The organism is Agromyces aurantiacus, from assembly GCF_016907355.1.
In the GTDB taxonomy this organism is placed as follows: domain Bacteria; phylum Actinomycetota; class Actinomycetes; order Actinomycetales; family Microbacteriaceae; genus Agromyces; species Agromyces aurantiacus.
Window position 1 is genome coordinate 3,387,790 of the sequence record NZ_JAFBBW010000001.1, and the last position, 56,545, is coordinate 3,444,334.

The 56,545-nt window shown below is 73.6% G+C and carries 48 protein-coding genes, 1 tRNA gene and 1 pseudogene (2 of these 50 running past the window's edge); 17 read left to right on the top strand and 33 right to left on the bottom strand.

Going from position 1 to position 56,545, the window contains the following annotated elements:
* The 15 genes from JOD46_RS16035 to JOD46_RS18835 form a co-directional block, all read right to left on the bottom strand.
* Nucleotides 1-535, bottom strand: partial view of a hypothetical protein gene (locus JOD46_RS16035; protein WP_204395472.1) — the 5' portion only. Its footprint begins 293 nt before the window's first position; 535 of the gene's 828 nt are visible here — the first part of the coding sequence; its start codon is at nucleotides 533-535; its stop codon lies off the left edge, out of view.
* Nucleotides 532-1,092: a hypothetical protein gene (locus tag JOD46_RS16040; protein ID WP_204395473.1), complete on the bottom strand. Its 561-nt coding sequence runs from the start codon at nucleotides 1,090-1,092 to the stop codon at nucleotides 532-534. Before JOD46_RS16040 ends, JOD46_RS16035 begins: the two co-directional genes overlap by 4 nt.
* Complete coding sequence (locus JOD46_RS16045) at nucleotides 1,089-1,700, bottom strand: hypothetical protein (RefSeq protein WP_204395474.1); 612 nt, start codon at nucleotides 1,698-1,700, stop codon at nucleotides 1,089-1,091. Before JOD46_RS16045 ends, JOD46_RS16040 begins: the two co-directional genes overlap by 4 nt.
* Before the next feature lie 32 nt (nucleotides 1,701-1,732).
* Entirely contained in the window at nucleotides 1,733-2,974 is a 1,242-nt protein-coding gene (locus JOD46_RS16050; protein WP_204395475.1) for a hypothetical protein, read from the bottom strand.
* A 33-nt stretch (nucleotides 2,975-3,007) separates the two neighbouring features.
* Nucleotides 3,008-3,334: a hypothetical protein gene (locus JOD46_RS16055; protein WP_204395476.1), complete on the bottom strand. Its 327-nt coding sequence runs from the start codon at nucleotides 3,332-3,334 to the stop codon at nucleotides 3,008-3,010.
* A 90-nt stretch (nucleotides 3,335-3,424) separates the two neighbouring features.
* On the bottom strand, nucleotides 3,425-3,712 hold the full coding sequence (locus JOD46_RS16060) for a WXG100 family type VII secretion target (RefSeq protein WP_204395477.1): 288 nt from the start codon (nucleotides 3,710-3,712) through the stop codon (nucleotides 3,425-3,427).
* A gap of 119 nt (nucleotides 3,713-3,831) precedes the next feature.
* Entirely contained in the window at nucleotides 3,832-8,316 is a 4,485-nt protein-coding gene (locus tag JOD46_RS16065) for a type VII secretion EssC family protein (RefSeq protein WP_204395478.1), read from the bottom strand.
* On the bottom strand, nucleotides 8,313-9,527 hold the full coding sequence (locus JOD46_RS16070) for an RDD family protein (RefSeq protein WP_204395479.1): 1,215 nt from the start codon (nucleotides 9,525-9,527) through the stop codon (nucleotides 8,313-8,315). Before JOD46_RS16070 ends, JOD46_RS16065 begins: the two co-directional genes overlap by 4 nt.
* Before the next feature lie 123 nt (nucleotides 9,528-9,650).
* The gene (locus tag JOD46_RS16075; protein WP_204395480.1) at nucleotides 9,651-10,718 is read right to left on the bottom strand and encodes a hypothetical protein; all 1,068 of its coding nucleotides are present in this window, start codon (nucleotides 10,716-10,718) and stop codon (nucleotides 9,651-9,653) included.
* Nucleotides 10,719-10,817: 99 nt separating this feature from the next.
* On the bottom strand, nucleotides 10,818-11,492 hold the full coding sequence (locus tag JOD46_RS16080) for a hypothetical protein (RefSeq protein ID WP_204395481.1): 675 nt from the start codon (nucleotides 11,490-11,492) through the stop codon (nucleotides 10,818-10,820).
* A 187-nt stretch (nucleotides 11,493-11,679) separates the two neighbouring features.
* Nucleotides 11,680-15,576 carry a DNA-directed RNA polymerase subunit beta' gene (gene rpoC / locus JOD46_RS16085; RefSeq protein WP_204395482.1) on the bottom strand — a complete coding sequence of 1,299 codons (3,897 nt, stop codon included), beginning with the start codon at nucleotides 15,574-15,576 and terminating at the stop codon, nucleotides 11,680-11,682.
* Between the two features lie 44 nt (nucleotides 15,577-15,620).
* Nucleotides 15,621-19,112, bottom strand: a complete 3,492-nt coding sequence (rpoB, locus tag JOD46_RS16090) for a DNA-directed RNA polymerase subunit beta (RefSeq protein WP_204395483.1) — start codon at nucleotides 19,110-19,112, stop codon at nucleotides 15,621-15,623.
* Between the two features lie 308 nt (nucleotides 19,113-19,420).
* Nucleotides 19,421-19,825 (bottom strand): hypothetical protein, encoded by a 405-nt coding sequence (locus JOD46_RS16095; protein ID WP_204395484.1) that lies wholly within the window; start codon nucleotides 19,823-19,825, stop codon nucleotides 19,421-19,423.
* Between the two features lies 1 nt (nucleotide 19,826).
* Complete coding sequence (locus JOD46_RS16100; protein WP_204395485.1) at nucleotides 19,827-20,204, bottom strand: DUF6620 family protein; 378 nt, start codon at nucleotides 20,202-20,204, stop codon at nucleotides 19,827-19,829.
* Nucleotides 20,205-20,267: 63 nt separating this feature from the next.
* Nucleotides 20,268-22,196, bottom strand: a complete 1,929-nt coding sequence (locus tag JOD46_RS18835) for a cadherin-like domain-containing protein (protein WP_204395486.1) — start codon at nucleotides 22,194-22,196, stop codon at nucleotides 20,268-20,270.
* Nucleotides 22,197-22,503: 307 nt separating this feature from the next.
* Between JOD46_RS18835 and JOD46_RS16110 the strand changes: the two genes are divergently transcribed.
* Entirely contained in the window at nucleotides 22,504-25,164 is a 2,661-nt protein-coding gene (locus tag JOD46_RS16110) for a helix-turn-helix transcriptional regulator (protein WP_204395487.1), read from the top strand.
* A 9-nt stretch (nucleotides 25,165-25,173) separates the two neighbouring features.
* Here the strand turns inward: JOD46_RS16110 and JOD46_RS16115 are convergent, their stop codons facing one another.
* Nucleotides 25,174-25,530: a group I truncated hemoglobin gene (locus tag JOD46_RS16115; RefSeq protein ID WP_204395488.1), complete on the bottom strand. Its 357-nt coding sequence runs from the start codon at nucleotides 25,528-25,530 to the stop codon at nucleotides 25,174-25,176.
* Between the two features lie 116 nt (nucleotides 25,531-25,646).
* Between JOD46_RS16115 and JOD46_RS16120 the strand changes: the two genes are divergently transcribed.
* The gene (locus tag JOD46_RS16120) at nucleotides 25,647-26,402 is read left to right on the top strand and encodes a spermidine synthase (protein ID WP_204395489.1); all 756 of its coding nucleotides are present in this window, start codon (nucleotides 25,647-25,649) and stop codon (nucleotides 26,400-26,402) included.
* 15 nt (nucleotides 26,403-26,417) lie between these two features.
* Nucleotides 26,418-27,281: a spermidine synthase gene (locus JOD46_RS16125; protein WP_372432724.1), complete on the top strand. Its 864-nt coding sequence runs from the start codon at nucleotides 26,418-26,420 to the stop codon at nucleotides 27,279-27,281.
* A gap of 111 nt (nucleotides 27,282-27,392) precedes the next feature.
* Here JOD46_RS16125 and JOD46_RS16130 read toward each other — a convergent pair whose 3' ends face one another.
* The 4 genes and pseudogenes from JOD46_RS16130 to JOD46_RS16145 form a co-directional block, all read right to left on the bottom strand.
* Nucleotides 27,393-29,018 (bottom strand): glycoside hydrolase family 10-like protein, encoded by a 1,626-nt coding sequence (locus tag JOD46_RS16130; protein WP_204395491.1) that lies wholly within the window; start codon nucleotides 29,016-29,018, stop codon nucleotides 27,393-27,395.
* Between the two features lie 68 nt (nucleotides 29,019-29,086).
* A pseudogene (locus JOD46_RS19015) lies at nucleotides 29,087-29,951 on the bottom strand (5-oxoprolinase subunit C family protein).
* Nucleotides 29,948-30,586, bottom strand: a complete 639-nt coding sequence (locus JOD46_RS16140) for a 5-oxoprolinase subunit B family protein (RefSeq protein WP_204395492.1) — start codon at nucleotides 30,584-30,586, stop codon at nucleotides 29,948-29,950. Before JOD46_RS16140 ends, JOD46_RS19015 begins: the two are co-directional and overlap by 4 nt.
* Nucleotides 30,586-31,347: a LamB/YcsF family protein gene (locus JOD46_RS16145; protein WP_204395493.1), complete on the bottom strand. Its 762-nt coding sequence runs from the start codon at nucleotides 31,345-31,347 to the stop codon at nucleotides 30,586-30,588. Before JOD46_RS16145 ends, JOD46_RS16140 begins: the two co-directional genes overlap by 1 nt.
* Before the next feature lie 108 nt (nucleotides 31,348-31,455).
* Here JOD46_RS16145 and JOD46_RS16150 point away from each other — a divergent pair, with 108 nt between their 5' ends.
* From JOD46_RS16150 to JOD46_RS16160, 3 genes are read left to right on the top strand one after another with little or no spacing between them, the layout of a single operon-like run.
* The gene (locus JOD46_RS16150) at nucleotides 31,456-32,577 is read left to right on the top strand and encodes a PQQ-dependent sugar dehydrogenase (protein ID WP_307835073.1); all 1,122 of its coding nucleotides are present in this window, start codon (nucleotides 31,456-31,458) and stop codon (nucleotides 32,575-32,577) included.
* Between the two features lie 40 nt (nucleotides 32,578-32,617).
* Nucleotides 32,618-33,157 (top strand): SprT-like domain-containing protein, encoded by a 540-nt coding sequence (locus JOD46_RS16155; protein ID WP_204395495.1) that lies wholly within the window; start codon nucleotides 32,618-32,620, stop codon nucleotides 33,155-33,157.
* 9 nt (nucleotides 33,158-33,166) lie between these two features.
* Nucleotides 33,167-33,781, top strand: a complete 615-nt coding sequence (locus JOD46_RS16160; protein WP_307835074.1) for a CGNR zinc finger domain-containing protein — start codon at nucleotides 33,167-33,169, stop codon at nucleotides 33,779-33,781.
* Between the two features lie 45 nt (nucleotides 33,782-33,826).
* On the opposite strand, the gene JOD46_RS16165 is transcribed toward JOD46_RS16160, so the two are convergent.
* A complete protein-coding gene (locus JOD46_RS16165; RefSeq protein ID WP_204396779.1) occupies nucleotides 33,827-34,393 on the bottom strand; it encodes a 2-phosphosulfolactate phosphatase in 567 nt (188 codons plus the stop codon).
* 59 nt (nucleotides 34,394-34,452) lie between these two features.
* On the opposite strand from JOD46_RS16165, the gene JOD46_RS16170 reads away from it, so the two are divergent.
* The gene (locus JOD46_RS16170; RefSeq protein ID WP_204395496.1) at nucleotides 34,453-35,217 is read left to right on the top strand and encodes an SDR family NAD(P)-dependent oxidoreductase; all 765 of its coding nucleotides are present in this window, start codon (nucleotides 34,453-34,455) and stop codon (nucleotides 35,215-35,217) included.
* 55 nt (nucleotides 35,218-35,272) lie between these two features.
* Here the strand turns inward: JOD46_RS16170 and JOD46_RS16175 are convergent, their stop codons facing one another.
* Nucleotides 35,273-36,553 (bottom strand): hypothetical protein, encoded by a 1,281-nt coding sequence (locus JOD46_RS16175; protein ID WP_204395497.1) that lies wholly within the window; start codon nucleotides 36,551-36,553, stop codon nucleotides 35,273-35,275.
* Between the two features lie 47 nt (nucleotides 36,554-36,600).
* On the opposite strand from JOD46_RS16175, the gene JOD46_RS16180 reads away from it, so the two are divergent.
* The 3 genes from JOD46_RS16180 (at nucleotide 36,601) to JOD46_RS16190 (ending at nucleotide 39,639) form a co-directional block, all read left to right on the top strand.
* Complete coding sequence (locus JOD46_RS16180) at nucleotides 36,601-37,116, top strand: hypothetical protein (protein ID WP_204395498.1); 516 nt, start codon at nucleotides 36,601-36,603, stop codon at nucleotides 37,114-37,116.
* The gene (locus JOD46_RS16185) at nucleotides 37,113-37,742 is read left to right on the top strand and encodes a DUF1684 domain-containing protein (RefSeq protein WP_204395499.1); all 630 of its coding nucleotides are present in this window, start codon (nucleotides 37,113-37,115) and stop codon (nucleotides 37,740-37,742) included. The genes JOD46_RS16180 and JOD46_RS16185 overlap by 4 nt, the downstream gene beginning before the upstream one ends.
* Nucleotides 37,743-38,064: 322 nt before the next feature.
* Nucleotides 38,065-39,639 carry a DEAD/DEAH box helicase gene (locus tag JOD46_RS16190; protein ID WP_204395500.1) on the top strand — a complete coding sequence of 525 codons (1,575 nt, stop codon included), beginning with the start codon at nucleotides 38,065-38,067 and terminating at the stop codon, nucleotides 39,637-39,639.
* Nucleotides 39,640-39,800: 161 nt separating this feature from the next.
* Here the strand turns inward: JOD46_RS16190 and JOD46_RS16195 are convergent, their stop codons facing one another.
* Nucleotides 39,801-41,306: a S1C family serine protease gene (locus tag JOD46_RS16195; RefSeq protein WP_204395501.1), complete on the bottom strand. Its 1,506-nt coding sequence runs from the start codon at nucleotides 41,304-41,306 to the stop codon at nucleotides 39,801-39,803.
* 147 nt (nucleotides 41,307-41,453) lie between these two features.
* On the opposite strand from JOD46_RS16195, the gene JOD46_RS16200 reads away from it, so the two are divergent.
* Nucleotides 41,454-41,957, top strand: a complete 504-nt coding sequence (locus tag JOD46_RS16200) for a GNAT family N-acetyltransferase (RefSeq protein WP_204395502.1) — start codon at nucleotides 41,454-41,456, stop codon at nucleotides 41,955-41,957.
* Nucleotides 41,958-41,969: 12 nt separating this feature from the next.
* On the opposite strand, the gene JOD46_RS16205 is transcribed toward JOD46_RS16200, so the two are convergent.
* The gene (locus tag JOD46_RS16205; protein WP_204395503.1) at nucleotides 41,970-42,557 is read right to left on the bottom strand and encodes an NUDIX hydrolase family protein; all 588 of its coding nucleotides are present in this window, start codon (nucleotides 42,555-42,557) and stop codon (nucleotides 41,970-41,972) included.
* Nucleotides 42,558-42,599: 42 nt separating this feature from the next.
* On the opposite strand from JOD46_RS16205, the gene JOD46_RS16210 reads away from it, so the two are divergent.
* Nucleotides 42,600-43,235 (top strand): alpha/beta hydrolase, encoded by a 636-nt coding sequence (locus JOD46_RS16210; protein ID WP_204395504.1) that lies wholly within the window; start codon nucleotides 42,600-42,602, stop codon nucleotides 43,233-43,235.
* Between the two features lie 33 nt (nucleotides 43,236-43,268).
* Here the strand turns inward: JOD46_RS16210 and JOD46_RS16215 are convergent, their stop codons facing one another.
* A complete protein-coding gene (locus tag JOD46_RS16215; RefSeq protein WP_204396781.1) occupies nucleotides 43,269-43,676 on the bottom strand; it encodes a DUF5997 family protein in 408 nt (135 codons plus the stop codon).
* A gap of 173 nt (nucleotides 43,677-43,849) precedes the next feature.
* Here JOD46_RS16215 and JOD46_RS16220 point away from each other — a divergent pair, with 173 nt between their 5' ends.
* Both JOD46_RS16220 and JOD46_RS16225 read left to right on the top strand, forming a co-directional pair.
* Entirely contained in the window at nucleotides 43,850-44,491 is a 642-nt protein-coding gene (locus tag JOD46_RS16220; RefSeq protein WP_204395505.1) for a LysR family substrate-binding domain-containing protein, read from the top strand.
* The gene (locus JOD46_RS16225) at nucleotides 44,488-45,240 is read left to right on the top strand and encodes a glutamine amidotransferase (protein WP_204395506.1); all 753 of its coding nucleotides are present in this window, start codon (nucleotides 44,488-44,490) and stop codon (nucleotides 45,238-45,240) included. The genes JOD46_RS16220 and JOD46_RS16225 overlap by 4 nt, the downstream gene beginning before the upstream one ends.
* 59 nt (nucleotides 45,241-45,299) lie before the next feature.
* On the opposite strand, the gene JOD46_RS16230 is transcribed toward JOD46_RS16225, so the two are convergent.
* Nucleotides 45,300-45,566, bottom strand: a complete 267-nt coding sequence (locus JOD46_RS16230) for a GlsB/YeaQ/YmgE family stress response membrane protein (RefSeq protein WP_204395507.1) — start codon at nucleotides 45,564-45,566, stop codon at nucleotides 45,300-45,302.
* Between the two features lie 96 nt (nucleotides 45,567-45,662).
* Between JOD46_RS16230 and JOD46_RS16235 the strand changes: the two genes are divergently transcribed.
* Entirely contained in the window at nucleotides 45,663-46,745 is a 1,083-nt protein-coding gene (locus JOD46_RS16235) for a DNA polymerase IV (RefSeq protein WP_443588421.1), read from the top strand.
* 6 nt (nucleotides 46,746-46,751) lie between these two features.
* On the opposite strand, the gene dinB is transcribed toward JOD46_RS16235, so the two are convergent.
* The 3 genes from dinB to JOD46_RS16250 all read right to left on the bottom strand — a co-directional run bounded on the left by dinB (nucleotide 46,752) and on the right by JOD46_RS16250 (nucleotide 49,445).
* Nucleotides 46,752-47,948, bottom strand: coding sequence for a DNA polymerase IV (gene dinB / locus JOD46_RS16240; protein WP_204395508.1), 1,197 nt, complete (start codon nucleotides 47,946-47,948; stop codon nucleotides 46,752-46,754).
* Between the two features lie 118 nt (nucleotides 47,949-48,066).
* Nucleotides 48,067-48,156: transfer RNA gene (locus JOD46_RS16245), tRNA-Ser, on the bottom strand.
* Between the two features lie 83 nt (nucleotides 48,157-48,239).
* Nucleotides 48,240-49,445 (bottom strand): flavin-containing monooxygenase, encoded by a 1,206-nt coding sequence (locus JOD46_RS16250; RefSeq protein ID WP_204395509.1) that lies wholly within the window; start codon nucleotides 49,443-49,445, stop codon nucleotides 48,240-48,242.
* A gap of 125 nt (nucleotides 49,446-49,570) precedes the next feature.
* Between JOD46_RS16250 and JOD46_RS16255 the strand changes: the two genes are divergently transcribed.
* A complete protein-coding gene (locus JOD46_RS16255) occupies nucleotides 49,571-50,434 on the top strand; it encodes an SGNH/GDSL hydrolase family protein (protein ID WP_239562831.1) in 864 nt (287 codons plus the stop codon).
* Between the two features lie 10 nt (nucleotides 50,435-50,444).
* Nucleotides 50,445-51,809: a DNA repair protein RadA gene (radA, locus tag JOD46_RS16260; RefSeq protein WP_204395510.1), complete on the top strand. Its 1,365-nt coding sequence runs from the start codon at nucleotides 50,445-50,447 to the stop codon at nucleotides 51,807-51,809.
* A 31-nt stretch (nucleotides 51,810-51,840) separates the two neighbouring features.
* Here radA and JOD46_RS16265 read toward each other — a convergent pair whose 3' ends face one another.
* The 4 genes from JOD46_RS16265 to JOD46_RS16280 form a co-directional block, all read right to left on the bottom strand.
* Nucleotides 51,841-52,278: a dehydrogenase gene (locus JOD46_RS16265; protein WP_204395511.1), complete on the bottom strand. Its 438-nt coding sequence runs from the start codon at nucleotides 52,276-52,278 to the stop codon at nucleotides 51,841-51,843.
* Nucleotides 52,279-52,842: 564 nt separating this feature from the next.
* Complete coding sequence (locus JOD46_RS16270; RefSeq protein ID WP_204395512.1) at nucleotides 52,843-53,514, bottom strand: hypothetical protein; 672 nt, start codon at nucleotides 53,512-53,514, stop codon at nucleotides 52,843-52,845.
* A gap of 73 nt (nucleotides 53,515-53,587) precedes the next feature.
* Complete coding sequence (locus JOD46_RS16275; RefSeq protein ID WP_204395513.1) at nucleotides 53,588-54,094, bottom strand: amino-acid N-acetyltransferase; 507 nt, start codon at nucleotides 54,092-54,094, stop codon at nucleotides 53,588-53,590.
* Between the two features lie 213 nt (nucleotides 54,095-54,307).
* Nucleotides 54,308-56,545, bottom strand: the 3' portion of a protein-coding gene (locus JOD46_RS16280) for an ATP-dependent Clp protease ATP-binding subunit (RefSeq protein ID WP_204395514.1). Its footprint extends 285 nt past the window's final position; the window shows 2,238 of its 2,523 coding nt (coding positions 286-2,523); its start codon lies beyond the right edge, outside the window; the stop codon is at nucleotides 54,308-54,310.

A 56,545-nucleotide genomic window follows, 5' to 3' on the forward strand; every position in this document is an offset into this window, starting at 1 on the left:
TGGCCGCGGCGGAGAACGCCGCGGGCCACGCGAGCGGCTCCGGCCGCTGGAGGGCGATCAACGCCGCGAACGTCGCGCCGAGCGCGGAGAACGGGACGGCGACGGCACCGAGGAGCAGCCCGGTCGCCGACTCGACGGGCGCGCCGCGCCGCGCGCGGCGCAGCTGGACCAGCCGCCCCGCGACCTGCGCGAGCGAGAGGGCGATCGTCGCCGCGAGCGGACCAGTGAGCGACTGGTCGAGGCGGATCGCGGCGATGAGCATCCCCGGCACCACGAACGGCACGAGCGCGAGGGCGAACGCGCCGGCTCCCACCCACGCCGACCGGCGACCGGGCGGCGGCGCGTCCAGCTCGGCATTCACGGCCTCCCACGCCTCGATGAGTTCCGGAGCGGCGGCGAGCTGGGCGCGCTCGAGGCGGCGCCAGTCGAGGGCGTCCTGCCCCGCCGCGACCGCTTCGGCGTGCCCGACGGCCGACGACGGCACCGGCCGGGGAGCGGCGCCGTGCGTGGCGGCCGGACGGTCGGCGTCGTTCATTCGGCGAACCGCAGGGTCTCGGCCGCCGCGCGCAGCGGTGCGTGGAGCAGGCCGACCATCGTGGTCGTCGTGGGCGACGACGTCAGGCGCACCGACCCTCGCGGACCGGACAGCAGGCAGCCGACGCCGGCCACGGGCGGCTCCCCGGGTGCCGACGGCAGGACGAACGCGGAGATCACGCCGCCCCCGACGCCGGGCGCCTCGATCGGGTCGACGCTCGGCGGAATGGCCAGCGGGATGCCGCCGACCAGCTCGCGGACGGGGTCGTCGCCGGAGCGCAGCGGCGGCGCGATCTCGACGTGGACCAGCACGGCATCCGGCCGGGGCGCCGGCCAGAACAGCAGCCCGAACACGGCGGCCGGGACGAGCGAGTCGACGGCGCCGGCCGCGATCGCGTCGACGGCGACGCGCTCGTCCTCGTCGGCGTCGGGCCGCACCGACCGGTACCGTTCGACGATGCCGCGCTCCCAGGCGACGCGGTCGGCGAACCCCGGCGCGGGGAAGGCCGCAGGCAGGTGGGCCCAGAACCGCTCGTCGAGGTCGATGTCGAGCCTCATGCGCGGCGCCACGAGAACGTGCTCACGATCGCGTCGCTGAGCTCGAGCATGCGCTCGACGACCGGCCGCCACGATTCGTCGGGGTCGTCGGCGGGGTGCACGGCGACCGCGGTGAACTGGAGGGCGTGCGTGCGCCGATCGGGGAACGGCGTGAGGTAGGCCGCGGTGCGCTGCCCGACGGTCGCGGTGCCGACGGCCATCGTCGACTCCCGCTCCCAGCGGACGAACCGCTTGTCGCCGTGCAGCGGAGTCGCGCCGCCGCGGATGAGCTCCGCGACGACGCCGTCGAGGGTGCCGCCGCCGGGCGCCGTGCGCACCGCGGCCGTGATCGACATCGGCAGGACGAGCTCGTCGGCCCACCCCTGCACCTGCAGGTACAGGCGGTGCGTGTTCGCGGAGCGCAGTCCGGCGAACGCCCGCCCGCTGAGCGCGCGGAGCTGCGCGTACAGGTCGGGCCGGTGCTGGTCGCGCAGGCGCGCGGCGGCGAGATCGACCAGGGCGCGCTCGGACTCGACGGAGGCGTCGTGCTCCTCCCAGCCGGACGGGAGCACGAGGGCGTACTCCGGCACGGCGCGCTGTGCGCCGAGGAGTTCGTCTCGGAGGGTCATCGATCGGTCCGCCTCGGGTTCGGTTCGAAGTCTCACGCGGCGAGCTGCGCTTCCCAGGTCTCCACGTCGTCGGTGAAGAGGTCGCCGATCGCGTCGGCGATCCCCATGCCCGCGGCGACCGGTGAGTTCACCACCCAACCGTAATGCCCGAGGACGTGCCCCGCGGCACCCCACCCGCTGGAGAGGAGCCGCTCGGACTCGTCGCCGAACCCGATGCCCATGAGGCGCGCCGCCATGTCGGCCGTCGAGTGGCCGCCGCGCATCGCCGCGGTGAACGACGTGAACGGGCTCGCCTGGAAGACCCGGCTGGTGGCGTAGACGTCAGGGAAGCGCGTGATCGCGTTGGAGATCGTGGACCGCCCGGCGGCCGTTCCGAGGCCGCCGACCATGTCGTCGAGGAAGCCCGTCATGCCGGGCTTGAACCCGCCCGCGAACTTGGCGATGCTGCCGAACGGGATGACGCCGACGATCGCGACGCCCAGCTCCAACCATCCGGCGTCACCACGGGACTTCTGGTAGATCGTGAGCAGGAGGGTCGTCACGGCGACGATGGCGCCGAGGGCCGCGATGATCGGCCCGCCGATGACGAAGGCGAGGACCGCGAGCACGATGCCCGCCCACTGCAGCACGACGAGGACGCCGGCCACGACGCCGTCGACGTCGTCCCAGAACCCGTCGGAGATCCCGCCGTCGGTCGCCTCGCGCAGCCCGTCGGCGGCGGTCTCGAACGCCTGCTCCCAGGTCTCGTACTGCGTGTCGAAGGCACGCGCCTCGGCGACGAAGTCGTCGTAGGCGTCGTCGGCGCGCCCTCGGGCGAGGGTCACCTCGCGTTCGTGGGCCTCCTGCTCGGGACTCGGCCCGCCGTCGACGCCCGCCGTCGGGACCACCGGGCCGGACAGGGGGTCGTCGAGCCGCTGGAACGCGGCCTGCGCGGCGAGGTAGTCGTCCCACGCCTCCCGGCAGCGCGGGACGATCAGGCGCATCTGCTCCTGCACCTCGGCGAGCGCGTCGGCGTAGCCGACCAGCGCCGACCCGGAGGGCCGGTAGCGCTGACCGGCGAGCTTGAGCTCCTCGTCGATCTCGCCGATCACCTCCTTGATCTTCTCGATCGAGAGGCCGTGCTGCGGCACGCCGCCGTCGGCGATCGCGCGGAGCACGCCGGCGGCGCCGACCATCTGGTCGCCGAGCTCCTCGACCTCGCGCCCGCGCGCCTTGATGCTCGATGCGTTGCCGGTGACCACTGAGATCTCGTGTCCGGCGGGTGAGCGATCCATCGTTGCCTCTCGTGCTCGTGCTGATCGCCCGGGTCAGGCCCGGGGCATGGTGTCGACTTCGTTCGCCTCGACGGCGAGTTGCCTGGATGCCTCGGCGTCCCACTCCGCCCAGGCCTTGCCGGTCGCCTCGACGCGCTCCTGGATCTTCATGAGGTCCTCCTTGAGCGCGGCGCGGCGGTCGTCCCAGCCGTCCTCGAACTCCTCGGCGGCCTCGCGAAGGCGGTCCTTGCCGTAGGGATCGCCGATCGCGTCCTCCAGGGCGGAGGCGCGCTGCTCGGCCTTCTCGAGCTCCACGATGATCTGCTTCAGGGATCCGTTGAGCTCGTTGAGCACGCCGTACTCGATCAGCACGTCGGTCACTGCGTTCTCCTCGCTGCGCGATGGTGAGGTGCCGGCCCTGCCGGCGCGGACGACGCGGCGGGAGGGACTCGCCCTCCCGCCGCGCGGGGATCAGCGACCGGCGAGCTGCTGGTCGAGGTCCTGGATCGCCTGCATCATGCCGCGCAGGGCCTCGCCCATCTCGCCGATGCCGTCGACCGCGTTCTTCAGGCCCGTGGTCAGCTCCTCGTAGCCCTGACCGAACTTGCCGGACGCGTGCTGCGTCTTGAAGTCGTTGCCGAGGAGCGAGTCGACCGAGCTCTTGAGCTGGTCGAGCTGCGACTGGATGTCGTCACGCGCGTCGCTCAGCTTGGTGGCCATCGCTTCCATCTCGCCGTAGGAGGCGCCGAAATCCGCCATCGTGGATCCTTCCTGAGAGTTCGACCGGACCCACGTCCGGGCCGGTGTCCTTCACGATACGGATCCGGACGTGGCCATCACATGGGGAGCGGTACCCACCCGCCGGCCCACGGACGGGCTCACTCGGCGAGCGGGAGGTGCACGGTCGCGGTGCGCCCGTTCTGCACGAAGATGCCTCGGCCCTCGGGGAAGTCCGAGCGCTTGACCTTCGGGAAGGGCGTCTTGAAGACCGAGTCCCCGTCGAACGCGTCGGGGCGCAGGGCGACCCCGCGCCGCCCGGCCTTGAAGTCGCCGACGAAGCCGAACCCGCTCGAGAGCGTCGCGACATCCGCATCGCCGACGAGGAAGTGATCGCTGCGGTTCACCGCCTGGAACAGCTCCTTCAGCGGTCGTTCGGCGTCGGAGTCGGCGAACTGCGTGACGTTCTCGACCACGATCACGAGCCGGCCCGGGACGGCGGTGTCGCCCACGACGTCGACCAGCTCCTTCGCGAGCAGCTTCACGGCCTCCACGGTCGTCGCGCTGCGCACCCAGGGCGCATGCTCGGCCAGCTGCGCACGTCGCCCGGCGAGGTGGAACAGGCGCGCGTCGGGATCGAACCGGCGCACCGCGTCGACGACCGTCCGCATCGCGTTCGTCTTGCCGCTCTGCGGCGGCCCGGTGATCGCGAACGTGCCGACGGGTTCGAAGCCGATGGGGCCGAGGGTCTCGTCGGCCAGCCCGAGCACGGGCTCGGCTCCGACCGCGGCGGGAAGCGACGCGGCCCCGAACGACGAGGGCAGCGCCCCGATCGGCGCGACCTCGGCCGCACCGCGGGAACGGAGCTCCCCGGCGAGCCGGTCGAGCGCGCGCGTCTGCTCGGCGACGTTCGACGTGCCGCCCAGGACGGCGATCTGCGTCTCGAGCCCCTCGACGATCGCGCGGCCGGGAACCGAGCGGTCGCCGAGCACATCCTTCGGCACGCCCAGCACCTGGTAGCCCGCCTCGTCGCTCAGGCGCAGCACGACGCGCTTGGTGACGTTGGCGCTCACGGCGGTCGGCACGGCCCCCGCGCGATCCGCCGTCGCCACGACGTGCACGCCGAGCGGCCGGCCCTCGCCGAGGATGCGCATGACCACGTTGTAGAACGGCATGCGCACGGTCGTCGAATCCCATTCGGCCTTGAAGGTCGCGAATCCGTCGATGACGAGCAGCACCCGCGGCTCGTCGAGCCCGCTCAGCTGCCGGTACTCGGTGAGGCTCGCGGCGTTGGCGGCGCTGAACGCGCGCGCCCGACGGTCGAGGAGCTCGTTCAGCGTGCGCAGCAGGCGCTGGATCCGTTCGGGATCGTCGCCCGGCACGATCGAGCCGACGTGCGGGAGGGCCTCGAGCGAGCGCAGCGCGCCGGCCCCGAAGTCCAGCCCGAACACCTCGGCGGAACCGAGCTCGGGCCGCATCCCGATCGCGATGGCGAGGCTGCGCAGCAGGGTCGACTTGCCCGACCCGCTCGTGCCGTACACGAGCATCGCGCCGTCGCGGTCGGGGACGAACGACATCGGCGTCTGCAGCTGCCGCTCGGGGACGTCCGCGACACCGAACACGACGTCGGCGTCGCCGTGGTGCGGCAGGGACTCGATCGGCACCGCCGTCGCGAGCTCGTCGAGCCAGGGACGGCGCGGCCGGGGGATGCCCGCGGCGCCGGCGGCCGCGATGAAGGTGCGCACCATCCGCTTCTGGTCGTTGGGTCCCGGATCGCCCGCGTGCGCGTCGTCGTCGTCGCGGGCGCCCTCGCGCTCCCACACGACCGTCGAGCCGAACCGGAGCTCTGCGAGGCGGACGTCGGCCACGTCGGGCTCCTCGCTCGTCCAGCCGCCGGCGTAGGCGGACTGGAACGGGACGAGACGCCCGGGCCCCGTCTTCGCGATCCCGCGCCCGGGGATCGACGGGTCGAACCCGGCCGCGACCGCGTCGCCCACCACGTCCCGCGAGTCGGACTCGTCGGCCATGCGCAGCGCGACGCGCAGGTTCGTGTTCGCGCGCAGGTTGTCCTTGATCACGCCCGCGGGCCGCTGGGTGGCCATGATCAGGTGGATGCCGAGCGACCGGCCGCGCTGCGCGATGTCCACGACGCCGTCGACGAACTCGGGCACGTCGCCCGCGAGCGCCGCGAACTCGTCGATCACGATGACCAGCGCGGGAGGCGTCTCGGGATCCTGCCGCTTCTCCAGCTCGAGCAGGTCCTTGGCCTTCTTGCGGTTGAACAGGTGCTCGCGGTGGTGCAGCTCGGCGCGCAGGCTCGTGAGCGCGCGGCGCACGAGGTGCGGGCTGAGGTCGGTCACGAGGCCGACGCAGTGGGGCAGGTCGACGCAGTCGGCGAACGCCGAGCCGCCCTTGTAGTCCACGAACAGGAACGTGACCCGGTCGGGGCTGTACTCCGCCGCCATCCCGAGCACCCATGCCTGCAGGAACTCGGACTTGCCGGCGCCCGTGGTGCCGCCCACGAGCGCGTGCGGCCCCTGCGTGCGCAGGTCGAGCGTCATCGCGTCGGGGCTGCCCTGGCCCACGAAGGCCTTGAGGGTGCCCGCGCGCTTGAGCCGCGGCAGCTTGGCGCCCGACCGGTCGACGACCGAGGCGTTCTGGCGCCAGCGTTCGACGACGGCGTCGGCGTCGCGGGCCATCTCGTCGCCGATCAGCGAGAGCATCGACACGGTCCGCGGCAGGTCGCTGGAGTCCTGCACGACCGTGCTCGCGTCGACCACGGGCGCGAGCCGCCGCGCGAAGACCTCGGCGTAGCGCATCGAGACCCCCTCGACCGCGACCTCCGGGTACTCGGTGCCCGATCGTACGACGCCGACGCGCGCGTGCTCGAGCCCGTCGGTCACGTCGACGTACGTGCGGCACGCGGCCGGCAGCGACGCGACGGTCGGTCCGACGAACAGCGCGTGGATGCCGACCTCGGCGCCGCGCTCGATGAGCTGCACGAGCCGCGGCCGGTCGACCGGCGCGTCGGCGGACACGATGAGGATGAGCGCCGAGTCGGGCCGGGGCTCGTCGCGGGCGCCGCCGGGCGTGCCGACCTTGGAGCCGCGGGCCATCGACGTGTCGTCGTCGGCGAGGGGTCCCCGCCGCACGGGCGACTCCTGCAGCCGCGCGAGGATGAGCTCCTCGAGCGCGCTCAGGAGGGCCGCGCCCGCGGAGGGACTGTCGGCCAGGGCCGCGCCGCCGACGGGATTGCGGTCGCCCGAGGTGTGCGGCAGCCACTTCAGCCAATCGAGTTCGCGGCTCCACGCGGGGTCGACGATGGCGGCGGCCACCACGTCGTTGGGCGCGTGCAGCCCGAACAACTGCACCGCGAGGCCTCGCAGCGCATCGGCCGCGAGGTTCGCCGGACCGGCGATGCCGAGCGCCCCCGAGCTGGAGAGCACCTCCATGATCGGCACGTCGTCGATCTCGCGCGAGCGCTCGCGCAGCACGTCGACCTGCCTGGCGTACTTCGCGATGCCCGGCAGCGACGCCTGCGGCTCGCGCACCGAGTTGCGCGAACGCGCCCGGCCGACGCCCAGCCGAACCGCGAGGAAGTTCCAGTGCTCGGGTCGGCGGGTCCACAGCAGCGGTCCGAGGCGCATCGCCTGCTCGTACACCGTCGCGACGGGCGGGGTCTCGTCGTGCCGCCGTTCGCGTTCGATCCGGCGCTCGCGCTCGAGCGTCTCCTCGAGCTGCTCGAGCTGAACCTCGAAGGTCTCGATCTCCTGCTGGAGCTTCTTGCCGCTGCCCATGCGCGAGCCGAGGAAGTTGGCGACGAGCATGACGGGCGTGAGCGCCACGATCAGCAGCGACGCCGGCCGGCCCGTGATCGCGAAGATGCCGAGGCCCATGAGCACCGGCGAGGCGAGCATCGGCCACGGGAAGAGCCGGGGGTTCTCCTCGCTCGGGACGCGCGGCTCGGCGTAGGCGGTGCCCGCGTACCGGGCCTCGACGCGCGGCGACCGGTTGAACATGAGCGCGCCGCCGCGCTCGAGCACGGGGTCGGCCGCGGCATCCGTGCCCGCCAGCATGCTGAAGGAGACGACGGTGTCGCCGATCGTGACCGCGACGCCCGGGAGGGCCCGCACGCGCGTGACGAGGCCGCCGTCGACGACCAGGCCGTTGGCCGAGTTGAGGTCGACGAGCTCGACGCCCTGGTCGACCTCGACGCGCGCGTGCCGCTTCGAGACGAGCGGGTCGGCGAGTACCACGTCGGCGTCGGCGGCCCGCCCGATCACCCCGTGGCCGCGTCGCAGCGGGTACTCGCGGCCCGCATCGGGGCCCGAGTGCACGTGCATGACCGCGACGGGGGCGTCGCCCATCGTCGCGCGCGCGGCGGGCGCGACCACCGCCGCGTTGAAGCCGGAGCCGATGGGCGCGTCGGCCGCGAGCGTGGCGGGATCGAGGACGACGGGTTCCGACGAGGTCGGCGGCGCCACCGCGAGCGTCAGCGGGCCGTCGTGGCGGGGCAGGTGCGCGGCCGCGGGGTCGGTCTCGGCCACGGCGCGCGCGAGGTCGCCGACCGTCGCCGTGGCATCCGCCGTGACGACGACGTCGACGCCGGGCCCGCTCTGCCGTCGCAGTCCGAGCTTGAGCTTCACGAGCGCACCCCCTCGACGCGGAACTCCAGGCCGCCGAGCCGGACGGTCGCGCCGGCCGGGACCGCGTGCCGCACGCCGGGCTCGAGCACCTGCACGGCGCCGTCGGCCGCGACGATGCCGGTGCCGTTGCTCGACCAGCGGTCGACCACGTGCACGCCGCGCGCGCCGACCTCGACGGCCGCGTGCGTCTTCGAGAGGCCCATCGAGTCGTCGGCGAGGGGCAGGAGCATCGCGTCGGCCGGATCGCCCTCCGCTCGCGCGGGGCTGCGTCCGAGCAGGATGGTGCCGGATGCCGCGTGCCGCGCGCCGTCGGCGAACACGAGCACGGCCGACGGCCGGGTGCCGGCGCGCGGCTCCTCGATCGCGGGCGCCGCGCCGGGAGCGACGACCGCGTCGGAGGCGCGTGCGGAGGCAGGCGGCGGCGCGGACGCGAGCGGCGGCGGCGACCATGCGCCCGCCTCCGCCCCGGATGCCGGCACGGCCGAGGCGGTCGCGACCACGCCCGAGCTCGATCGTGCCGCGGGGATGAATGTGCGCTCGTCGATCGCGCGGTCGGTCGCGAGCGAGGGCAGCGCCGGGCGCTCCGCGTGGGGGCTCGCCTCTGCCTGGCGACGCGCGTGCCGGAGCGCCTTCGCGTCGAACGGGTCGAGCGCGTGCCGCGCGTCGACGACCCAGCACCGGCCGATGCGGTCGAGCCAGCTCCTCCCCCGGCCCTCCGGATCCCGCGCGCCCGACGCGAAGCACAGGGCCGGGCCGATGAGCGGAAGCACCGCCTGCGCCGACCAGAGCACGAGCGCGCGCAGCGCGACGCGCCAGAACCCGGGGCGGGCGAAGCTCGCGACGTTCACCGAGCGCAGGCCCAGGGACGCCTTGCCGATCGTGACGCCGCGCCGGCCGTGCAGCGCGAGCTGGGTGATGCCGAACGCCGCGAGCAGCACCTGCCCGGCCCCGACGAGCACGAGCGGGCCGACGAGCGCCGCGACGTCGGGTGCGGCGCCGGTCGGGGCGAGCGCGACCGGGACGAGCTGGACCCAGCCGATGACGGCCGGGATCGCGAGCAGCGCCCAGGCCGCGGCATCGAGCGCGAACGCCGCGGCGCGACGCCCGCCCGGGGCCGGCCGCAGGCCGAGGGCGGCGGCGTACGCCGGATCGGGCCGCCCGTCGGGCGCGAGGCCGGGCACCGGCTCGTCGGCGTGCATGGTGATGCTCAAACGGCGCTCCTCGGGTGTGCAGGGTCAGGGAGCCACCCAAGCAGGCCGGGTGTGCTGCGTCGATGGGGAGCGCTCACCATGAGCGCGCCCGGTCATCGAGCGTAGCGAACCGGATGTCTCGATTCAGCGCGTCGACACGGGCTGGGGCCCGGCCGCGAGCTGCCGCTCGTACTCCTCGCGCGCGACGCGGTTGCGCTCGGTCACCGTGCGACCGTGCGCGGCGATCCATCCGCCGAACCAGATCGGCAGCTCGCGCGCGACGATGAACGCGATGATCGCGAACGGGTCGAGCCAGCGCTCGCGCAGGAAGTCGGCCGCCTGCCCGGGCGTGAACTGCCAGGCCGCGACGGTGAGCAGCGCTCCGCCGATGTAGGAGAAGTACACGACGATGCCCACGATCAGGCCGAACACCGCCCAGGCCCACCACGCCGCGCGGTTGAGGATGATCGCGAGCACCGCGAAGGCGAGGAAGAAGAACACGACCGGGATCCAGAAGACCGGCTGCGCGGCGAACTGGCCGAAGACCCGCACGGCCTCGGCCGGGGTGTTCTGCGCGAGGATCACGAGGTAGGAGATGCCCGCGTACAGGAGGCCGAAGAGCGCCGTGGCGATGAGCCCGACGAGCACGCCGAAGCCGCGGTTGCCGCGCATCCGGGGCGCCGGGGGCGCCTGCACGTAGACGGTCTGCGGTGCGGGCGGCGTCGGGGCGGCGGGCGGCGCGGTCGTCGCGGCTGCGCCGACGGCACCGGCCGCGCCGATGGTCTCGGGCACGCCCGTCTCGCGGCGCACCTCGGCGGCCCGCACGGGTTCGGGGCTCGCGGCGACGAGGTCGTCGCGCTGCATCGCGGTGGTGTCGGTGCGGTCGGCGGCGTCGGGGCTCTCGGCCACGACGGGCGGGTGCTCGGTGCGCGCGCGCTCGACGGCCGCATCGAGCTCGGACCGGTCGTGGACGACCGTGTCGCCCTCGGCCGCGGCGGGTGCGGCCTCCTCGGTTCCCGTGAACGCCGCCTCCTGCGGCGGCTCCCCGGCGAGCTCGCTCGGCGCGGGCTCGGGCGGCTCGAGCCGGTCCACGCGGTCGGCATCGGGGGCGGTCGGATCGACCGATCGCTGCGCCTCGAGGGGCTCGTCGGGCACGCCGTCGCCGTCGGCGTCGCGCCGCTCGGGTTCGGAACCGGGAGTCGTGCTGCTCATCGTCCGCTCCTTCCGGGCAGCACCGTCTGCCCGTGGTGCGCTCACTCTAGCAACGGCGATCGGGGCGAGGCGGCATCCGGCGCGGCGCTTCGCGCCCGCTCAGCCGAAGATCTTCGCGATGATGTCGGCGGTGTACCCGGAGACGGCGGGGCCGTCCCACCGGGTCGCGATCCAGAGGCCCTCGCGGAGGAACTGCGACTCGCCCGCGGATCCCGCAGCGCCCTCCCACTCGGCGATGCAGCGGGTCCCGCCGGACTCCTCGTAGCACTCCATGCCGGCCGCCTGGAACGCGGCGATGACCGCGGCCGTCTGGGCCTCATCCACGGCGGCCAGGTTCGTCACGAGGCCCACGGTGCCGTCGCCCGTGTCGGGGGGAAGCCAGCCGCACGCGAGCTGCGACGTCTGCTGCAGCACGGGCAGCGCGGTCGCGTCGCCCGTGCCGAAGAGCGCCGGCGCGCCCTCAGCGGTCGACCACGGCGGGTTCAGCACGTACTCGGGCGCGAACGTCCCCGACCAGTCCGTCGTGTAGATCGCGGTGCAGTCCGTGGGCACGCGCGGGTCGCGCACGGGTTCCGGCTCGGGCAGGGCCACCGGCGTGGGCGCCGCCGCCTCGGCCGGCGACGGGCGCGACTCGGCCGCGGGCTCGGCCGATTCCGGGCTGGGTGCGGGCGCGAGGAGGATGGCGAGCACCACGACGACGGCGATCACCAGCACGGCCGCGGCGGCGATGAGCCAGGTCACGGGCCGGCGAAGGACGGGGACACTCTCGGGCATGTGGACTCCGGGTCGCGGGATCGGGGAGCAAGGACGACCGCCGCGATCCTAGCCGCCCGACCTGAGTGCCGTCACCAGCGGGCGACCGCGATGCCCTCGCCTGCAGGCGGAGACGCCGACGGGCCCCGGGGATGCCGGGGCCCGTCGGAGTCGGCGGGGCGATGCCGGAGCACCGCCCCACCGTGGATCAGCTGTAGTTGCCGGGCGTGAAGTCGTCGCTCGAGAACGAGTCGAAGTCGACGAAGCTCAGGTCGCCCTCGCTGAAGGACGCGTCGTCGGCGAAGATGCGGTTGGGGTACCGCTCGGCCTTCGCCTCCTCGGTCGCCTCCACCGACACGCTCCGGTACTTGGCGAGGCCCGTACCGGCCGGGATCAGCTTTCCGATGATCACGTTCTCCTTGAGGCCGACCAGCGGGTCGGACTTGCCCTCCATGGCGGCCTGCGTGAGCACGCGGGTCGTCTCCTGGAAGGACGCGGCCGACAGCCACGACTCGGTCGCGAGCGAGGCCTTGGTGATGCCCATGACCTCCTGGCGGGCCGAGGCCGTCTTGCGGCCCTCGGTGAGCGCGGCGCGGTTGATCTCGTTGTACCGCGAACGGTCGACGAGCTCACCCGGCAGCAGGTCGGTGTCGCCGTGGTCGACGACCGTGACCTTGCGCAGCATCTGGCGCACGATGACCTCGATGTGCTTGTCGTGGATCGGCACGCCCTGCGAGCGGTACACGTCCTGCACGCCGTTGACCAGGTGCTTCTGCACCTCGCGCACGCCCTTGACCCGGAGGACCTCCTTCGGGTCGACCGTGCCGACGATCAGCTGGTGGCCGAGCTCGACGTGCTGGCCGTCCTCGACGAGCAGCGTCGAGCGCTTGAGCACGTTGTACGCGATCGGCTCGTCGCCGCTGTCGGGCGTGAGGATGACCTTGCGCTGCTTCTCGGTCTCGTCGATCGTGATGCGGCCGGCGGCCTCGGCGATCGGCGACGCGCCCTTGGGGGTGCGGGCCTCGAAGAGCTCCTGCACGCGGGGCAGACCCTGCGTGATGTCGTCGGCCGACGCCGAACCACCGGTGTGGAAGGTGCGCATCGTGAGCTGCGTGCCGGGCTCGCCGATCGACTGGGCGGCGATGATGCCGACCGCCTCGCCGATGTCGACGAGCTTGCCGGTCGCGAGCGAGCGGCCGTAGCACTTGGCGCACACGCCGACCGCGGACTCGCAGGTGAGCACCGAGCGGACCTTGATCGACTCGACGCCCGCCGCGACCAGCTTGTCGATGAGCACGTCGCCCACGTCGTCGCCGGCCTCGGCCACGACCTCGCCCTTGGCGTTCACCGCGTCGGCCGCGAGCGACCGGGCGAACACCGAGTTCTCGACGTTCGGGTCGCGCACGAGCTCGCCCGAGGACGAGACCGTGGCGATCGGCAGCTCGAGACCCTTCGTGGTGCCGCAGTCGTCCTCGCGGATGATGACATCCTGCGAGACGTCGACCAGACGACGGGTCAGGTAGCCCGAGTCGGCCGTGCGGAGCGCGGTGTCGGCGAGGCCCTTGCGGGCACCGTGCGTGGCGATGAAGTACTCCGCCACCGACAGCCCCTCGCGGTACGAGGAGATGATCGGGCGCGGGATGATCTCGCCCTTCGGGTTGTTCACGAGGCCTCGCATACCGGCGATGTTGCGCACCTGCAGCCAGTTGCCTCGAGCGCCCGAGGTCACCATGCGGTTGATGGTGTTGTCGGTCGGGAAGTTCTCCTGCATGGCCTTGGCGACCTCGTCGGTGGCCTTGGTCCAGATCTGGATGAGCTCCTGGCGACGCTCGAGGTCGGTCGTGAGGCCCTTCTCGAACTGCGACTGCACCTTGGCGGCCTGCTTCTCGTACTTCGAGACGATCTCGCCCTTGCTCGGGGGCGTGATGATGTCGGACAGCGCGACGGTCACGCCCGAACGGGTCGCCCAGCGGAAGCCGGCGTCCTTGATGCGGTCGAGCGTCGCGGCCACCTCGGTCTTCGGGTAGCGCTCGGCGAGGTCGTTGACGATCGAGGAGATCTGACCCTTGCCCGCCTGCTGGTTGAAGTACGGGTAGTCCTCGGGCAGCGCCTCGTTGAAGAGCGCGCGGCCGAGGGTGGTCTCGAGCAGGAACGGCTGCCCCTGCACGAAGCCCTCGGGCTCGTCGCCCTCGCGGAAGTGGAGCCCGTCGAGACGGATCTTCACCTTGGCGCCGAGGTCGAGCGCGAGCTCGCCCGGGCGGTTCTGGTCGAACGCGAGGATCGCCTCGGCGATCGACGAGAACGCGCGGCCCTCGCCGGCGGCGCCCGGCTTCTCGGTCGTCAGGTGGTGCAGGCCGATGATCATGTCCTGCGAGGGCAGGGTCACCGGACGGCCGTCCGACGGCTTGAGGATGTTGTTCGACGCCAGCATGAGGATGCGGGCCTCGGCCTGGGCCTCGACCGACAGCGGCAGGTGCACGGCCATCTGGTCGCCGTCGAAGTCCGCGTTGAACGCGGCGCAGACGAGCGGGTGCAGCTGGATGGCCTTGCCCTCGACGAGCTGCGGCTCGAAGGCCTGGATGCCGAGGCGGTGCAGCGTGGGCGCGCGGTTGAGCAGCACGGGGCGCTCGCGGATGATCTCCTCGAGCACGTCCCACACCTGCGGGCGCGACCGCTCGACCATGCGCTTGGCGGCCTTGATGTTCTGCGCGTGGCTCAGGTCGATCAGGCGCTTGATGACGAACGGCTTGAACAGCTCGAGCGCCATCTGCTTGGGCAGGCCGCACTGGTGCAGCTTCAGCTGCGGACCGACGACGATGACCGAACGGCCCGAGTAGTCCACGCGCTTGCCGAGCAGGTTCTGGCGGAAGCGACCCTGCTTGCCCTTGAGCATGTCGCTCAGGGACTTCAGGGCGCGGTTGCCGGTGCCCGTGACGGGGCGGCCGCGGCGGCCGTTGTCGAACAGCGCGTCGACGGCCTCCTGGAGCATGCGCTTCTCGTTGTTCACGATGATCTCGGGCGCGCCGAGGTCGAGCAGGCGACGGAGGCGGTTGTTCCGGTTGATCACGCGACGGTACAGGTCGTTGAGGTCGGAGGTCGCGAAGCGGCCGCCGTCGAGCTGGACCATCGGGCGGAGCTCCGGCGGGATCACGGGGACCACGTCGAGCACCATCGCGGCCGGCGAGTGGCCGGTCTGCAGGAACGAGTTGACGACCTTGAGCCGCTTGATCGCGCGGATCTTCTTCTGGCCCTTGCCCTCGGCGATCTGCAGGTGCAGGTCGTCGGCCTCGGCCTGGAGGTCGAAGGACAGGAGGCGCTTCTTGATCGCCTCGGCGCCCATGTAGGCCTCGAAGTACATGCCGAAGCGGTCCTGCAGCTCCTGGAAGACGGAGTCCTCGGGCTTGAGGTCGCCGACCTTCAGCGTGCGGAAGTCCTCCCAGACGCGCTCGAGGTGCGCGATCTGCTCGTCGGCGGACTTGCGGACGCCGGCCATCTCCTTGTCGGCGGCGGCCTCGGCGCGCTTGCGCTGGTCGGACTTGGCGCCCTCGGCCTCCAGGGCCGCGAGCTCCTCCTCCTTGCGCTTCATGAGGTCGGCGATGCGCGCGTCGCGCTGGTCGCCGATGGTCTTGATCTCGAGCCGGAGCTCGTTCTCGAGACCGGGCATGTCCTGGTGACGGCCGTCCTCGTCCACGTCGATGACCATGTACGCGGCGAAGTAGATGACCTTCTCGAGGTCCTTCGGCGCCATGTCGAGCAGGTAGCCGAGGCGCGAGGGGACGCCCTTGAAGTACCAGATGTGCGTGACGGGCGCGGCGAGCTCGATGTGGCCCATGCGCTCGCGGCGGACCGAGGACTTGGTGACCTCGACACCGCATCGCTCGCACACGATGCCCTTGAAGCGGACGCGCTTGTACTTGCCGCAGGCGCACTCCCAGTCGCGGGAGGGCCCGAAGATCTGCTCGCCGAAGAGCCCGTCCTTCTCGGGCTTCAGCGTGCGGTAGTTGATGGTCTCCGGCTTCTTGACCTCGCCGTAGGACCACTTGCGGATGTCGTCGGCGGTGGCCAGGCCGATGCGGAGCTCATCGAACGTCGTTGCGTCGAGCAATTTCTCTCCTAGTTTCCTGAAGTCTTCGTCTCGTACCTGGCGGATCAGATCTCGTCGATGTTCGACGACTCGAAGCGCGCGGAGATGTTGATGCCGAGCTCCTCCGCTGCGCGGAAGGCCTCGTCATCGGTGTCGCGGAGGCTGACCGCGGTGCCGTCGGCCGAGAGGACCTCGACGTTCAGGCACAGCGACTGCATCTCCTTCATGAGCACCTTGAAGGACTCGGGGATGCCGGGCTCCTGGATGTTCTCGCCCTTGACGATCGCCTCGTACACCTTGACGCGGCCGAGGATGTCGTCGGACTTGATCGTGAGGAGCTCCTGCAGCGCGTAGGCGGCGCCGTAGGCCTCGAGGGCCCACACCTCCATCTCGCCGAATCGCTGACCGCCGAACTGCGCCTTTCCACCGAGCGGCTGCTGGGTGATCATCGAGTACGGGCCCGTCGAACGCGCGTGGATCTTGTCGTCGACGAGGTGGTGCAGCTTCAGGATGTACATGTAGCCCACCGACACGGGGTACGGGAAGGGCTCGCCCGAGCGGCCGTCGAACAGCTGCGTCTTGCCGCTGGAGTCGATCATGCGCTCGCCGTCGCGGTTGGGGAGGGTCGAGTCGAGCAGACCCGCGATCTCCTCCTCGAGCGCACCGTCGAACACGGGCGTCGCGACCTTGGTGCCGGGCGCGGCCTCGCGGGCCTGCTCGGGCAGGCGCTTGGCCCACTCGGGGTTGCCCTCGACCTTCCAGCCCTGCTTGGCGACCCAGCCGAGGTGGGTCTCCAGCACCTGGCCGAAGTTCATTCGACCCGGGATGCCGAGCGGGTTGAGGATCACGTCGACCGGCGTGCCGTCGGCGAGGAACGGCATGTCCTCGACCGGCAGGATCTTCGAGATGACGCCCTTGTTGCCGTGGCGGCCGGCGAGCTTGTCGCCCTCGGTGATCTTGCGCTTCTGGGCGATGTAGACGACCACGCGCTGGTTGACGCCCGAGCCGAGCTCGTCGTCGCCGTCCTGCGCGTCGAACACCTTGACGCCGATGATCGTGCCCTGCTCGCCGTGGGGGACCTTGAGCGACGTGTCGCGCACCTCGCGGCTCTTCTCGTTGAAGATCGCGCGCAGCAGGCGCTCCTCGGCCGAGAGCTCGGTCTCGCCCTTGGGCGTGACCTTGCCGACGAGGATGTCGCCGGGGCGGACCTCGGCGCCGATGCGGATGATGCCGCGCTCGTCGAGGTCGGCGAGCAGGTCGGGGCTCACGTTGGGGAGGTCGCGGGTGATCTCCTCCTTGCCGAGCTTGGTGTCGCGGGCGTCGACCTCGTACTCCTCGATGTGGATCGAGGAGAGGACGTCGTCCTTCACCAGGTTCTGGCTGAGGATGATCGCGTCCTCGAAGTTGTGGCCCTCCCACGGCATGAACGCCACGAGGAGGTTCTTGCCGAGCGCGAGCTCGCCGTTGTCGGTCGCGGGGCCGTCGGCGATGACCTCGCCGGCCTCCACGCGGTCGCCGGCGGACACCACGACGCGGTTGTTGTACGACGTGCCCTGGTTGGAGCGGTCGAACTTGCGCAGGTAGTAGGTCTGCGTGCCGCCCTCGTCGAGCTGGAGCGTGACGGCGTCGGCCGACACCTCGGCGACGACACCGGCCTTCTCGGCGGTGATCACGTCACCGGCGTCGACCGCGGCGTAGCCCTCCATGCCCGTGCCGACGTACGGCGAGTCGCTGCGCAGCAGCGGCACCGCCTGGCGCTGCATGTTGGCGCCCATGAGCGCGCGGTTGGCGTCGTCGTGCTCGAGGAACGGGATGAGCGAGGTCGCGACCGACACCATCTGGCGCGGCGAGACATCCATGTACCCGATCTCGTCGGCGGGGAAGAGGTCGACCTCGCCGCCCTTCTTGCGGGCGAGGACGCGCTCCTCCTGGAAGTGGCCGTCGGCCTTCAGCGGCGCGTTGGCCTGGGCGACGATGTAGTCGTCCTCCTCCATCGCCGTGAGGTAGTCGATCTGCTCGGTGACCTTGCCGTTCACGACCCGGCGGTAGGGCGTCTCGATGAAGCCGAACGAGTTGATGCGCGCGAACGACGCGAGCGAGCCGATGAGGCCGATGTTCGGGCCTTCCGGCGTCTCGATCGGGCACATGCGGCCGTAGTGCGAGGGGTGCACGTCGCGGACCTCGACGCCCGCGCGGTCGCGCGAGAGGCCGCCGGGGCCGAGCGCCGAGAGGCGGCGCTTGTGCGTGAGGCCGGCCAGCGGGTTGTTCTGGTCCATGAACTGCGAGAGCTGCGAGGTGCCGAAGAACTCCTTGATCGCGGCGACGACGGGTCGCACATTGATCAGGGTCTGCGGCGTGATCGCCTCGATGTCCTGCGTGGTCATGCGCTCGCGGACCACGCGCTCCATGCGCGAGAGGCCCGTGCGGACCTGGTTCTGGATCAGCTCGCCCACCGCGCGGATGCGACGGTTGCCGAAGTTGTCGATGTCGTCGACGTCGAGCCGGATCTCGACGGCCTTGCCGCCACGGCGGCCGGGCAGCGTCGGACGGTCCTCGTGCAGGGCGACCAGGTACTTGATCGTGGCGACGATGTCCTGGACCGTGAGCACGGAGTCGGTCAGCGGCGCCTCGAGGCCGAGCTTGTTGTTGATCTTGTAGCGGCCGACCTTGGCGAGGTCGTAGCGCTTGGGGTTGAAGTAGAAGTTGTCGAGGAGCGCACGCGCGGCCTCGGCAGCCACCTGCTCGCCCGGGCGGAGCTTGCGGTAGATGTCCTTGAGGGCCTCTTCCTTCGTGAGGATGTTGTCCTTCTCGAGGGTGAGCGCGATCGACTCGAAGCCGGCGAACTCCTCGAGGATCTCCTCGGAGGTGAGGCCGAGGGCCTTCAGGAACACGGTGACCGACTGCTTGCGCTTGCGGTCGATGCGGACGCCGACCTGGTCGCGCTTGTCGACCTCGAACTCGAGCCAGGCGCCGCGGCTCGGGATGACGCGCGCCGAGTAGATGTCCTTGTCGGAGGTCTTGTCGGGCGTGCGCTCGAAGTAGACGCCGGGCGAGCGGACGAGCTGCGACACGACGACGCGCTCGGTGCCGTTGATGACGAAGGTGCCCTTGGGGGTCATGAGCGGGAAGTCGCCCATGAAGACCGTCTGGGTCTTGATCTCACCCGTGAGGTGGTTCATGAACTCCGCGTTGACGTACAGCGGAGCGGAGTAGGTCTTGCCCTTCTCCTTGCACTCGTCGATGGTGTACTTCGGCGGCTCGAGCTCGGGGTTGGTGAACGAGAGCTGCATGGTCTCGCCGAGGTCCTCGATCGGCGAGATCTCCTCGAAGATCTCCTCCAGGCCGGTGGTCTCGGGCAGGTCCTGACGACCGGCCTCGACCGCTGCCTCGACGCGCGCCTTCCACGCGTCGTTGCCGACGAGCCAGTCGAAGCTCTCGGTCTGGAGGGCGAGCAGATCGGGTACGGTGAGGGTGTCGGTGACCTTTGCGAACGAGAGGCGGCTTGCACCGCGTCCGTTCTTCGGGGTGGGCGTGGTTGCGTTGCGCGCAGCAGCCAAGGAAATGACCTCCGGGGGCCCGGTTCAGGGCCGGTTCACTGTCGATGGTGGTGGAGTTGACCCCTCAGACGATGCGGATGCCGGGGAGACCCGACACGCAGAAGCCGACCGCAATATGAAGGCATAGTGGGTCTGGGAGCGCAAAGGTCAAGCATAAACCGGATGACGCGCCATGTCCAGTCCGATTCTTGATTTGTTCGCGGATGTCGGGTATAACCCCGCGCCCGACCCGTCTGTTCCCGGTGCGGAGCAGGTCGACGCCCCCGCCGTTCGGGTGTCGGCGGGGGCGTCGGTCGAAGGTCGCGGGCTCAGGCGGCCCACTCCAGGCGGACGGTCTCGGGGCGTCCCGGCACGAGGCTGACCTCCAGCTGCGAGCCGGGCGCGACCCGGGCCAGGTGGAGCGGTGCGAGCTGCTCCGTCCGGCTCGCCGGCATCGGGATGCCGCCCGGCAGCAGGACGACCAGGTCGAGCTCGACGACGGCGTTCATGCCGAGCATCATCGGCAGCTGACGGGCGCCGACGACCGACGCGCTCGCGCGCACCCGTTCCGCCTCGATGGCGGGGTCGTGCGCGACGACGCTCGCGGCCATCACGCGGGTGGCCTGCTCGAGCGACTGCTGCGCGGCGGCGAGGCTCGCGCCCACGTCCATCCGGTCGACCGCGGCGTTCGCCCTGCGGGTCAGGGTCGCGAGGTCGGAGAGGAGGAAGGCCATCTCACACCACCGCGTACAGGTCGTTGAACCGGCGGCCCACGCCGCGGTCGGCCTGGATGCGCGCGCCCCAGCCGGCCTGGGCCTCGGCCCACGAGGCGGCGTCGACGCCGAACGTCGCGGCGACGGCCGGGAGCCTGGTCTCGTCGTAGCCGAACGCGGCGATGCCCTTCACGATGCGCGCGTAGCGCTCGAGGTCGACGCCCGCGATGGGCTCGAGGGCGCCGGGTGCGGGCTCGGCCGTCATGGCCTGGACGGCCATCGCGTCCATCTGCTGCCGGTAGGCCTGCGACTGCGCGGCGAGCGCGTTCGCCTGGTCGATCAGGGCGGGTGCGGCCTGGACCATCTTGGCCATGTCGCCGAACTGCTTCATGAGGTTCATCGGGGTGCTCCTTCGTGTGCGGGTGGTGCGGTGGTGCGGAACGGGTGGGTGGTCGGAATCGGGTCAGCGGCCGAGCGGGCGGCGGCGGGCGACGCGCAGCACGAGGCCGAGCGCCCCGAGCATCGCCGCGAGGGCGACGCCGAGCCGGGCGTCGGCACCGGTCTCGGCGAGTCCGTCGGCGGCCGCGGCGGTCGCCTGCTCGGATGCAGGGCGCGCGGGCTCGTCGGCGGCGGTCGGCTGCTCGGGCTCGGCCGGCAGACCCGGCTCGGCCGGCTGACCCGGCTCCGAGGGCTGCTGCGGCTCGGTGGGCTGGTCGCAGGGCTCGCTCGGCTCGGGGTCGCTCGGCACGGCGATGGCCGCGAGCGCGGAGGCCGCGCCATCCGCCCCGGCGCTCTGGCAGTCGGGCTCGCCGCCGCCGGGCTGGTGCACGGTCAGCGAGACCAGCGCGTGCGCCTCGGAGGAGCCGTTCGAGATGGTGTACCGGAACGTGTCCACCCCGGTGTAGCCGGCGTCGGAGACGTAGCGGAAGGCGCCGTCGGCGTCGAGCACGAGCGTGCCGTACTGCGGGTCCTCGTGCGCGACCACCTCGATCGGCCCGGCCCCGGCGACGTCGTTGCCGAGCAGTCCGGGTGCGGGCACGTCGAGCGGTTGTCCGCTCATGGCGTCGTAGTGGTCGCCGTGCGCGGTGGGCGGCACGGACGAGCCCACCGGGAGCACGAGGATCGTGAGGAAGGCCTCGCTGTCGGCCTGGCCGTCGCTCGCGCTGTAGAGGACGGAGTCCTCGCCGGAGGTGAAGCCGGGGTCGGGCGTGTAGACGAACGAGCCGTCGGGCGCGATGTCGATGCTGCCGTGCTGGGGGTCGCTGTGCCAGGTGACCGTGAGCGGGTCGCCGTCCTGGTCGGAGTCGTTGGCGAGCACGCCCGGTGCGTCGATGGGGAGGAACGCGGCGTCGCCGATCATGGTCACCTCGTCGTCCCAGGCGTCCGGAGCGTAGTTCGCGGGCTCGATCACGTCGATGCGCAGCACCGCGGTCGCGGTGGAGGTGCCGTCCGACACGGTGTACTCGACCTGGTCGGTTCCGGCGAACCCCTCGTAGGGGTCGTACTGCACGGTCCCGTCGGCGGTCCAGTAGTAGATCACGCCGTGCGCCGGCTGGCCGATGCCGACCAGCTCGAGTGGCTGGCCCTCGGGGTCGCCGTCGTTCGCGAGCACGCCCGGTGCGGCGAGCGTCGCGAGCTCGCCGGCGACCGCGGACAGGGCGTCGTCGATCGCGACCGGCGGGGCGTCGACCGGTCCGGCCGGGGGCAGCGGGTCGCCGCTCGGGAGCACCTCGATCTCGATGGTGGCCGGCGCGCTGACGGAGCCCTCGTCGTCGCGCACCTCGTACTCGACCGTGTAGACGCCAGTGAACGCCGGGTCGGGCGTGTAGATGAACCGCCCCGAGTAGGGGTACCAGTCGAAGCCGTCGCCGGGATTCGACGTGGTCCAGTGGCCGATGACCTCGCCGCCGTCCGGGTCGACGTCGTTGACCAGGAATCCGGGCGCCGCGACCTCGAGCACCTCGCCCTGGGTCATCGAGTAGTGGTCGTCGCCCGCCACGGGGAGCTGGTCCTGGGGGCCGAGGCCGGCCGGTGCGTCGGCGACGAGCGCCGGCGCGGGGTCGACGGGCGTCAACGGCTCCGCGGCGTCCGCGGTCTCGGCGGCCTCCGCGGGTTCGGCGGCCTCCGCGGTCTCCGCGGGCTCGGCGACGACCTCCTCGGCGAGCGGCACCACGTCGGATGACTCGGCGACGGGCTCGGCCTCGACCGTCTGCGCCGCCGCCTCGACGTCGCTCCCGTCGGCGGCGTCCTGCGCGTGCGCCACGGCCGTCGCGCCGAGCGCCGCGGCGGTGGCCAGCAGCACCGACGCGCCGAGCGCCGCGAGGCGCAGGGCGGCGGGAGCAGGTCGGTCCGTGCCGGCGGCCGGCTCGGGAGCATGGATCGGGAATCGCATCGCGGGGTCCTCCTGGACGTCTCGTGGCGCGGACCTTCCGGTCCGGCGGGGCAGCGTGTGGGCTGCCGGGATCCAGCATCGGAGCGCGGCCCGTTCCGGCGGATGGGCACGCGATGCTCGGATCCGGCCCGCGGCGTTGCTCAGCGGGGAGCTCCGATTGCTCATCCCGCGCGGCCGGTTGCTCAGGCGGGCCCGCGGAGTGCCCATTCCTCCCCCGTTCGGGGGGCGCTGCGCGCCGTGCCCCGGCGCGGTGCGGCGACGTACAGTGAGACGACCGGCTCCGCCGGAGACCCGAAAGGCCGAGATGGTGGCGTTGGTACCCGGGGGGCCGGCCGACCAGCCCCTCGCGCTGGACGAGAGCTGGCCGCTCGTCGGGCGCGATCCGGTGATCGAGCGCGCCCTCGCGGGCCTGCGGGGCTCGACGCGCTCGGTCTTCGCGTACGGGCCGTCCGGCATCGGCAAGAGCCGGGTCGTGCACGCGGTGGCCGAGCGACTGGCCGACGACGGATGGCTCGTGCTCACGGCCAGCGGCAATCCGGCGCTCAGCGCGGTGCCGCTCGGCGCGCTCGCCCCGGTGCTCGCGCGCGAGCCCGCGTCGATGGTCTCGGCCGCGAGCGACCCGGTCGCGCTGTACGCGGCGGCGGATGCCGCGGTGCGGCGCCTGGCCGACGGCCGACCCGTGCTCCTCGTCGTCGACGACGTCTCCGTGGTCGACTCCGTCTCGGTCACGCTCATCGCGCAGCTCGCGCAGTCGGGCCGGCTCCGGCTCGCCGCGACGGTGCGCGAGTCCGACCCGGTGCCCGACGGGCTGCACCCGGTCGCGGCATCCGCCGACGCCCTGCGGCTCGACGTCGGCCCGCTCGACGTCGACGAGGTCTCCGAGCTGCTCACGCGCGTGCTCGGCGGGCCGGTCGCGCATCGCGACGCGGTCGAGCTGCACCGCGCCGCGCACGGCAATCCGCTGTTCCTGCGCGAGCTGGCGATCGGCGCGGCCGAGGCCGGATCGCTCGTCGCGGTCGACGGGCTCTGGCAGCTGGTCGGCGAGCCCGTGGGCACGCCGGCGCTGCGCGACCTGATCCGCGCACGCCTCCGGGTGCTCGGCGACGACGAGCGCGACGCGCTCGAACGGCTCGCGCTGTGCGAGCCGCTCGCGTTCGACGAGTTCGCGAGGCCGGGCGCGGCGGAGGCGCTCGCCGCCCTCGAGATGCGTGGGTTGATCCGCGTCGACGAGTCCACCGCGCGCATGCGCGTCGCGCTCGCGCACCCCCACTACGCGGCCGCGGTGCGCGACCAGATCCCCCGCATCCGCGCGATGTCGCTGCTGCTCGAGCAGGCCGACCTCGTGGCCTCGCGCCGGATGGACGCGGGCGACGAACTGCGCGTCGCGATCTGGCGGCTCGACGCCGGACGCCCCTCGGACCCGGAGCTGCTGTCGCGGTCGGCGGCGCTCGCACAGCTCGCGCACGACCGGCGCACCGCCGAACGACTCGCCGCGGCCGCGGTCGAGGCGGGCGCCGACGACGCGCCGACGCTCCTGCTGCACGGCGAGGTGCTCTGGTCGCTCGGACGTGCCCAGGACGCCCTCGCGACGCTGACGCGGGCCGACGCCCGAGCCCGCGCCGAGGGCGCCCCCGACGAACTGCTGGCCGCGATCGGCCGGGCCCGCGCCGACGTGCTCGGCGGCGACCCGCTCGGCACGACCCGCGGGCTCGAGCTCCTCGAGGCCCTCGAGGCCGCGCTGCCGACCCAGGCCGCGGCGATCGGGCTCAGCAAGGCGGTGCTGCTGGTGAACCTCGAGTACGGGCGCGACGCGCTCGAGACGGTCGAGGCGTGCGCGGGGTCCGCGGCCGGCGCGTTCGAGCGCGCGGTCGCCGACCTGTCGTTCGCGATGCCGCTCTCGCTGGTCGGGCGCGGCGAGGAGGCGGTCGCGGCGGCGCAGCGCGCGGTCGACTTCGCGGCGGCGCCGGGCTCGGTCATCCCGCAGCGCCGAGCCGAGATCGTGCTCGCGCACGTGCTGATCGCGGCCGATCGCCTCGAGGAGGCGCGCGCCACGGTCATCGAGTCGCTGCACGCGGCCATCCGCGACGACGACGAGCTCACGGCCCGCCTCGACGAGTTCATGATGGGCCGGATCTTCTGGCAGGTCGGCCGGCTCGACACGGCCACGCGCTGGTTCCGCGACACGATCAGCGGTGCCGAGCTGCACGGCCCGAAGTCGCTGCGCGAGTTCGCGCTCTGCTTCCAGGCGGTCGTCGCGGCCGAGCAGGGCGATGCGGCGACCGCGCGCGCGCTGCGGGCGCGCGTCGTGCCCGGCCTCGAGCGCGACAGCTCGGCCACGGTGCTCGCCGACGCGTGGATCGACGCGGCCGAGGGCTCGGCCGACGCCGCGGCGGCGCGCATCTTCGCGCGCGTCGACGAGGTCGCGCCGCGCGGCGCGGTCACGGTCGCGGCGACGCTGCTGCACCACGTGGTTCGGTTCGGCTCGCGCACGGCCACCGCCGAGGCGGCCGATCGGCTCGCGGCGCTCTCGGAGCAGTCCGACGCCCCCGAGGTGGCTCGCCGGCACGCGCACGCGCGCGCGGAGGCCGATGGCGACGCCGAGGGGCTGCGGCGCTCGGCCGACGAGTGGGAGCGCACGGGCAGCCTGCTCTTCGCGGCCGAGGCCTCCGCGTCGGCCGGCCAGGCGGCGCGCGCCGCCGGTCGCGGCCGCGAGGCGACGGCCGACCTGCAGCGCGCGGCGACGCTCGCCGCCGCCTGCGAGGGCGCGCGCACGCCCCTGCTGCGCTTCTCCGACGGGGCCGAGCCGCTGACGCCGCGCGAGCGCGAGATCGCCTCGCTCGCCGCGCAGGGCCTCAGCTCGAACGAGATCGCCGCACGGCTCTACCTCTCGCCGCGCACGGTCAACAATCACCTGCAGTCGACGTACGCCAAGCTCGGCATCCGCGGCCGGCACGAGCTCGCGGTCTGAGGCGGCGGCTCAGGCGCCGACGACCTCGCTGCGCGCGAGCTCGAGCCGCTCGGCGACCCGGGTGACGACGTCCTGCTGCACGCCGAGGTCGGCCAGGCTCGTGCAGAGGGTCTGCACGATGCGGTCGAACGCGGCATCGGTGACGGCGAGTCCGGCGTGCGCGTCGGCGAGCGTCCGGCCCGAGAACACCTGCGGGCCGCCGAACGCCGCGGCGAGGAACGCGCGCTGGTGCGCCTTCAGCCGGTCGAGGTCGATGCCCTCGAACCAGGGGCCGAGCTCGTCGTCGTCGACCACCCGTCGGTAGAAGACGGCCACGGCCGTGCGCACCCCGTCGGGACCGCCGACCTCGTCGTAGAGCTCGGTCATCTCGCCTCCCCTTCCGCTCGATCCTAGGGTCGCGGATGCCGCGGGCCGGCCACCTGAGCATCGATTGCTCATTCCCGGGCTGGCCGCACCGGCACACGGCGTGGCACGATGCCCGCATGGCGCCGCGCATCGAGTTCGAGGCCGACGTGTTCTCGTCGACCGGGCTCACGCTGCTCGTCGACGGCGCCGCGCAGTCGCACGTCGACGCCGCCGACCCCACGCGCCTCTTCTTCGAGTACGTGCGCCGCATCGGGCACGTCGTCGACGCGATGGCCGACCCGGGCGCGCCGCTGGCCGTGCTCCACCTCGGTGGCGGCGCGATGACGCTCGCGCGCTACGTCGCGGCGACCCGCCCCGGTTCGGCGCAGGTCGTGGTCGACGCCGACGCGCGCCTCGTGGCGATCGTGCGGGAGCGGCTGCCGCTGCCGTCCGACGCCGGCATCGCGGTCATGGTCGCCGACGCGCGCGACGCGCTCGACCGCCTGCCGCCCGGGGAGCGCTTCGACCTCGTGATCGTCGACCTCTACGCGCGGCTCGAGGCGCCCGCCTTCGTCGACGAGCCCGCGTTCATGCGCCTCGCGCTCGACCGGCTCGCCGCCGGCGGGCTGCTGGTGGTCAACGTGGCGGACGCCGCGGGCGGCCCCCGGCTCGCGGCGCAGGCGCGCGCCGTGGCGCGCGCCGATCCGGCGTGCGACCTGGTGGTGGTCGGCCCTCCGGCGGTGCTCGCGGGCGCCGAGGAGGGCAACGCCGTGATCGTGGCGGGACGCGGCATCCCGCCCCGCGTGCTCGAACGGCTGCGTGCGGCGGGACCGTTCCCCGTCGAGGTGCTCGAGGGCGCGCGGCTCGACGTCGTGCTGTGGGGCGCCTGCTGAGCGGTCGGCGGTAGCGTGGCATCCGTGCCGAACCCCGAACGCCGCCTGTCCGTGAGCGGGCACGTCGCCCGCCTCGAGGAGTCGCGCACGCGCCCCGGCGCGTGGACGCTCTACGTCGACGGCACGCCGCAGTCGCACGTCGACCTCGAGGACCCGGAGTGGCTCGGCTTCGAGTACGTCCGGCGGATCGGGCACGCGATCGACCTCGTGCGGCCCGCGGGCGAGCCCATCACGGCGCTGCACCTCGGCGGGGGCGCGCTCACGCTCCCGCGGTACGTCATCGCGACGCGGCCCGGCTCGCGCCAGCAGGTCGTCGAGCTCGAGTCCGACCTCGTCGAGCTCGTCCGCGAGCACCTGCCGCTCCCCCGCGGCGCGCAGCTGCGCGTGCGGCACGGCGACGCGCGCGAGGTGCTCGCGAAGCTCCCGGCCGGCCTGCACGGCGCGGTCGACGTCGCGGTCGTCGACATCTTCTCGGGCTCGCGCACTCCGGCGCACGTCACGAGCGCCGAGTTCTACGGTCTGCTCGCGCCGCTCCTCGCGCCGGGCGGGATCGTGGCGGTGAACGTCGCCGACGGCGCCGGGCTCGCGTTCGCGCGTTCGCAGGCCGCGACGCTCGCGCACGTCTTCGCGCACGTCGCGATCGCGGCCGACACGTCGATGCTGAAGGGGCGCCGGTTCGGCAACGTCGTCATGTACGCCTCCGACGCCGAACTGCCGTTCGCCTCGATGCCGCGGCGCCTCGCCGCCGACCCGGCGCCGGCCAAGCTCGTCGAGGGCGACGAGCTCGTGCGCTTCGTCGCAGGGGCGCCGGTCGTGACCGACGCGACCGCCGTGCCCTCGCCGCCGCCGTCGCGTTCGGTGTTCCTGACGAAGGGATAGGCGGGGCGGCACCCAGCAGCCGCCCCGCCCGTCGCGGACGAGGGGGCTCGAGTCCCCTCGTCCGCCGCAGCGGCCCGGTGCCGTCGCCCCCGCCGGCCCCGGGCCGCGGTCTCAGCGCACCGTCCGCGTGGCACTCGGCGCCGACTCGTTCCAGACCCGGTCGAGGGCGGTGACGGCGTACGTGTACGCGTGGCCGGGCTCGGCTGCGGTGTCCGTCCACTCCTGCCGCACGCCGTCGGCGGCGCGCACCGTCGCGACCAGTGCACCTGCGTCCTCGATGTCGACGGAGCCGTCCCCGTCGACGCGGTACACCGCGAAGGACGTCGCGCGTGCGTCGCCCGGCACCGCGTCGTTCCAGGCGAGCCGGTTCCCGTCGGCGGTGCGGTCGGCGTTCGTCAGGACGGGCGGGCGCACGGCCGTCGCCGGCAGCCACTCCATGGCGGGCACGATCGCGGGGTGCGCGTAGTGGCGCTCGCGCACGAGGCTCATCGAGCCGTTCGGATCGGCGGGCACGTGCTTGGCCGAGAAGTACACGTTGCCGTGCACGGGCGTGCCCGCGGCGTCGACCTCGCGGTCGAAGTCGAGGTGGTTCGCCAGTTCGGCCGGGTCGGTGAACACGCCCGAGGTGACCTTGTACAGCGCCTCGCCGATGTAGAGGTGCGTGCCCGACTGCGCCGCGACATCCGCCCACCAGGGTACGAGCGCCGCGTAGTCGGCGACGGCGAGGCCGAACTGCCAGTAGATCTGCGGATTGATGTAGTCGAGCCAGCCCTCGAGCACCCAGCGGCGGGTGTCGGCGAACTGCATGTCGTACGACTGCGAGCCGCCGGTGGCCGACCCGAGCGCGTCGGTGGCCCGGTTGCGCCAGATGCCGAACGGGCTGATGCCGAACTTCACCCAGGGCTTGGCCTGCTTGATGCGCTCCGAGATCGTCCGCACGAACGTGTCGACGTTGTGGCGGCGCCAGTCGGCGATGTCGCCGAAGCCCGCGCCGTACGCGGCGAAGGTCGCGGCATCCGGGATCGCCTGGCCGGCGACGGGGTACGGGTAGAAGTAGTCGTCGAAGTGCACCCCGTCGAGGTCGTAGTGCTCGACCGAGTGCAGGATGGCGCGCTGGATGTGCTCCTGCGCCTCGGGGATGCCCGGGTCGAAGTAGAGCTTGCCGCCGTAGGCCCACACCCACTCGGGGTGCTGCCGGGCCGGGTGCTCGGCGACGAGCTTCGCGGGGTCGGCCTGCATCGACACGCGGTAGGGGTTGTACCACGCGTGGAACTCGAGGTTGCGGGCGTGCGCCTCGTCGACCATGAACGCGAGCGGGTCGTAGCCCGGGTCCTGGCCCTGCACGCCCGTGAGGTACTGCGACCACGGCTCGTACGGGCTCGGCCAGAACGCGTCGGCCGTGGGCCGCACTTGGACGAAGACGGCGTTGAGCCGGAACTGCTCGGCCACGTCGAGCCAGTGGAGGAACTCGGCGCGCTGCTGGTCGGCGGTGAGCCCGGTGCGCGAGGGCCAGTCGATGTTCACGACCGACGAGATCCACATGGCGCGCAGCTCGCGCTTGCGCGGGGCGAGGGCCGCGCCCTCGGCGGCGTGGGCCGGCAGCGTCGGCGCGGCCATCGTGCCGATCGTCACGGTGAAGGCCGAGGCGGCGGCGCCCGCCACGGCGAGGGTGAGGAAGCCGCGTCGATCGAGCGCGGAGGCGTGCGGGTCGGGTCCGGGCGTGCGGAAGGGCGTCATCGATCCTCCGAGTAGGGTTGGAAATTACTTCCAGCAACTATGCACCAGTTGACGAACGATTTCCAGACCTACCTCGCGTGACGGAACCGGATCTCCTGCCCCGGACGCACCTGCGCCAGGCGGTCCAGCGAGCCGGGATCGACGATCGCCGCGACCGGATAGCCGCCGGTGACCGGGCGGTCGGCGAGCAGCACCGTGGGCACGCCCGCACCGGTGACCTGGATGGCGCCAGCCACCGTCGGCTCGCTCAGGAGCTCGCCGACCACGCGCCGCTCGAGCACGGGTCCCTCGAGGCGCGCGCCGATGCGATCCGACGACGCCGAGAGCCGCCAGGGCGACTCGTACAGGGTCCCCAGCGCGGCATCCGTCAGCCAGTCGGCGCGCGGGCCCCGCAGGAGCCGCAGGGTGACCGGCCCGGTCGGCGGCGGGTAGGCGGCGTCATCGTCGAGGAGTGGCACGGATGCCGCGGGCTCGACGCCGACCTCGAGCAGGCGCCCCTCCTGCACGGGCTCCGGGCCCGATCCCGGCGAGCGTGTCGCGGCTGCGCGAGCCGAGCACCGCGGGCTCGTCGATGCCGCCGCGCACGGCGAGCGCGTACCGCAGTCCTCGCCGGGCGGGGCCGAGCTCGAGCGGCTCGCCCGCGCGCACGCGCACCGCGCGGTACGGCCCGGCGTCGCGGCCGGCGACGAGCACCGGGCCCCACGCGCCCGCGACCGCGACCCAGACCTCGGCATCGGGCACGAGCCGGAGGCCGCCGAGCACGACCTCGAGGCCCGCCGCGCCGTCGGGATTGCCGACGAGCCGGTTCGCGAGCGCGAGCGCACCGCGGTCGAGCGCGCCCGAGGCGCCGACGCCGAGCCGCGCGAGGCCCGGGCGGCCGAGGTCCTCGACCAGCACGGGTCCGCCGACCGCCTCGACCCTGAGCGCGGTCACGAGCCCACCGCCCGGAACCTCACGGCCCGGCCGGGGGCCAGCAGGGCAGGAGGGTCGGCCGCGGGATCCCAGAGCGCGGCCTCCGTGCGCCCGACGAGCCGCCAGCCGCCCGGGCTCTCGCGCGGGTAGGCGCCGGAGAAGCCACCCGCGAGGCCGACCGCGCCGGAGGGCACGCGCGTGCGCGCGACATCGAGCCGCGGCACGTCGAACGGCCAGTCCTCGGCGACGAGGTAGCCGAACCCGGGCGCGAACCCGATGAAGGCGACGCGCCACGCGGTCGCGGTGTGGCGCGCGACGAGGTGCTCGGCCGAGACGCCGAGGAGGTCCGCCGTCGCGGCCAGGTCGACGCCGCGGTAGTCCACGTCGACCACGACGGCATCGGCGAGGCCGGCGGGCGCCGGCGCGGCCGCCGTCGGCGCCTCCGCCGCCGCGGCGCGCACCCAGCTCGCCGCCGACTCGAGCGGCAGGCGGGCGGGGTCGAGCGAGACGAGCAGCGTGCGCGCGGCCGGCACGAGCTCGACCACGCCCGGGGGCGCGGACGCCGCGAGCACGTCGAGGAGCGCGAGGACGTCGGCGAGCGCGTCGCATTCGACCAGGAGCGCCGCGCGTCCCGACGGCAGCACGCGCGCGGTCATCATGCGAACGGTCGGACGGCGTGTCCGGCCGCGTCGAGCGCGGCGCGCACCGCACGTGCGAGGTCGACGGATCCGGGCGTATCGCCGTGCAGGCACAGCGAGTCAGGCGCGAGCTCGATGCGCGCGCCGTCGTCGGCGGCGAGGCCCCCGGTCTCGACGAGCTCGAGCGCACGGTCGGCCGCGGCGACGGGGTCGTGGACGACCGCGCCGGGCTCGTGGCGCGGCACGAGCGTGCCGTCGGCGAGGTAGCCGCGGTCGATGAACGCCTCTCGCGCGTAGCGCAGCCCGGCCGACGCGGCGGCCCGCTCGAGCTCGCCGCCCGGCGCGCCGAGCACCACGAGCCCCTCGTCGAATCCGGCGAGCGCGTCGGCGACCGCGCTCGCCGCCGACGCATCGGCACCGAGCCGGTGGTAGAGCGCGCCGTGCGCCTTGACGTAGCGCACCCGGGTGCCGGCGGAGCGGGCCATCGCGACGAGCGCGCCCACCTGGTAGGCGACCTCGGCGGCCAGTTCGGCGGCCGACACCGCGAGCTCGCGCCGACCGAAACCGGCCCGGTCGCGATAGCCCGGGTGCGCGCCCAGCACCACGTCGTGCTCGGCCGAGAGCCGCGCGCTGCGCAGCATCGTGAGCGGGTCGCCCGCATGGAAGCCGCACGCGACGTTCGCGCTCGAGACGAGCGCGAACATGGCCTCGTCGTCGCCCATGCGCCACGCGCCGTACGACTCCCCGAGGTCGGCGTTGAGGTCGATCGCGTGCGGCATGCTCCCATTCTCACCCCGGGGTCGCGATGCGGCAGCCGCTCGCGCAGACTGGAGGCCGGGGGTGATCGGATGCGTCACGGCGCTCGGCGAAGGGCGATCGTCGCGGGCGTGCCCGCGGTCGCCGCACTCCTCGTCGCCGGATGCGCGACACCCTCCGATTCCGGCCCCGTCATCACGACCCCGTCCGCGTCGGCCCCGACGTCCACGGTCGCGCCCGGCACGACGACGCCGCCTCGGCTCGCGCCCGCCGGCACCCCCGAGACGATCGCCGAGGGCCTCGACGCACCCTGGTCGATCCTGCGGCTGCCCGACGGGGGCGTGCTCGTGAGCGAACGCGATCGCGGCCGCATCGTCGAGGTGCTCGCCGACGGCACGCTCCGCGAGGCCGGGGTGGTCCCGGGCGTCGCCCCGGGCGGCGAGGGCGGCCTGCTCGGCCTCGCCTACCTGCCTGGCGACGGCGACGACGCGGCATCCGTGTTCGCCTACCTCACGACCGAGGCCGACAACCGCATCGTGCGCATGCCGCTCACCGGCGAGCCGGGCGAACTCGGCCTCGGCGAGCCCGCGGTCGTGCTCGATGGGATCCCCCGCGGCTCGCGGCACAACGGCGGCCGGCTCGCGATCGGCCCCGACGGGTTCCTCTACGCCACGGCGGGCGATGCCGGGCGGACCGAGCTCGCCCAGGATCCCGGCTCCCTCGGCGGCAAGATCCTGCGGATGACCGCCGACGGCGCACCCGCGCCCGGCAATCCGTTCGGCACGCTCGTCTACACGCTCGGCCACCGCAACCCGCAGGGCCTCGCGTGGGATGCCGCGGGCGGCATGTGGGCGGCCGAGTTCGGCCAGGACACGTGGGACGAGCTGAACCGGATCGTCCCCGGCGGGAACTACGGCTGGCCCGTCGTGGAGGGACGCGCCGGCGACGACCGCTTCGCGGACCCCGCCGTGCAGTGGCCGACCGACGAGGCGAGCCCGAGCGGCATCGCCGTGGTCGGCGACACCGTCGTGATCGCCGCGCTGCGCGGCGAACGGCTGTGGTGGGCGAGCCCCGCGACCACCTCCCCGACGGAGGTCGTGGACGCGTACGACGGCGAGTTCGGGCGTTTCCGCGACGTCGTGCCGGGCCCCGACGGCGAGCTCTGGGCGATCACGAACAACACCGACGGGCGCGGCTCCCCTCGCGAGGGCGACGACCGCCTGCTGCGCATCCGGCTGGAGGCGACCGGCTGAGCCCCGTGCCGACGCCGGTCGTGGGCGTTATCCTCATCCCATGGCGGAACTCGACCGGGTTCGGATCTGGGCGGAGGCGCTCATCGCCCTGCACCTCGATCCGGCCGCCTGGAGCTTCGGCTTCGACAATGCCAAGAAGCGCGCCGGGCTGTGCAACTACACCGAGCGGCGCATCTCGGTCTCGCGCTACCTCGCCGCGCGCTACGACGACGACGAGATCCACCAGATCCTGCTGCACGAGGTCGCGCACGCCATGGCCGGCCCCCGCGCCGGGCACGGCCCGAAGTGGGCGCGCATCGCCGCCGAGATCGGCTACGTCGGGCGACGCACGCACGACGGCGCGGTCGCGCACGAGCTGGCCCCGTGGGTCGGGCGCTGCCCCGCGGGCCACGAGCACTTCCGCTACCGTGCGCCGTCACGACCGCTCAGCTGCGGACTGTGCCGCCGCGGCTTCGACCACTCCAACCTCATCGTGTGGCGGCGCCGCGAGATCACCGAGGCGATGCGGCGGGCCGCCGCGGCCGCGGCGGCCGACCCGGCCGCGCTCCGCCCGGCGTCACCGCCCCCGCCGAGCCGATAGGTTGGTGCGGTGCCCGTCTCGACCGTCTCGATCCCCGTCGGCCAGTGGTTCACCGATGACAGCGGCCGGTGGTGGTTCGACTCCGGCTCGTTCGCGCTCGACTTCGCCTACACCGGGGCGATCCGCGTCGCCGTCGCCCCCGAGCGCCTGCACGGCCCCGACGACCTGACGGCGTGGATGCGCGAGCGGTTCCCGATGCCCGTCGGCGCCGCGCGATCGCGCGACCTGTTCGACGCGGTGTCGCTGCGCGACGCGATCGGCCGGCTCGCGCTCGCCGCCGGGCGCGGCGAGGAGCTTCGCGCGCCCGACATCGACCTCGTCAACCTCTACGCGGCCACGCCCGACATCCCGCCGACGCTCGCGGGCGGCTCGCGCCAGGCCGGGCGGTCGGTGCAGACCGTCGGCCAGGCGCTCTCGACGATCGCGCGCGACGCCGTGGACTGCTTCGGCCCCGCCAACGACGGCCGCGTGCGCATCTGCGCGGGCGGCTGCGGCATCGTCTACCTCGACACCTCGCGCGCCGCGAGCCGGCGGTGGTGCTCGATGCAGCGGTGCGGCAATCGCGCGAAGGTCCGCGCGCACCGCGCGCGGAAGTCGGGCAAGGTCGCACTCACGGCGGCCTGATCCGGCGAGCGCCCAGCGCTCCCCCGCGGCGGGATCCGCTGCTCCTCAGCGCTCCCGGACGACCCGGGCGGTCGCCGCCTCGTCGCGCGCCGCCGCCCGGCGCAGCACGGCGGGGTCGACGCCCGCCGCGACGGCCTCGCGGCCCGCGACCGAGGCCGTGGCCAGGTGCGCGACCGCGCGGCGCAGCCCCGCGTACGCGAACGACGCGACGGCCGCCTCGGGCGACGTGTCGTCGATGCCGAGCTCGGTGAGCGCGTCGACGACGGCGCCCGCGGCGAGCACGTCGTCGGCCGCGAACCCGCCGTCGGCACGCCCCGCGGCGACGATCGCGAGGTACGAGCGCCGGCCGAGCCGTTCCTGGTCGGCGAGGATCCAGGCCGCGGCGGCGGCCGCGTCGCGCAGGCCGGCGACGAGCACCGCCGCGCCGGGTGCGGCCGCGAGGGCCTCGGCGGGAACGGGCGGTGCGGCCTCGCCGTCGGGCGCGGCATCCGCCACCTGGTCGACCCAGACGAGCACGTCGGCGGCGCCCGCGATGCGGCGCGCACCCTCGGCGCCCTGGTCGAATCGCACCTGGTACCTGGCCTGCGCGGCCGGATCGCCCGCCGGCGTCATCTCGCTCACCGCGACAGGGTACGCGATCGGCCGGGGCCCGGCCCTCGTAGGGTGGATGCATGACCTCGCATGTCGACGCCAGGCCCGTGACCGTCATCACCGGCGGAGGCCGCGGCATCGGCGCAGCGATCGCCGAACGCCTCGCCGCCGACGGGCACGACCTGCTCCTGACCTACCGCGAGCGCGCCGACGAGGCCGAGCGCGTCGCCGACGGATGCCGCGCGGCCGGCGCCCGCGTCGAGCTGCTGCAGGTCGACCTCGCCGACCTCGACGCGGCCGCGCAGGTCGTGCCCGAGGCCGTCCGGCGGTTCGGGCGGGTCACGGGGCTCGTGAACAACGCCGGGATCACCGGCCGCATCGGGCCCTTCCTCGACGGCTCGATCGAGGAGTCCGAGCTGGTGTTCCGCATCAACGTGCTCGCACCCATGGTGCTGTGCCGCGCCGCGATCGCGCACATGGCGACGGACCACGGCGGCGCCGGCGGGGCGATCGTGAACATCTCCTCGGGTGCGGCGACGCACGGCGCACCCGACACGTACATCCCGTACGCCGCGAGCAAGGCCGCCGTGAACATCATGAGCGTCGGCCTCGCGAAGGAGTTCGCGTCGGCGGGCGTGCGCGTGAACACCGTCTCGCCGGGCACCACGCGCACCGAGATCCACGCGGCGGCCGGGCGGCCGAACGCGCCCGAGGAGCGCGCGGCGGGCATCCCGATGCGCCGGCCCGGGGAGCCGCACGAGATCGCCGGCGCGGTCGCGTGGCTGCTCTCCGCCGACGCGTCGTACACGACGGGTGCCGACATCCGCGTCTCCGGGGGCAAGTAGCCGGGGGCCGCCCGGCGCCCGGGGCTGCTCGAAGGGGCGGCGGCGGTCTGCGCCGTCAGCGGTGCAGCGCCGCGTAGTGCGCGAGCGCCTCGGCGTCGCTCGCACGGGCGGCCGCGCGGCGTGCCGCGTCGAGTGCGGCGACGGGGTCGGCCTCGCGCCGCGCGATGCCGAGCTGCCGCTCCGCCTCGGCCAGGCGCGTACGGGCGTCGGCACCGACGAAGGCGCGGGCCCGTTCCATCGCGCCCTGCGCGACCGCGATCTGGCTCTCGGCGATCGCGAGGGCGCCCGGCAGCGCATCGCGCGCCCCGTCGAGCCGCTGCTCGGCGCGCCGGGCGGTCGCACGCGCCACCTCGAGGCGGTCCCGCGCGGCGCGGAGGCGGTCGCGCTCGGCGAACGGGTCGGCGGCCCGCTCCTCTCGGCCGACGAGCATCGGCGAGAGCTCGCCGATCGCGGCGGCGAGCGCGGCGCCCGCGTCGGGATCCGTGGCCCCGTCGCGTTCGCGGCGCGCGGCCACGAGGTCGACGTCGAGCGCGGTGGCCTCCGCGGCCGCGTCCTGCGCGGCCGCGGCGAGGTCGAGCTCGACGCGTTCGACCGAGGCGAGCTCGGCCTCGGCGCGGTCGAGCGCGTGCGCCGCGCGGCCGAGCACGTCGGCGACCGGCCGGGCGGCGGCGACCGGCGTCGCGGGCGCGCCGAGCCGGCTCTCGGCCTCCTCGAGCGCCGCGGCGGCGCCCTCCAGGTCGCGGTCGGCCCGCGCGAGCGCGCCGTACGCTCCGGCGAGCGCCGATGCCGAGAACCGCGTGCCCAGTCGCGCGAGGGCGGACGCGCCATCCGCTCGGCGCGCCGCCAGCCGTGTCGCGCGCTCGCGCTGCACGGGAGCCTCGTCGGCCGCGCCGCGCTCGGCCGCACGGCGGCCGGCGAGCCCCGCACCGGCCTCGGCGAGCGCGTGCTCGACGGAGTCGCACAGCGAGGCGATGCGCGCACTGCGGGCGCGGCGCGCGGCCGCCGGATCGTGTTCGGCCTCGTCGAGGCGCTGCTGGAGCAGGAACGCCTCGCGCAGCCGGCCCCGGGCCTGCTCCACGGTCGAGGCGAGCTCGCGCGCGGCCTCGGCGCCGAACTGGGCCTCGGTGAAGCGGACCTCCTGCTCGGCGTCGCGCACCGCCTCGTCGGCGTGCACGAGCCTCGCCTTGGCCGAGCGCTCGAACGCGCGGGCGGCATCGGCGTCGCGCGCCTCGCGCCTCGAACCCAGCCGGCGGAACCCGATGATGCCCGCCGCGAACGCGATCGCCGCGGCGCCGAACACCACGAGCGAGGGCAGCCACTCCAGACCGTCGGGCATGGCGCGAGCCTAGCCTGACCGCCGGCAGGATGCCCTAGGGTCGAGCCATGCGGGTGCTGCTGAAGCTGACCCTCGACTGCGATGCGGATGCGGCGTGGCGCGCCATCCGCAGCCCCGCCGTGCTGCGCGAGGTCGTCGCGCCCTGGCTCGACTTCGAGTCGCTCGAGGCGGGCGGGTTCCCCGCGACCTGGCCCGAGGGCGCCCACCGGCTGCGCGCGCTGGCGTTCGGCACCGCGCCGATCGGCGAGGAGGTCATCGACGTGTCGTACCCGGGCGGCCTCCCGCCCGGCGTGCGGATGCTGCGCGACGGCGGCGGCGCCCTCACCGGTCCGCTCTCCGCGTTCCGCACCTGGGACCACCGCATGGCCGTCTCGGCGCTGCCCGACGGGCGCACCCTCTACCGCGACCAGCTGCGCGCGAGCGCCGGGCCCGTGCTCGACGCGCTGCTCTGGTACCCGACCTGGGCGTTCTGGCAGTGGCGCGGCGTGCGCCTGAGGCAGCTCGCGCCCACCTGGGCGTTCGACCCGCCCGGCACGGCTGATGCCGCGAGGGCCGTCGCATGACCGCGACGCTCGGCGCGCTGCAGCTGCAGGACTGGCGGCGCCGCGTGTTCGGGCTCTACGCGGGCGTGCGGCATCTCAGCCTCCACGACCCCGCCGAGGGCCACGAGCTCTGGCGGTCGGGCCGCGACGAGCTGTTCGCGGGGCATCCGCAGTCGCCGCTGCTGCCCGACGACCGCGCCCGGTTCACGGGGCTGACCGTGTCGCGCTACGACCCCGACTGGCGTTTCGTGCTCGAGGTGCACCGCGCCGAGGAACCCGTGCGGATGGTGGTCGACGATTCCAGCGACGGCGCCATCCCGTTCTCGCTCGTCGGCACCGTGCGGATCCCCTACCTCGGCACGCTCGACGTGTGGCGCCTGCGCACCTATGGCGGCGGCCTCTTCCTGCCCGTCAAGGACTCGCTCGCCGGCCAGCCGGGCGGCACCTACGGCGGCGGCCGGTACCTGCTCGACACCATCAAGGGCGCCGATCTCGGCTCCGCGGGCGACGACGACGCGCTCGTCATCGACTTCAACTTCGCGTACAACCCGTCGTGCGCCTACGACCCGTCCTGGTCGTGCCCGCTCGCGCCGGCAGGAAACACGGTGGCCGTCGAGATCCCGGTCGGCGAGCGGATGCCGCGCTGAGCGCTCCTGCACCGCCGGCGCTTCGTGCCATCCGCCATGTGCGCAATTCAGGAGCGCACGGCGTGTCGCGGCCGCGCACCCGGCGTGTCGTGCCGACACCCCGCACAGCTTCCTGAATTCCGCTCCTGCTATGGTGGTCTCCGGCGAGCGCGACGATCGCGCCGCCTGCGTCGTAGACACGCTTCCGGGCCCAGCGCCCGTCGACTTCATACGGCGAACGGATTCGCCGACCGGCGTCTTCGCCATTCCCTCCCATCGCCGGGTCTCGACCTGCCGCCGCGCGGCTCGACCCTGCTGGGTGCCTTCCCGATCGGAACCCCCTTTGACCGAGATCACCTTCGGCGCGCTCGGCGTGCCCGCCCCCCTCGTCGCCGCCCTCGCGGCCGACGGCAAGACCACCCCGTTCCCCATCCAGGCCGACACCCTGCCCGACACGCTCGCCGGACGCGACGTGCTCGGCCGCGGCAAGACCGGCTCGGGCAAGACCATCGCGTTCGCGCTGCCCATGGTCGCGCGCCTCGGCACGTCGCTCGCCGGCGGCCGGCGCCGTGCGGGCCGCCCGCTCGGCCTCGTGCTCGCCCCCACGCGCGAGCTCGCCACGCAGATCACGCAGACCTTCGAGCCGCTCGCGGCCGCGTACGACCTGAAGGTCACGACGATCTTCGGCGGCATCAACCAGACCCGCCAGGTCACCGCGCTGCGCGCCGGGGTCGACATCGTCGTGGCCACGCCCGGCCGCCTCGAGGACCTCATGAAGCAGGGCTTCCTGACCCTCGACGCGATCGAGATCACGGTGCTCGACGAGGCCGACCACATGGCCGACCTCGGCTTCCTGCCGGTCGTCACGCGCATCCTCGACAAGACCCCCCGCGGCGGACAGCGCCTCCTGTTCTCGGCGACGCTCGACAACGGCGTGGACCGGCTCGTGAAGCGCTACCTGCAGAACGAGGTGCTGCACTCGGTCGACGAGGCCAACTCCCCCGTCGCCGCGATGACGCACCACGTGTTCGAGATCGACGACGTCGACGGCAAGAACGAGCTCGTGCGCACGCTCGCGTCGGGCACCGGCCGTCGCATCCTGTTCATGCGCACCAAGCACCACGCCAAGAAGCTCGCGAAGAAGCTCACCGAGCAGGGCATCCCCGCGGTCGACCTGCACGGCAACCTGTCGCAGCCGCAGCGCGACCGCAACCTCGCCGCGTTCGGCGACGGCTCGGTCAAGGTCCTGGTGGCGACGGATGTCGCGGCGCGCGGCGTGCACGTCGACAACGTCGAGCTCGTGATCCACGTCGACCCGCCCATGGAGCACAAGGCGTACCTGCACCGCTCCGGCCGCACCGCTCGCGCGGGCAGCGAGGGCGACGTCGTCACGATCTGCCTGCCCGGCCAGAAGCAGGACCTGAAGACGCTGCTCCGCAAGGCCGACATCCGCGTGACCCCCCAGCCGGTGACCGCCCAGTCGCCCGCCGTCGCGAAGCTCGTCGGCGAGGTCGCCCCGTACGTGAAGCCGCAGCCCAAGGCCGCGCCGCAGCAGCAGGGCGGCGGCGGCCGGTCGCAGGGCGCCAACGCGCAGCGCAAGCGCGCGGCGCGCGACGCCGCGGCGGCCGGCACGCCGTCGGCCCCCGGCCAGGGACGCCGGAGCCGGGGTCGCGGTCGCGGCGCCGGCGCGGGGGCGGATGTCGCCCCGCAGACGCCGCGCGGCGGCGAGCGCGCGGGTCGCGCCGCCGAGACGCGCGCGCACGCCCCGAAGCAGGCCGGCGGCCAGGGCCGCCCCGCGAAGGCGTCGGGCGCGCAGGGCGGTTCCGGCCGCCAGGGCGCCCAGAAGGCGCCGCTCCGGGTCGGCAGCCTCGTCTCGCCGTCGCGCAACACCCGCACCAACCGTCGCGCGCAGGGCTGAGCCCTCCAAAAGCGGACCCCGCACTTCCCGAGTGGGCGATCTTGGCGGGCGCACCTTCCGCGCTACAGCCAGGATCGCCCAGTCGACGCGGACGCCGAGCATGACGAGCGCCGAACGGCCCCGCACCCGGAATGGGTGCGGGGCCGTTCGCGTCGGTGGGCTCAGTACGCGGCGTAGAAGCTGCCGAGCACGCGGTCGGCCGCCTCGAGGTCGGCGTCGCTGATCGCCTGGGCCGCCACCACCACGGTGTACGAGCCGCTGATGTCGTTCGCGCCCACGACCACGAAGGTCGCGCTGCCGCCGCAGCCGGTGAAGATCTCCCAGACGCCGGTGTGCAGGCCGTCGTCGTACGGCTCGCGCCCGGTCGAGGTGCAGCCCTGCTCGGCGAGGCCCTCGGTGAGCAGGTTCGCCGCGTCATCCGGCGACATGCCCGCCGCGTCCTGCGACGCGTAGACCGTCATGCCGGGCGCGCCCCAGGAGCCGGTGTAGCCGGCGAGGTCGGGCGACGCCGAGACCGACTCCCAGGTGGTGCCGTTCGCGTCGGTGACGGCGGCGCCGTCGACCCCGGTCCACGTCGAGGGCACCTCGACGCCGATGACGCCGGAGTCGTCGCTGACGGCGACGTAGTCGCCCGAGCCCGGGTCCTCGGTGCCGGTGCCGGCCACCACCGGCACGGCCGTGATGGGCTCGCCGTTGAACTGGCCGCGGTAGGTCAGCCCGTCGGCCGGGCGGTACAGCTCGACCGAGAGCGTGGCGTCCTGGCCGTGCGTGCGCAGCACGTCGCAGTACTCGGTCATGGTGCCCTCGGCGCCGAGCGAGACGCCCTCCATGCGCGTGAGCAGGTCGCCCGGCTCCACGCCGGCCTCGTCGGCCGTCGAGCCGGACTTGACCGAGTTCACCCAGATGCCGAGGCCCGTGCCGTCCTCGCCGACGAGCGCCTCGCCGTTGATGCCGAGGCTGAGCACGTCCGTGCCGTCGACCAGGTCGGAGACCACGTCGAGCACCTCGTCGCGGTGGATGGCGTAGTTGTAGTCGAGCGTGTCGTTGCCGGCGTAGTTCACGCCCACGAGCGCGCCCTCGGAGTCGACGAGCGGTCCGCCCGAGTTGCCGCCGCGGATGCGCGCGTCGTGCTCGATGACGCCGTCGATCGAGGCCCACGGCGTCTCGCCGCTCGTGACGGCCTTCGACACGATGCCCTTCGTCTCGGTGAAGGTCGGGTCGCCGAGCGGGAAGCCGGCCGCGTACACGTCGAGCGCGGTGTCGATGTCGCCCTTGCGCCAGTCGAGGAACGGGTACCCGTCGCCCTCGAGCTGCACGACCGCGAGGTCGAGGCACTCCGAGGTGCCGAGCACCTTCGCGCTCAGCTCCTTCGTGGTGTCGCCGCCACGCCACACCTTGATGGTGCCGGCGCCCGTGACGACGTGGTTGTTGGTGACGGCGAGGCCGTCGGGCGTGATGATGAAGCCGGAGCCGCGCCCCGCCGCCTCGTAGCCGCCCTCCTCGGGCGAGACGAAGGTGCCGACGGCCTCGAGCTGGATGGTCGCGGACTGGACGCCGTCGAAGCCGACGGGAGCCGGTCCGGACGGCGAGGCGACGCAGCCGGCGAGGCCGACGGCGACGGCCGTCGCGGCGACGGCAGCACTGATCCTGGTGGTGTTCGAAGTCATGCCTCCGACGGTATGGAAGGGGCCCGGGGGCGAGGCACCGGGCGCACCCTGCATGTCCGGCAGGGCAACCCTGAGCGCGGCACGGTGCCAGCCCTGAGACGCGTCACCGATTTCTCCATGTCGGGGAGGCGGGGTTAGCCTGACGGCATGAGCACCGAGGTCGTTGCCGATGTCGTCATCCGTCCCGTCCGCGATTCCGACGCGGAGGCGCTGGGCCGCGTGCACGCGCAGTGCTGGCACGAGGACTACGACACCCTCGTGAGCCGCGCCACCCTGGAGAACCTGTCGCCGCGCCGGATGGCCGAGCTCTGGACGCACTGGATGGGTCAGGGCGACGACTTCACCCACGTCGCCGCGCTCATCGACGGCGAGATCGTCGGATTCGCCGGCGCCGGTCCGGCCCGCGACGAGGAGGCGCCGCGCGAGCGCGAGCTCTACTTCATGCACCTGCGGCACGAGCACCACGGCAAGGGCATCGGGCAGAAGCTGTTCGACGCGGCGATCGGCGACGGGCCCGCCTACCTGTGGGTGCCCTCGGCCAACGAGCGGGCCGTGCACTTCTACACGCGCAACGGCCTCGTCGCCGACGGCGCCTGGCAGGACGAGCCGTTCCTCGGCGAGACCGTCCACGAGATCCGGATGGTGCGCTGACGCGCACGCCCGTCAGGGCAGCGCGCCGACCGCGGCGAGCGCTCGGCGCAGCAGCACGCCGCGCCCGCCCTCCATCTCGGCCGAGAGCGAGTCGCTCGAGGCCTCGGCGGGCGACATCCACGTGACCTCGAGCGCATCCTGGCGCGGCTCGCACGTGCCCGTGACCGGCACGACGTAGGCGAGCGAGACGGCGTGCTGCCGCTCGTCGGTGAACGGCGTGATGCCGGGCAGCGGGAAGTATTCGGCGACCGCGACGGGCACCGGGCTCGCGGGCAGCAGCGGGAACGCCATCGGGCCGAGGTCCTTCTCGAGGTGCCGGAACAGGGCGTCGCGGATGGTCTCGCCGTACATGACGCGGCCGGAGACGAGCGTGCGGGTCATCTCGCCCACCGCGTTCGCACGCAGCAGCATGCCCACCTCGGTGACCTGGCCCATGCCGTCCACCCGCACCGGGATCGCCTCGACGTAGAGCAGCGGCAGCCGCCCCCGGACCTCGGCGAGCTCGAGGTCGGAGAGCCAGCCCGGGTTCGCGGGCGGTTGGACGACGGGCTCGTCGCCGGGTTCCCAGTCGGGGTGCGGGTCGGGTGTGCGCACGGCCATGCCTCGATTCTGCCCCACGACGGCCGGGGGTACGATGCCCGGATGCGGATCGATGACGAGGCGGTGCTCTGGTCGGCCTCCCCGGCCGATCGGGCGGACCGGCCGGTGCTGGTACTGCTGCACGGCTACGGTTCGCACGAGGGCGACCTGTTCGGCCTGAGCCCGTACCTGCCGTTGCAGCCCGCGATCGCCTCGCTGCGCGCGCCGATCGCGATGGGGTGGGGGCACTCCTGGTTCCCGCTCCCGGAGCAGGCCGACGACGAACTCACGGCCGTCGACGCCGAAGCGGCCGTGACCGCGGTGCTGGAGTGGCTCGACCGCGTGGTGCCCGAGACGACCCCGGTCGGGCTGCTCGGCTTCTCGCAGGGCGGCGCGATGGCCATCGAGCTGCTGCGCCGGGCTCCGGAGCGGTTCGCGTTCGCGGTCAGCCTCGCGGGATTCGCGTTGCCTGGCGACCGCGAGGGCGACGAGCGGATGTCGCGGCTCGCGCCGCCCGTGTTCTGGGGCCGCGGCGCGGCCGACGACGTGATCCCGGCGGCCGCGATCGCGCAGACGCAGGCGTGGCTGCCCGCGCACGCCGACCTCGACCAGCGCGTGTACGAGGGGCTCGGCCATGCGGTGTCCGATCGCGAGCTCGCGGACGTCAGCGCGTTCCTGCGCGCGCGGTACGCGGCCTGACGGTCGCGTGCCCGGCCCGCTCCGCGGCGATGCTCAGACGCCCGCGCCGCCTCCGCCGCCGCCGCGCGGTTCCTCCGCGGCCCCGCGCGCCGCGCGCTCGGCGTCGCGCTCGGCGATCCGCCGCTTCTCCGCGCGCACCCCGGCCTGACGCGCCCGCTCCTCGACCAGCCACGCGGGCGGATCGGCGAGCAGCGCCTTGATCTCCGCGGTCGTGAGGGGGTCGACCACCCCCGCCCGCGCGAGGCCGGAGTTGGACACGCCGAGCTTCGCGGCGACCACGCCCTTCGGGTGCGGGCCCTCGCGGCGCAGGTCCACGAGCCACTCGGGCGGGTCGGCCTGCATCGCGGCGAGCTCCTCGCGCGTCACGGGCGAGGACTGGAACTCGTCGGGCGTGGCCTCGAGCAGGATGCCGAGCTTCTTGGCCGCCGTCTCGGGCTTCATCGACTGGGACTGGCGGCGCTTCGCATCGTTCACCCCTCCACGGTAGTCCGCTCCGGTCCTCGCCGCCCGCGCGGCAGGCCGCTACGCCCGTCCGGGGGCGTCACGCACCGACCGGACCACCTCCGGCGACGCTAGCCTGAGAGGGCCGCGCGGCGCGGCGGGAAGGGGCGGACGTGTCGTTGCGGCTGCGGTACGTCGCGGGCGTGAGCCCCGCGAAATGGCTGCGCGCGTGGGCCGAGCGCCGACCCGACCTGCCGATCGAGGCCGAGCGCGTCGACGAGCCCCACCAGCTCGACGCGCTCGTCACGGGCGAGGCCGACGTCGCGTTCGTCCGGCTCCCGATCGAGGACGAGGGCCTGCACGCGATCCCGCTCTGGGAGGAGGTCGCCGTCGCGGTCCTCCCGAAGGACCATCCGCTCGCGGCCGCCGAGGCGATCGAGCTCGCCGACCTCGCCGGGGAGCCTCCCGCGCCGGGCCAGGACGACCCGGCGATGACCGTCGAGCTCGTCGCCGCGGGCACCGGCTGGGCTGTCCTGCCCCACAGCCTGGCGCGCCTGCACCACCGCCGCGACGTGGTCGCGGTCCCCGTGACGGATGCCGCGCCGACCCGCATCGCGCTCGTCTGGCGCGTCGAGCGCGACGACGACGACATCCAGGAGTTCGTGGGCGTCGTGCGGGGCCGCACCGCGCGCAGCTCGCGCGGCGCGCAGCCGCCCGAGCCGGCACCGCCGACACCGAAGCGGGCACCGCGCCGGCCCGAGCCGCGCTCGGCGCGCGGTCGCGGCACCCGGCCCGGGAAGCGGCGCGGGCGATGAGCGGCCGCTTCCTCCTCGTCTCCGCGCGGCCCGAACTCGACGCGGTCGGCCCCGAGCGGGCCTCCGTGCTCCGCGCCACCGGGCTCGACCCGGCGCGCCTCGAGCACCTTCGCCTCGACGTCGAGCCGCTCGGCGACCGCGCGCCGCAGCAGTATGACGGCGTGGTCGTCGGCGGCAGCCCCTTCAACGTGACGACGCCCGAGGAGGCGAAGTCGCCCGTGCAGCGCCGCGTCGAGGCCGACCTCGCGCGGCTCGCCGAACGCGCGCTCGCGACCGACCACCCCGTGATGTTCACCTGCTACGGCATCGGCGTGCTCACGCGCGTGCTCGGCGGCACCGTCGACACCCTCCACGGCGAGCAGGCGTCGGCGGTGGAGATCACCCTCACCGACGAGGGCCGGGCCGACCCGGTCGTGGGCGGCCTCCCGGTGCGCTTCGACGCGCTCGTGGGGCACAAGGAGGCCACCGGTCGGCTGCCCCCGGACGCGGTGCTGCTCGCGCGGTCCGCGGGATGCCCGGTGCAGGTCTACCGGGCGGGTGCGAACGTGTACGCCACGCAGTTCCATCCCGAGGTCTCCACGGCCGACTTCATCGCGCGCGCTCAGGTCTACCGGCACCACGGGTACTTCCCCGCGCACGAGTTCGACGCGCTGAGCACGCGCGTGCGCGCGGCATCCATCACCGAGCCGCAACGCCTGCTGCGCCGTTTCGTCGAACTGGCCGAGGCGCGGGCGGGCGCCCACGCCTGACGCACCGGAGGGCCCGGCCGACACGAGGTCGGACGGGCCCTCCGGGGGCGACCGGTCGATCAGGCGGTACGCCGGCGATTGACGATGAGGCCGTAGATCAGGAGCACGACGATGGCACCGCCGATGGCGAGCAGCCACGTGCTCAGGTCCCAGAACTCCTCGAGGCCGACGCCGAACAGCACGCTGCCGAGCCACCCTCCGAGGAGGGCTCCGACGACGCCCAGCAGGAGCGTGATCAGCCATCCGCCGCCCTGCCGGCCAGGCAGGATCAGCTTCGCGATGGCACCGGCGATCAGGCCGAGGAGCAGGAATGCGAGGATACTCATGGGGGTTCTCCTTCCGTTGGCCACCACTGTCCTCCTGATCGCAATCCCCCGGCAACGGGTTGCGCCGGTGTGTCGAAACGCGCTATTCAGGGGCGCGTGAGCCGTGATCCGGCCCTTTGGGTGCTGCACGTCGACCTCGACCAGTTCATCGCCGCGGTCGAGGTGCTGCGGCGCCCCGAGCTGGCGGGGCGACCCGTGATCGTCGGCGGCCGGGGCGACCCCACCGAGCGGGCCGTGGTGTCGACCGCCTCGTACGAGGCCCGCGAGTTCGGCGTCGGCTCGGGGATGCCGCTGCGCATCGCCGCGCGCAAGGCGCCCGACGCCGTGATCCTGCCCGTCGACGCGCCCGCCTACACCGCGGCATCCGAGGAGGTCATGGCGACGCTCCGCGCGCAACCGGGTGCGATCGTGCAGGTGCTGGGCTGGGACGAGGCGTTCGTCGGCGTCGCCACCGACGACCCCGAGGCGTACGCCCGCGAGGTGCAGCGCGCCATCTTCGGGCGCACCGGGCTGCACTGCAGCGTCGGCATCGGCGACACGCTCGTGCGCGCCAAGGTCGCGACCGGGTTCGGCAAGCCCGGCGGCGTGTTCCGGCTCACGGCGTCGAACTGGCTCGAGGTGATGGGCCACCGACCGACCATCGAGCTGTGGGGCGTCGGCAGCAAGGTGTCGCGCCGGCTCGCCGCGCACGGCATCACGACCGTCGCCGAGCTCGCGCGCGCCGACCCGGCCGTGCTGGCGGCCGAGTTCGGTCCGCGGATGGGGCCCTGGTATCGGCAGCTCGGCCGCGGCGAGGGCGCCCGCGTGGTCGACGACACGCCGTGGGTCGCGCGCGGCCACAGCCGGGAGACCACCTTCCAGCAGGACCTCGCCGACCCGGCCGAGATCGACGCGGCGCTGCGCGAGCTCGTCGCGCGCGTGCTCGACGACGTCGCCGCGGAGGGCCGCCCCGTGATCGGGCTCACGCTCAAGGTGCGCTACGCCCCGTTCCTCACGAAGACCTACCAGCGGCGGATCCCCGAGACCTCCGACCGCGCCGACGTGCTCGCGAGGGTGCTCGGGCTCGCGGCCGAGCGCATCGAGCCCGGTCGCGCCATCCGGCTGCTGGGGCTGCGTGCCGAGATGCCGATGCCCGACGACGCGCGGGAGGGACACACGCCGACCCGCAGCGGATGGTGAGCGGAATCACTCGTGCTCGGGCAGCACCGGCGTCGACCAGCCCGGATCACGGCCCAGCTGCGCCGCGCGGGCGACCGAGGCAGCGCCGAACCGATCATGGACGGCATCGAGCACCGCGTCGAGTCGTGCACCCTCGCCCCAGTCGATCGGGAGCTCGGGCTGCACGGAATCGGCGCGATCCAGTTTCGAGAACGAGAGGCGGATGAGCGTGATCCCTCGCTCCGAGATCAGCGGCTGGGCGCCGGCGAGCAGCGCTCGGGCGACGGCCAGCAGCACCGCCGTACGGTCGGTCGGCGGACCCACGGTGTGCGACCGGGTCGCCCTGGTGAAGTCGCCGGATCGGAGCCGCAGCACCACCGTGCGGCACACCCGGTCGCGGTCCCGCAGGCGACGGGCCAGCCGGTCGACGATCTGCGTGAGGATGACGTCGAGTTCCTCGGGCGAGCGCGGCCGGCGGCCGAGCGCTCGCTGCGATCCGATGGATCCGCGGCGCCGGGTCGTGTCGACCGGGCGCGGATCCCGCAGCCGCGCGAGCGCGTGCAGGTGCGCGCCCGTCGCTTTGCCCAGGAGCCGCTCGGTGGCATCCGCCTCGAGTTCGGCCAGCTGCCCGACCGTGCGGATGCCGAGCCGGTGCAGCTTCTCGGCCGTGACGGCGCCGACGCCCCAGAGCCGTTCGACGGGCAGCGGGAGCAGGAACGCCTCCTCCCGGTCGGGCTCGACCACCAGGAGGCCGTCGGGCTTGCTGACCGCGCTCGCGACCTTGGCGAGGAACTTGGTGCGCGCGATCCCGACCGAGATGGGGAGCCCGACCTCAGCGCGAACCCGCTGGCGCAATCGCACCGCGATCTCCTCGGGCGTGCCCGCGATGCGCCGCAGCCCGCCGACCTCGAGGAACGCCTCGTCGATGGAGATCCCCTCGACGAGCGGCGTCGTGTCGCGGAAGATCGCGAACACCTCCTTGCTGGCCTCGGAGTAGGCGTCCATCCGGGGTGGGACCACCACGGCGTCAGGACACAGGCCGCGCGCTTCGCGGCCGCCCATCGCGGTGCGCACGCCACGCGCCTTCGCCTCGTAGCTCGCCGCGAGCACGACCCCGCCGCCGACGATGACGGGCCGCCCTCGCAGCTCGGGAGCGTCGCGCTGCTCGACCGACGCGTAGAACGCGTCGAGGTCGGCGTGCAGCACGCTCGCCTCGCCCCGCATGCCGCCTCCCTCCCCCGCGGCGGCATCGTCGCACGCACCGGCGACACCGGCTGGGACGCGGGTTCGTCGCGAACGGTCCCGGAGAAACAGAGAACCCCTGCCTCAGCAGGGGTTCTCATGGCGGTACCGGTGGGATTTGAACCCACGGTGCGCTTTCACGCACACAACTTTTCGAGAGTTGCACCTTCGGCCGCTCGGACACGGTACCGAGATCGATAGTAGACGACTCGGTCGCGAGGTTCAAAACGAGCGGATGGCGCGACGCCACGCCCGCGACGTCGCCTCGCGGTGCTACGCCGCGAGCTGCGCGGCGACCACCGCCGCGTCCTCGCCGACGCCCAGCAGCAGCGGCGACTTGCGTGAGCGCATCCACGGCACGCCGACGAAGTAGAGGCCGGGGACGACCGTGCTCGCGCCATCCCGTTGCAGGGGCAGGCCGAACTCGTCGACGACGCCCGGCAGGCCGATCCACCGGTAGTCGGGGCGGAAGCCGCAGGCCACGACCACGCTCGCGAGATCGGCCAGGCGCGGCGGCGGGGCGACGGGGATGCTGCCGGCGGGCATGCTCGGCAGCTCGGGCTCGGGCATCCCGAGGCTGCGGGCGGTCGACGCGATGAGGGCGCAGATGTACGCCCAGCCCTCATCCCCCACGGCGATGGAGTCGGCCAGGTCGTCGGCGACCACGAGGCGATCGCCGTCGAGCCCCGTGATGTGCCCCATGAGCTGCGCGCCCGCCTCGGCGAGCGTGCGCAGGTTCAGGTCGTGCCCTCCGCGCCGGCCGGTCACGAGCGGGTTCGGCCCGAGTCGCGCCGCTGGCGACGGGAGGTCGGCGGCGGTCTGCTCGAAGAAGCCAGAGTCCAGGAGCCAGTCGATGCCGTCACGACCCGCGACGCGCCGCGGCATCGCCGGCGCGCGCCCGGCGGAGAGCACCACCTCGCGGCCGGAGAGCAGCAGCTCCTCGGCGATCTGCCCGGCCGTCTGCCCACCGCCGATCACGAGCACACGCCCCTCGGGCAGCGAGTCGGGCGAGCGGTACGAGGTGGCGCCGACGACCGGCACGTGCCTCGCGAGCTCCTCGACCACCGGCGGACGGCGTTCCCGGTGGTACGCGCCCGTCGCCGCGACGACCCGCCGCGCACGCACCGGCCCGCCCTCGGTCTGCGCGACGAAGCCCTCGTCGACGACCCGCAGCGAGGACACCCCGGCGTGCTCGCGGATGGGCGCGCCGAACGACGCGGCGTACCGGCGCAGGTGCACGATGACCTGCTCGCGGGTCAGGTACCCGCCGGGGTCGTCGCCGTCGTACTCCCCGCCGGGCAGCCGGATGAGGTGGTTCGGGGTCACCAGGCAGAAGCTGTTCCAGCGCACGTACCACGCGGCGCCGGCGCGCTCGCGATCCACGACCACGTGGTCGATGCCGAGCTGCGTGAGTTCGTGGCTCATCGCGAGTCCGGCCTGTCCAGCGCCGACGACGAGCACGTCGGTGTCCGCGAGCATGGCGTCAGCGTAGGCGCGTGCACGGGGGAACGGAAGGGCCGCTGGTCCCGCCGCGACGGTGCCGCCACGAGGCATCCGGGCCGCAACCCCTCGCTCGCGGACGCGCGCTGACGTAGCGTCGAGGCATGGCCGATGAACGTTCCGCGGTCGAGTCCGCCATGACCACGCTCGTGCCGCTCGCCCTGCTCGCCGGGGTCGCGCTGGCCGCGCGCGCCGCCTGGCGGCGGTTCCGATCGCGCATCACCGAGAACAGCGTCATCCTCAACGAGACCCTGCCCGTGCACTCGAAGTGGTGGCGCGACCACGCCAAGGTGCGCGGCGAGTTGCTCTACGTCGCGCTCGGCGACAGCGCGGCGCAGGGCATCGGGGCGAGCCGGCCCGACCACAGCTACGTCGGGCTGCTCGCGCGCACCATCCGCGATACGACCCGCCGTTCGGTGCGCGTCGTGAACCTCAGCGTCTCGGGCGCGACGACCGCGCTCGCCGTGCAGGACCAGCTGCCGAAGCTCGCCAAGTACCGCCCCGACGTCATGACCGTGTCGATCGGCGCGAACGACATCGCCAAGTGGGACCAGGACGGGTTCGAGCGGAACCTCGCCGCCATCCTCGACGCGGTGCCGCCGCACGCGCTCGTCGCCGACCTGCCGTTCTTCTACTTCCCGCACAACGAGCGCAAGGTCGCGGTGGCGAACGAGATCCTCCGGCGGCTCGTCGCCGAGCGCGGGCTCCGGCTCGTGCGGCTGCATCGCGAGACCCGGCTCCGCGGGTTCCGCCGCATCTTCACGCACTTCGCGAACGACTGGTTCCACCCCAACGACCACGGCTATCGCGTGTGGGCCGACGCGTTCCGGCCCGCCCTCGTCGCGCAGCTGGTCGAGCGCTTCCCGCCCGACGCGGAGCCGGATGCCGCGACCGCGCCGGGCGGGCCGGTCGAGACGGTCCTCGGCGCACCCGTGCCGTCGACGGCGGATGTCGCCGGGCGCCCCTAGGCTCGGGGGCATGGCGAAGCCCTCCACCGCGTACCGTTGCACCGAGTGCGGGTGGAGCACCGTCAAGTGGGTCGGCCGGTGCGCCGAGTGCCAGCAGTGGGGCACGGTCGTCGAGGCCGGCACCGAGACCGGCCTCGTGCGCAGCCTCCAGCCCGTGGCGCCCTCGGCGGCGCGCGCGGCGCGACCCATCGCGCAGGTCGAGGCCGAGCTCACGGCCCACCGGCCGAGCGGCGTCGGCGAGTTCGACCGCGTGCTCGGCGGCGGCATCGTCGCGGGCGCGGCCATCCTGCTCTCGGGCGAACCGGGTGTGGGCAAGTCCACGCTGCTGCTCGAGGTCGCCGCGCGCGTGGCCGCGACCGGGCGGCGCGTGCTGTACGTCAGCGCCGAGGAGTCCACGGCCCAGGTGCGCCTGCGCGCCGGCCGCACGGGCGCGCTGCACGACGAGCTCTACCTCGCCTCCGAGACCGACCTGGCGACGATCCTCGGTCAGGTCGACGAGGTCTCCCCCGAGCTGCTCATCGTCGACTCGGTGCAGACCGTGTCGAGCTCGCTCTCCGACGGGCTGCCCGGGCAGCCCAGCCAGGTGCGCGAGGTGGCCTCCACGCTCATCCGCGTCGCGAAGGAACGCGACCTGCCGGTGCTGCTCGTCGGTCACGTCACGAAGGATGGCACGATTGCCGGTCCGCGCCTGCTCGAGCACCTCGTCGACGTCGTGTGCCAGTTCGAGGGCGACCGGCAGACCGCGCTGCGCTTCGTGCGCGCGCTCAAGAACCGCTTCGGCCCCACCGACGAGGTCGGCTGCTTCGAGATGACCGGCGACGGCATCGCCGAGGTGCCCGACCCGTCCGGGCTCTTCCTCAGCCGCTCGCGCACGGCCGTGAGCGGCACGTGCGTGACCGTCGCGCTCGAGGGCCGGCGCGCGCTGCCCGTCGAGGTGCAGGCACTCGTCGTCGGCACCAAGGCGCCCCAGCCGCGCCGCGTGGTCAACGGCGTCGACCCGTCGCGCGTCGCGATGATCATCGCGGTGCTCGAGCGGCGGGCCGGGCTTCGGCAGCTCGGCGAGCACGACGTCTACGTGTCGACGGTCGGCGGAGTGCGCCTCGTCGAACCCGCCGCCGATCTCGCGATCGCGGTCGCGATCGCGAGCGCGATGCGCGACCGTGCGGTGCCGCACGAGCTCGCCGCGGTGGGCGAGATCAGCCTCGCGGGCGAGGTGCGCCCCGTGGCATCCGCCCGTCAACGCGCCGCCGAGGCGCGGCGCCTCGGCTACACGGCGCTCCTCGACGACGAGCTCGGCAGCGTGCGCGCCGCCGTCGAACGCGCGATGATCGCCGCGACCGGCGCGCGCGAGCGCGAGCTCGACGCCGCGTTCTAGCGCCGCGTTCTCGCGCCGCGGCCTGCGACGGCTACACCTCGAGCGCCTTCCGGAGTTCGGCCGGCGACGCCTGCATCGGGTGCGGCCCGGCGATGTCGAGGAACACCGTGGTGATCGTCGACTCGTGGCGCTTCAGGAACGTCTTCAGCCACGCCGGGCTCTGCAATCCGACCGCGGGCGGCAGGTTGGCGGGCTTGTTCGCGGCATCGCTGAAGAGCAGCAGCGCGACCTCGCCCGTGTTCGGGTCCCGGTAGGTCCACACCTCGCCGCCGTCGAGCGGCTTGTCGCGGGGGCCGGGCTTGATGAGCGGCACCACCGTGTTGCCGTGCCGCAGCGCGAGCGCGACCGCGGCCATGTCCTGTCGCTCGAGCGCCTCGGCGAGCGCCTGCGACCGGAACTCCAGCGCTTCGGCGCCCTTCGACGCCCTCGATGCCTTCGAACCCTTCGCGGAACGCTTCCCACCGGCCATCCCGCCAGCCTACCGATCGCCCGCGAACCCGCCCCGCGACCACCTCCCCCACCCCACACCGCGAATCCCGAGTTCCCGCGGGTACACCCGCCCCAACCCGGGACTCGACAACGAACCCGCCCCGCGACCACCCGCCCCACCCCGCGAATCCCGCATTCCCGCGGGTACACCCGCACCAACCCGGGACTCGACAACGCGCCCGCGCCGCGACCACCCGCCCCCGCGCCGCGAATCCCGCATTCCCGCGGGTACACCCGCACCAACCCGGGACTCGGCAACGCGACCGCGCCGCGACCACCCGCCCCACCCCGCGAATCCCGCGTTCCCGCGGGTACACCCGCACCAACCCGGGACTCGGCAACCCGCCCGCGCCGCGACCACCCGCCCCACCCCGCGAATCCCGCGTTCCCGCGGGTACACCCGCACCAACCCGGGACTCGGCAACCCGCCCGCGCCGCGACCACCCGCCCCCGCGCCGCGAATCCCGCATTTCCGCGGGTACACCCGCACCAACCCGGGACTCGGCAACGCGACCGCGCGGACAGCGCCGGCCGGCGGCGCGCGTCAGTAGAGCAGGAACTGCTTCGACGTCGTCGACTCGAAGCCCGACACCGACACCGACAGGTGATATGACGCGCCGCCGCCGGGCACCGCGCTGCGCGCGTCGCCGCACGTGTCGGGCGTCGAGCGCGTGCGGTCCCAGACGATGGGCTCGCTGGAGGAGATCGGCGTGTTGGGCTCGAGCGACACCTCGGCGTCGACGGCGTCGACCTGGCAGTCGGTCGACCTCCAGTAGACGTCGTTGCCGCTCGAGATCGTGAACACCTGCGCGGCCGTCCCGGCGTTGAGCACGCAGGTGTTCGAGCCCGTGTTGATGATCGTGACCGACAGCTTGGGCTGCTCGCCGGCCGCGTACACCTCGGCGTCGGTCACCGCCTCGACGACGACCTGCCCGTCCGTGCAGTCGGCGCCGTCCTCGGCGGGCTCCTCGGGCGCTGCCGGCGCCGGGGACTCCGACGACGGCGCCTCGGCGGCCGGCGCGCCGGATGCCGCGGGGCTCGGCGACGCCGACGGCAGCGTGGTCTGCGACACCTCGTCGCCCTGGCTCGCTCCGGGCCGCACGATCACGAGCACGATCGCGACGATGACCGCGACGAGGCCGAGCAGCACCATGAGCCGGCGCCGCCGGTACACGGATGCGGGCAGGCGCCCGGGCGCGGGTCGGTTCGACGTCATGCGCTCAGGCTACGACCGGCGCCTCGCCGGACCCGGTCGGCACCGCGGCGCGCCGGGAGGCGGTGAGGAACACTCAGAGCATTTTCAGCATGCGCGTGTTGCCGAGGGTGTTCTGCTTCACGCGCGCGAGGTCGAGGAACTCGGCCACGCCCTCGTCGTGCGAGCGCACGAGCTCGGCGTACACCTCGGGGTCCACGGTCTCGCCGCCCATGTCCTGGAACCCGTGCCGGCCGAAGAAGCCGACCTCGAACGTGAGGCAGAACAGTCGGCTCAAGCCGAGCTCGCGCGCATCCTCCTCGAGCGCGTCGAGCAGCGCGTGCCCGACGCCGTGCCCGAGCCAGTCGTCGCGCACGGCGAGCGTGCGCACCTCGCCGAGGTCCTCCCACATCACGTGCAGCGCGCCGCAGCCGACGACCTCGCCGTCGTCGGACTCGGCCACCCGGAACTCCTGGACCGCCCCGTAGAGGTCGACGCGTTCCTTGCCGAGCAGGATGCGCCGGGCCACGAGCGGTTCCACGAGGTCGAGGATCGTCGGCACGTCGTGCGTGCGCGCACGGCGCACGAGGAAGGGCTGGGCCATCCGCTCATCGTATTGCCCACGGCGCACGCCGCCCAGCGCGCCTCCGCGTGCGCCGCGGGCCTGCTCCGGGGGTCGTTCCGCGACATCCGCCGTCGTGCGCCGGCCCGCCGATGGCGCGAATCGACCCCCGCGAGCAGGCAGCCGCCCCGACAGAGACGACGAGGGGGCGGATGCCGCGGCATCCGCCCCCTCGGGTCGAACCGGTCGTGCGGGTTACTGCCCCGCCGCCAGGTCGGGCGTGGCCGGCCCGGTGCCGATCGCGGCGCCGGTGTTGACGCCCACGCCGACGGGCAGCGCCCGCTGGGTCGTGGTGAACACGAACTCGCCGTCCTTGAAGTCGACGTGCACGTGGTCGCCCGAGTTGAGCTCGCCGTGCAGGATCTTCTCCGAGAGGCGGTCCTCGACCTCGTGCTGCACCGCGCGGCGCAGCGGGCGGGCGCCGAGCGCCGGGTCGAACCCGACCTCGATGAGCCGCTCCTTGGCCGCGGTGGTGAGCTCGACGGTCATGTCGCGGTCGAGCATGCGCTCGCCCAGGCGCTTGATGAACAGGTCGACGATCTGCAGCAGCTCCTCCTTGCTGAGCTGCGGGAAGACGATGATCTCGTCGACGCGGTTGAGGAACTCGGGCTTGAAGTGCTTCTTCAGCTCCTCGTTCACCTTCGCGCGCATGAGGTCGTAGCCCGTGCGGGTGTCGCCTTCGATCTGGAAGCCGACGGGGCCGCCCGAGATGTCCTTCGTGCCGAGGTTGGTCGTCATGATGATGACGGTGTTCTTGAAGTCGACGACCCGGCCCTGGCCATCCGTCAACCGGCCCTCCTCCAGGATCTGGAGGAGCGAGTTGAAGATGTCGGGGTGAGCCTTCTCGATCTCGTCGAAGAGCACGACCGAGAACGGCTTGCGGCGCACCTTCTCGGTGAGCTGGCCGCCCTCCTCGAAGCCGACGAAGCCGGGAGGGGCGCCGAAGAGGCGCGAGACCGTGTGCTTCTCGCCGTACTCCGACATGTCGAGCGAGATCATCGCCGACTCGTCGTCGAAGAGGAACTCCGCGAGCGCCTTCGCGAGCTCGGTCTTGCCGACGCCCGTGGGGCCGGCGAAGATGAACGAGCCCGAGGGACGCTTCGGGTCCTTGAGGCCGGCGCGCGTGCGGCGGATCGTCTTCGACAGGGCGGAGATCGCCTCCTCCTGGCCGATGACGCGCTCGTGCAGCGCCTTCTCCATGAAGACGAGTCGCGACGACTCCTCTTCGGTCAGCTTGAAGACGGGGATGCCGGTGGCCTGCGCGAGCACCTCGGCGATCAGGCCCTCGTCGACGACCGCGGTCGTCTTGACCTCGCCCGACTTCCACTGCTTCTCGAGGCGGAGGCGCTCGCCGAGCAGGGTCTTCTCCTCGTCGCGAAGCGACGCGGCCTTCTCGAAGTCCTGCTCCTCGATCGCGGTCTCCTTGGCGGCGCGGACGACGGCGATCTTCTCGTCGAACTCGCGCAGCTCGGGCGGCGACGACAGGATCGACAGGCGCAGGCGGGCGCCCGCCTCGTCGATCAGGTCGATGGCCTTGTCGGGCAGGAACCGATCGCTGATGTAGCGGTCGGCGAGGTTCGCGGCGGCGACGATCGCGCCATCCGTGATCGAGACCTTGTGGTGCGCCTCGTAACGGTCGCGGAGCCCCTTGAGGATGTTGATCGCGTGCGGGAGCGACGGCTCGGCGACCTGGATCGGCTGGAAGCGGCGCTCGAGCGCGGCATCCTTCTCGAAGTGCTTGCGGTACTCGTCGAGCGTGGTCGCGCCGATGGTCTGCAGCTCGCCGCGCGCGAGCAGCGGCTTGAGGATCGAGGCGGCGTCGATCGCGCCCTCGGCGGCGCCCGCACCCACGAGGGTGTGGATCTCGTCGATGAAGACGATGATGTCGCCGCGCGTGCGGATCTCCTTGGTGACCTTCTTCAGGCGCTCCTCGAAGTCGCCGCGGTAGCGCGAGCCGGCGATGAGCGAGCCGAGGTCGAGCGAGTAGAGCTGCTTGTCCTTGAGCGTCTCGGGCACCTCGCCCTTGACGATCGCCTGCGCGAGGCCCTCGACGACCGCGGTCTTGCCGACGCCGGGCTCGCCGATGAGCACGGGGTTGTTCTTGGAGCGGCGCGAGAGGATCTGCATGACCCGCTCGATCTCCTTCTCGCGGCCGATCACGGGGTCGAGCTTCGACTCGCGGGCAGCCTGCGTGAGGTTGCGGCCGAACTGGTCGAGGATCTGCGATCCGCCCTGGGCCTGCTGCTGCTCGGTCGCGCCGACCTGCACCTGCTCCTTGCCCTGGTAGCCGGAGAGGAGCTGGATGACCTGCTGGCGCACGCGGTTGAGGTCGGCGCCGAGCTTGACGAGCACCTGCGCGGCGACGCCCTCGCCCTCGCGGATGAGCCCGAGGAGGATGTGCTCGGTGCCGATGTAGTTGTGGCCGAGCTGCAG

Bases quoted from the DNA above. Each gene is read 5' to 3' on its own strand.
- JOD46_RS16255 (WP_239562831.1), top strand. From the start codon at position 49,571: ATGGCCGATGAACGTTCCGCGGTCGAGTCCGCCATGACCACGCTCGTG.
- JOD46_RS16185 (WP_204395499.1), top strand. From the start codon at position 37,113: ATGACCGCGACGCTCGGCGCGCTGCAGCTGCAGGACTGGCGGCGCCGC.
- JOD46_RS16275 (WP_204395513.1), bottom strand. From the start codon at position 54,094: ATGGCCCAGCCCTTCCTCGTGCGCCGTGCGCGCACGCACGACGTGCCG.
- JOD46_RS16075 (WP_204395480.1), bottom strand. From the start codon at position 10,718: ATGAGCAGCACGACTCCCGGTTCCGAACCCGAGCGGCGCGACGCCGAC.
- JOD46_RS16270 (WP_204395512.1), bottom strand. From the start codon at position 53,514: ATGACGTCGAACCGACCCGCGCCCGGGCGCCTGCCCGCATCCGTGTAC.
- JOD46_RS16080 (WP_204395481.1), bottom strand. From the start codon at position 11,492: ATGCCCGAGAGTGTCCCCGTCCTTCGCCGGCCCGTGACCTGGCTCATC.
- JOD46_RS16265 (WP_204395511.1), bottom strand. From the start codon at position 52,278: ATGGCCGGTGGGAAGCGTTCCGCGAAGGGTTCGAAGGCATCGAGGGCG.
- JOD46_RS16215 (WP_204396781.1), bottom strand. From the start codon at position 43,676: ATGAAGCCCGAGACGGCGGCCAAGAAGCTCGGCATCCTGCTCGAGGCC.
- JOD46_RS16195 (WP_204395501.1), bottom strand. From the start codon at position 41,306: ATGACTTCGAACACCACCAGGATCAGTGCTGCCGTCGCCGCGACGGCC.
- JOD46_RS16230 (WP_204395507.1), bottom strand. From the start codon at position 45,566: ATGAGTATCCTCGCATTCCTGCTCCTCGGCCTGATCGCCGGTGCCATC.
- JOD46_RS18835 (WP_204395486.1), bottom strand. From the start codon at position 22,196: ATGCGATTCCCGATCCATGCTCCCGAGCCGGCCGCCGGCACGGACCGA.
- JOD46_RS16155 (WP_204395495.1), top strand. From the start codon at position 32,618: ATGGCGGAACTCGACCGGGTTCGGATCTGGGCGGAGGCGCTCATCGCC.
- JOD46_RS16140 (WP_204395492.1), bottom strand. From the start codon at position 30,586: ATGACCGCGCGCGTGCTGCCGTCGGGACGCGCGGCGCTCCTGGTCGAA.
- JOD46_RS16100 (WP_204395485.1), bottom strand. From the start codon at position 20,204: ATGAACCTCATGAAGCAGTTCGGCGACATGGCCAAGATGGTCCAGGCC.
- JOD46_RS16210 (WP_204395504.1), top strand. From the start codon at position 42,600: ATGCGGATCGATGACGAGGCGGTGCTCTGGTCGGCCTCCCCGGCCGAT.
- JOD46_RS16165 (WP_204396779.1), bottom strand. From the start codon at position 34,393: ATGACGCCGGCGGGCGATCCGGCCGCGCAGGCCAGGTACCAGGTGCGA.
- JOD46_RS16040 (WP_204395473.1), bottom strand. From the start codon at position 1,092: ATGAGGCTCGACATCGACCTCGACGAGCGGTTCTGGGCCCACCTGCCT.
- JOD46_RS16225 (WP_204395506.1), top strand. From the start codon at position 44,488: ATGAGCGGCCGCTTCCTCCTCGTCTCCGCGCGGCCCGAACTCGACGCG.
- JOD46_RS16045 (WP_204395474.1), bottom strand. From the start codon at position 1,700: ATGACCCTCCGAGACGAACTCCTCGGCGCACAGCGCGCCGTGCCGGAG.
- JOD46_RS16170 (WP_204395496.1), top strand. From the start codon at position 34,453: ATGACCTCGCATGTCGACGCCAGGCCCGTGACCGTCATCACCGGCGGA.
- radA (WP_204395510.1), top strand. From the start codon at position 50,445: ATGGCGAAGCCCTCCACCGCGTACCGTTGCACCGAGTGCGGGTGGAGC.
- JOD46_RS16050 (WP_204395475.1), bottom strand. From the start codon at position 2,974: ATGGATCGCTCACCCGCCGGACACGAGATCTCAGTGGTCACCGGCAAC.
- JOD46_RS16200 (WP_204395502.1), top strand. From the start codon at position 41,454: ATGAGCACCGAGGTCGTTGCCGATGTCGTCATCCGTCCCGTCCGCGAT.
- JOD46_RS16060 (WP_204395477.1), bottom strand. From the start codon at position 3,712: ATGGCGGATTTCGGCGCCTCCTACGGCGAGATGGAAGCGATGGCCACC.
- dinB (WP_204395508.1), bottom strand. From the start codon at position 47,948: ATGCGGGGCGAGGCGAGCGTGCTGCACGCCGACCTCGACGCGTTCTAC.
- JOD46_RS16175 (WP_204395497.1), bottom strand. From the start codon at position 36,553: ATGCCCGACGGTCTGGAGTGGCTGCCCTCGCTCGTGGTGTTCGGCGCC.
- JOD46_RS16205 (WP_204395503.1), bottom strand. From the start codon at position 42,557: ATGGCCGTGCGCACACCCGACCCGCACCCCGACTGGGAACCCGGCGAC.
- JOD46_RS16180 (WP_204395498.1), top strand. From the start codon at position 36,601: ATGCGGGTGCTGCTGAAGCTGACCCTCGACTGCGATGCGGATGCGGCG.
- JOD46_RS16145 (WP_204395493.1), bottom strand. From the start codon at position 31,347: ATGCCGCACGCGATCGACCTCAACGCCGACCTCGGGGAGTCGTACGGC.
- JOD46_RS16115 (WP_204395488.1), bottom strand. From the start codon at position 25,530: ATGACCGAGCTCTACGACGAGGTCGGCGGTCCCGACGGGGTGCGCACG.
- JOD46_RS16130 (WP_204395491.1), bottom strand. From the start codon at position 29,018: ATGACGCCCTTCCGCACGCCCGGACCCGACCCGCACGCCTCCGCGCTC.
- JOD46_RS16120 (WP_204395489.1), top strand. From the start codon at position 25,647: ATGGCGCCGCGCATCGAGTTCGAGGCCGACGTGTTCTCGTCGACCGGG.
- JOD46_RS16095 (WP_204395484.1), bottom strand. From the start codon at position 19,825: ATGGCCTTCCTCCTCTCCGACCTCGCGACCCTGACCCGCAGGGCGAAC.
- JOD46_RS16250 (WP_204395509.1), bottom strand. From the start codon at position 49,445: ATGCTCGCGGACACCGACGTGCTCGTCGTCGGCGCTGGACAGGCCGGA.